We start from the raw sequence: 56203 nt of genomic DNA on the forward strand, positions 1-56203 counted from the left end.
CGGCAGGGTCCAGCCGCCAACACCGTCGGTCTGAACGCGACGGATCGGGCCGGTGGTCTCTTCCTCCGACGCGGTGCCCACGGGGACGATCGGGCCCGTGGTCTCCTCGCGGCTGGCCTCGACCGACAGGCCGCCGGGCGGGGTCGTGGGCGGGTTCCCCGACGTGTCCGCGGCCGGGACGGGGTGTTCGGTCGAGGGCAGCGCGGGCAGACCGAACTGCGCGTTCGCCCCGAACTGCGGCGCGGGCGAGCCGAACGACGGCTCCGCGCCGAACTGCTGCCCGGAGCCCAGCAGGTGGCCGGGGACGAACGGCTGGTCGGCGAACGACGGTCGACCGGAGCCGAACGGCGTACCGTCGCCGGACGGGAGGGGCTGCTCCTGGACCGGAGAGGGTTCCGGTACCGGGAGCTGGGGCAGCGCCAGGTCGGGCGGCAGCGGCTGGCCGGGGATGAACGGCAAGCCGGACTCACCCGGTGCCGGAGCACCGGTCGGCTGGTCCGGGATCAGCGGGTAGCCGTCCGACAGTGGCTGGTCCGGGATCAGCGGAAACGCGGGCGGTGTCTGGTCCTGCGTGGACGGGAGGCCCGGCTGCGGCTCGTCCTGGCCGAGCGGCACTGCGGGCGTCGGCTGGTCACCGTCCACTGTCGACCAGTCCTCAGTGGCCAGGTCGGCGGCCTGGAACTGTTCCTCGTCCTCGCGGCGACCGGTCTCGTAGGCGACCAGGGCCTCGGCCAGGAGGTCGGCCAGGCTCAGGTCACTCGGCTTGCGGCGGCTGCTCGGGCGGCCGTTCGACGGCTTCGCGGGCGTGTCCTCCACCGGAGCGGGCGAACCGACGGCTTCGGTCGCCGCGGCGGGGTCGGCCTCGACGCCCGGTCCTGCCGTTTCGCCCAGGCCCTGCTCCGACGGTGCGGCAACTGCGGACGAGAACCCGGCGGAGCGCGGGGTCCGGGCCGTGTGCGCGTCGGGGTGGAGCTGGACAGGAGCGGTCGGGAGGTCGGCGAGGTCGTCGTCGACGTCGGCAGCGCTCAGGAACGTGTTCGTCAGCAGGTCCGGCTCGGAGGGCCGCGGGACCTCGTCCGGCACGGGGACGGACGGCACCGGGTCCGGGACGGGCGGCACCGGCTCCGGCTCGTGCTCCGGGGTGGGGCGGGGCTGGGAGGGGTCCGGCGGCTCGGCGGGCTCCGGGTGTGGGATCGAGGACGTCGACCAGTCGGGCTTGGCGGACTGCGAGCGCGCCGCGAGGTCACCGAGGTCGAGGGAGCTGAAGTCGAGTTCCGGCAGCGTGAGCTCGGGCAGCTTCAGGTCCGGCAGGCTCAAATCCGGCAGGTCCAGGTCCTGCGGGTCCAGGTCCGGCTCAGCCGGTTCGGGGGCCGGGGGCGGTGTCGGCTCGGCCGCCGGGAAGCCTGATGCCGGGGTGAAGAGCGGGTAGGCCGGGTCGTCGACGTGCGGACCGAAGTCGGGAGCGGCCGGCGGGCGGGAGAAGGCCGCCGCCAGGCCGGGGCGGGCGGTGCGGTCCGGCTGGTCGGGGTCGCCGAAGAGGTTCGGGCCGGTGGTCTCCGGAGGGCCTGACGGCTCATCGGAGGCCGCTTGCGCGGGCGGACTCGTGGAGAGGTCCGCGAAGAAGGACTGGGACGTACCGGGGTCCGCAGCGTCTGCGGAGTAGCCGGGAACGCGCTCGTCGCGCAGCCGGTTCGGGGGGTCGACGCGCCACGACGGGGCGTCCGCCTCGGACTCGACCGGCGCCGAACGGGTGGCGTCGGGGGCACGGCGGCGACCACCGGCGCGCAGGCCCTGCGCCTTGAGCTTGTCGAGGACGCTCTCCTCCTGCGAGGAGGGCACGAACGGCGGCTGCGCGAACGGCGACCTGGTGCGCAGGGTGGCCTGGCGGTCGGGGTCCGCGACGCCGACCCCGGAGGCCGTGCCGTCCGGAGATGCGGTGTCCGGATAAGCGGTGTCGCCACCGGCGGTGTCGCCACCGGCGGTGTCGCTGTCGGCGGCCGCGCGAGCAGCACCCTTGAGAGCGGCTTCCTGGCTCGCACTCTCCTGGTGCGAACCCTGGTGAAGGGCCGCTTCCCGGCGCGCTGCCTCCTGCCGCGGTATCTCCTGCCGCGCAGCCTCGTGACGAGCGGACTCGTGCCGCACCGCCTCCTGCCGGGCCGCCTCCTGCCTTGCTGCCTCGTGGCGCGCAGCCTCCTGCCGTGCGGCCTCCTCGCGTTCCGCGGAGGCGCGGAGGGCTTCCTGACGCGCGGCTTCTTCGCGCACGGCCTCTTGACGCGCAGCCTCCTGGCGCGCTGCTTCCAGGCGGGCGGCCTCCTGCCGAGCCGCTTCCACGCGGGCGGCCTGGGCTCGGGCAGCTTCGACGCGGGCGGCCTCACGGGCGGCGACCTCGCGAGCGGCCTCCTGAAGCGCCGCCTCCTGGCGAGCCGCCTCCTGCCGGGCCGCCTCCTGCCGGGCCGCCTCTTGCCGGGCCGCCTCTTGGCGAGCGGCTTCCTGCCGGGCGGCCTCCTGACGGGCCGCCTCCTGACGGGCCGCCTCCTGCCGGGCCGCTTCCTGCCGGGCGGCTTCCTCCCGAGCAGCTTGCTGGCGGGCCGCCTCTTGCCGCGCGGCTTCCCGGCGCTGAGCCTCCCGGCGAGCGGCCTCTTGGCGGGCAGCCTCCTGGCGGGCGGCCTCCTCGGCGGCCTGGCGGGCCTCGCGTTCGACCTTGGCGCGCTCCTCGGCGCGCGCCGCGCGTTCTGCCTCGATCTGGCGGCGGGCCTCGCGCTGCAACTCCATGAGCTGCTGCTCGACCTTGCGCTTGCGCTCCTGGTCGGCGCTCAGCTGCGGCTCGGCCGGCGCGGGATTCGCCGACGGGGCATCCTCGGGCGACGCGGGGATGACGGGGATGACCTCGGTGGCGGCGGCAGGTGTGTCCTCGATCTCGCCGGCGGCAACGCGGGCGGCACGGCGGCGGCCGCTGACCATGGCGCCGGCCGAGGCGATGAGACCGGACGCGGGAACCGTGCGCTCGGAGACGGGTGGCGGCTCGACCGGGTCCGGCGTCTTGTCGCCGGGCTCGCCGAAGGGCTGGACCAAGCGCCAGCGATCGGCGGCGTGTGCTCGTGCCGCGGACAAACCCTCCACGGTCATGTCTTCGGCAGCCCGGCGTGCCCGCTTGACCTTCAGGCCGTCCGCCTTGCGGACCTGGACCGGGCGCCACTGCCGGAGCTGCTGCTTCAGGGCGGCGGGCAGGAGGCCGTCGGCGGGCCTGGTCATGCCCTCGATCGGGCGGAGCAGGTCCGCGAGCTGCCGGTGCAGGTCGGCGGGCTGGCGGTGGACGCCGGAGAACTCGGCGGCGAACCGGGCGCGCACGGCGTAGACGGCGCGGGCACGGCGGCGTTCCGCGGCGTGGGCGGAACGGAGGTTGGTGAGCGCGTCGGCGAGGTCACCGGCCACCTCGTGCACGTGCGCCAGCGCCAGCAGGCTCTCGGCGAGCACCGTGTCGAGCTGGTGGCGTTCGGCGCTGGTCGCGGCGTCGCGCAGCATGTCGCGGGCCACGGCGACCCGGCCGGCGGGCAGGTGCACCCGCGTGGCGAGGGCCAGGCGGAGCCAGCCCGCGGTGGAGGCGCCCGGTGCGCGCACCGGGCGGTCGAGCAGTGGGGCGCCGACCTCGGTCGCGTCGAGCATGCGGTTCGCGTCCATCAACGCGAGCGCCAGCTCCAGCGTCAGCCGGCCGTGCGCCTGGCCGCTGTCCGCTGACTGGTCGGCGAGCCGGCTCAGCAGGTCGAGGCCTTCGCGTGCGGCACCGATGGCGGCGGCGATGTCGCCCCACCGGCGGTGCTGCGCGGCCTGCACGGCGCGGATGAGACCGCGCAGCACCAGCCGCATGTCCTCGTCGAGCTCGGTGTCGGCGACGTAGAGCTGGTCGGCCTCGGCGAGCGCGCGGGTCGGCTCGTCGCCGCGGCCGACGGTGACCAGGCACTCGCTGGCCTGCACGAGAGCGGACGCCCGCAGCTCCGCGGGCACGTCCGCCGCCTCCAGGACGGGCATGACGGCTGCGAACCCGGTCAGCGGCGCGCCCACGGCACGCGCGCACGCCGCCAGCTCGACCCGCAGCAGCCACGCCGTCTCTTGGTCCCCGGCGGCCTCGGCCGCCTTCAGCGCGTCGAGTGCCCGGTCGGCGACCCGGACGCCGCGGCCCACGCGGTTGCCCGCGAAGACCACGAGCGCCTCGGCCCGCAACCGCTCGGCGTCGTCCTGACGAGCGGAGGTGAGCGCCAGCACGCGCTCACCCAGCACCAGAGCGAGCTCCGGTGCCCGCCAACGCAGCCGCCAGGCGGGCACGGCCAGCGTGCTCACCTCGACGTTCGCCTGCGTCTCGCCCCTCGCCGCCACGACGTCGCCGTTGCCCTCTCAGTCCCGTGTCAACTTGCGGTAGGTGACGCGGTGCGGCCTCGCGGCGTCGGCACCCAGGCGCTCGAGCTTGTTCTTCTCGTACCCCTCGAAGTTGCCCTCGAACCAGTACCACTTCGACGGGTCCTCGTCCGTGCCCTCCCACGCGAGGATGTGCGTGGCGACGCGGTCGAGGAACCACCGGTCGTGGGAGATGACCACGGCGCAGCCGGGGAACTGCTCAAGCGCGTTCTCCAGCGAGCCCAGGGTCTCGACGTCCAGGTCGTTCGTCGGCTCGTCCAGCAGGATCAGGTTGCCGCCGAGCTTGAGCGTGAGCGCGAGGTTCAGGCGGTTGCGCTCACCGCCGGACAGCACACCCGCGGGCTTCTGCTGGTCAGGACCCTTGAAGCCGAAGGCGCTGACGTACGCGCGGGACGGCATCTCGACGTTGCCGACGTGGATGTAGTCGAGCCCGCCGGACACGACCTCCCACACGTTCTTCTTCGGGTCGATGCCGCCGCGGTTCTGGTCGACGTAGGACAGCAGGACCGTCTCGCCGACCTTCACGGTGCCGGCGTCCGGCTCCTCGAGACCGACGATGGTCTTGAACAGCGTCGTCTTGCCGACGCCGTTCGGACCGATGACGCCGACGATGCCGTTGCGCGGCAACGTGAACGACAGGTCGTTGATCAGGACCCGGTCGCCGAAGCCCTTCTTCAGCTTGTCGACCTCGACCACGACGCTGCCCAGACGCGGGCCCGGCGGGATCTGGATCTCCTCGAAGTCGAGCTTGCGGGTCTTCTCCGCCTCGGCCGCCATCTCCTCGTAGCGGTCGAGACGCGCCTTGGACTTGGCCTGGCGGGCCTTGGCGCCGGAGCGCACCCACTCCAGCTCGTCCTTGAGGCGCTTCTGCAGCTTCTGGTCCTTCTTGCCCTGGACCGCGAGCCGCTCGGCCTTCTTCTCCAGGTAGGTGGAGTAGTTGCCCTCGTACGGGTGGGTCCGGCCGCGGTCGATCTCGAGGATCCACTCGGCCAGGTTGTCCAGGAAGTACCGGTCGTGGGTCACGGCGAGCACGGCGCCGGCGTACTGCGCGAGGTGCTGCTCCAGCCACAGGACGCTCTCCGCGTCCAGGTGGTTGGTGGGCTCGTCGAGCAGCAGCAGGTCGGGCTTGCTCAGCAGCAGCTTGCACAGCGCGACGCGGCGGCGCTCACCACCGGAGAGCTTGGTGACGTCGGCGTCCGGGGGCGGGCAGCGCAGGGCGTCCATCGCCTGTTCCAGCTGGGAGTCGAGGTCCCACGCGTCGGCGTGGTCGAGCTCCTCCTGGAGCTTGCCCATCTCCTCCATCAGCTCGTCGGAGTAGTCGGTCGCCATCAGCTCGGCGATCTCGTTGAAGCGGTCGAGCTTCACCTTGATCTCGCCCAGGCCCTCCTGGACGTTGCCGAGGACGGTCTTCTCCTCGTTGAGCGGCGGCTCCTGCTGGAGGATGCCCACGGTGTAGCCGGGCGACAGGTACGCCTCGCCGTTGTTGGGCGTGTCCAACCCCGCCATGATCTTGAGCACGCTCGACTTGCCGGCGCCGTTGGGACCGACCACACCGATCTTCGCGCCGGGGTAGAACATGATCGTGACGTCATCGAGGATGACCTTGTCACCGTGCGCCTTGCGCACCTTTTTCATGGTGTAGATGAACTCGGCCATGGCGGCGATCGTAGAGCGGTGCCCGGAGGCCGTTGACCTCGGTCGCCGACAAGCAGGTGTCCAGGTCCGGATCGAGCGGCACGCGAGACGGTGACCAGCTCATTCCATTCGAACGTGAACGACCCTCGGCGATCGGTCCTCGTCGGCCCGATCTACGAGCTTCCCTCCTTCTCGGATCGCAGTGCGTACATCATCTCCGGCGGTACCGCCGGATCGTGCGGGTTCCCGAACTCCGGTACGAGTTGCCCCGATCGGCGCAAGATCAGAACGGTGCGGTCGCCACGGCCGGGTTCCCCGCGAGATCTTCGCTCACTCGCGGTTCTACAACCGTGGCAGCGCCCAGGGACTGGACCCGGCTGAGGTCGAGCCCGATGGTGCTCGCGTCCACGTTCAGCACGGTCTTCTTCTGGTCGTCCTTCTCGTAGACCCGTGTCCGGAGCCTGCCCTGGACCACCACGGGATCGCCCTTGCCGACCGCGGTGCGCACGGTGTCGGCGAGCTTGCGCCAGCACGTGACCCCGAGCGTCAGGGTCTCGCCGTCCTCCCAGTCGCCGATCGCGGTGTTGTACCGGCGCTCGGTCGAGGCGATGCGGAAGAAGGCGTTGCTCCTGCCGTCCTCGCCGACGCGGTGGCTGACGTCGCCGACCACGGTGCCAACAACGGTGATCACGGTGGAATTCCAGGCCATGGGACTCGCCTCCAGGTCGAGGGGTTGCGGGTCCAGGTTGCTCCGGTGGCGGGGCGGGGTGGTGGCGTGGACGGGGATCTGTGGACTACTCGCGGGTTGTGGACAGGTCGGGATCTTGAACCGCCTCGGACCGGGGAATTGTCGGTCCCGTGTGCTAGTGCGCCGCTCGACCAGCGCGAGTGAGTGAGCGCCCACTCATTGACATGAGTGAGTACTCACTCATACAGTGGCGGACGTGCCAGAGGAACCACGCCGCCGCCGCGCCCCGGCGATGAGCCCGGAAGACCGCCGCGAAGCGATCGTCCAGGCGACGCTGCCGCTCGTCGTCAAGGCCGGCGCGAACGTCACCACCAGCCAGATCGCCGCCGCGGCCGGGATCGCGGAGGGCACGGTGTTCCGCGTCTTCAGGGACAAGGCGGAGCTGCTGGACGCGTGCGTCCAGCGCGCGTTGCACTCCGACGAGGAGGTCGCCCGGCTCGCGGCGATCCCGGCGGACGCACCGCTGGAGGAACGCCTGACCGCGGGGGTCGCCACGTTCAGCGGCTACCTGGACCGCATGTGGGGCCTCATCGGCACGTTGCGCGAGACGGGTTACCGACCGCACGACGAAGACCACAAGAAGCACAAGGGACCGCCCATCGGCATGCAGCAGCTGTCGGACGCGGTCGCGGAGCTCTTCGGCGACGCGGATCTGCGCGTCAGCCCCGACCTCGCCGGGCGGATGCTGCTCGGCGCCGTCTTCACCAACCGCATGGGCGCGGGCTTCGGCGAGACAGAAGCCGAACCCGCCGCCATCGTCGAGCTCTTCCTGCACGGCGCGCTCAAAGGGGGAACACATGAGTGAGCTCATGATCGAGGCCCACGAGGTCAGCAAGAAGTTCGGTGACGTGACCGCGCTCGACGGCGTGAGCGTCACCGCCAGGAAGGGCACCGTGCTGGGCCTGCTCGGCCACAACGGCGCCGGCAAGACCACGCTGGTCAACATCCTCACGACCATGCTGCCGCCCACCGGTGGCGACGCGCGGGTCGCCGGCTTCGACGTCGTGAAGCAGGGCCACGAGGTGCGCAGCCGGATCGGCCTCACCGGCCAGTTCGCCGCCGTCGACGAACAGCTGAGCGGCCACGACAACCTCGTGCTGATCGCACGCCTGCTCGGTGCCAGCGGACGGCAGGCCCACCAGCGCGCGGACGAGCTGCTGGAGCAGTTCGACCTCACCGACGCGGCCAGGCGCAACGCCAAGACCTACTCCGGCGGCATGCGGCGCCGCCTCGACCTGGCCGCGTCGCTGGTCGGCCGCCCCGAGGTGCTGTTCCTGGACGAGCCGACCACCGGTCTCGACCCGGCCAGCCGCCTCGCGATGTGGGAGATCGTCGAGAAGCTCGTCGCGGACGGCACGACCGTGCTGCTCACGACGCAGTACCTGGACGAGGCCGACCGGCTCGCCCACTCGATCACCGTGCTGTCCCACGGCAAGGTCGTCGCGTCCGGCACGTCCGCGGAGCTCAAGGCCCAGGTCGGCCAGCGCACGGTGACCGTGACGCTCGACTCGGCGTCCGATGTGGACACCGCGGTGCGGGCGATCACCTCGGTCGGCCTCCACCCGGTCGCAGAAGGCCTCACGCTCACCACTCCCGTCAGCGCCTCATGCGACCTTGCGACGGTCGTGCGCGCGTTGGACGACAACGGCTTGGAGGCACACGAGATCGGCCTCAAAGAGCCCACTTTGGACGACGTCTACCTCACGCTCGCCGCGAACTAGGGGGAAATCATGGCGACATTGACCTGGCACGGCAGCAGCTACCCGACACAGGTTCTCGTGCTGACCGGCCGTTCGCTGCGCGCACTGCTGCGCACGCCCGCGCTGGTGTTCTTCAGCATCCTGCAGCCGTTGATCATGCTGACGCTGTTCAGCCAGATCTTCAGCAGCATCACCTCGACGGCGAACTTCCCGCCGGGCATGAGCTACATCAACTTCCTGCTGCCCGCGATCCTCGTGAACACCGCGATGCAGTCCTCTCTCGCGTCCGGCATCGGGCTCGTGCAGGACATGTCGAACGGTGTGCTCGCACGGTTCCGTTCGCTGCCCATCAGGCCCAGCACGGTTCTGTTGGCACGCAACCTCTCCGACGCCGTGCGGACCGCGTTCCAGCTCGTGCTGATGATCGCGTTCGGCGTGCTGGTGTTCGGGTTCCGGCCCGACGGCGGTGTGCTCGGCACGCTCGCGGCGCTGGGACTCGCGCTGGTCGTGGGGTGGGCGCTGAGCTGGGTGTTCATCGCGATCGCGGCGTGGGTGCGCAAGGCCGAGCTGATGCAGACCGTCGGCTTCCTCGCGATGTTCCCGCTGATGTTCGCGTCCAGCGCGTTCGTGCCGATCAACGGCCTGCCGGGCTGGTTGCAGGCGGTCGCCAAGGTCAACCCGCTGACCTACGCGGTCGACGCCGCCCGCAGCCTCGCACTCGCCCACCCCGTCACGGGCGTGGCCGGCGCACTGGTCACGAGCGGCGTGATCGCCGCCATCGGAGCGTTCTTCGCGGTCCGCGGCTTCCGCAGGCCGTTGTCGCTCTAGTCCTTCCCGGACATCTTCCGCAGCATCGCGTTGTAGGCCTCGAGGTCGGCGTCGCCATCGGCGTCGGCCTTGCGGTCCAACCGCTTCGCGTCCCGGCCGTCCTGCCGGGCCCACTGCGTGAGCAGGGCCACCATCACCACCAGCAACGGCAGCTCCCCCGCCGCCCACGCGATGCCGCCGCCGAGCCGCTGGTCCTCCAGCAGGTCCTGCACCCACGGCAGCGCCAGCCCGCGGTAGAACTGCTCGCCGATGACGTTCTGCGAACTCATCAGCACGACGCCGAAGAACGCGTGGAACGGGATCGACGCGAACAACAGGCCCAACCGCCCCAGCGGCGGCAGCTTGTTCGGTGACGGGTCCACGCCGATCACGGGCCAGTAGAAGACGTAGCCGGCGAGGATGAAGTGGGCGTTCATGGCGAGGTGCGCCCAGTGGAACGGCAGCGCGGCCTCGAACAGCCCCGAGAAGTACAGCGCGTAGAACGAGCCGACGAACAACGCCAGCGCCACGAACGGGTTCGTGAGCAGACGCGCGACCGGCGAGTGCACGAACGCCAGGACCCACTCCCGCGGCCCCGGCACCTCCTTGCTCACCGGCAGGGCGCGCAACGCGAGCGTCACCGGGCCGCCCAGGACGAACAGGATCGGCGTGAGCATGGACAGCACCATGTGCGCTTCCATGTGCACGCTGAACATCGCGGGCGAATAGCGGCCCATGCCCGACGACGTCGCGAACAGCAGCGAGAAGCACCCGCACAGCCACGCGGCGGTGCGCCCGACCGGCCACTTGTCGCCGCGCTTGGTGAGCCGGCGCACGCCCAGCACGTAGAGCACGGCGAGGATGACCGCGACCGTGCCGAAGATGAGGTCGAACCGCCAGTCGAACAGGATCCGCGCCAGGGTCGGCGGCCCGTCGAGCTCGTAGCCGATGGCGATCTCGGTGCGGCTGGGCAGCGCGACGCTGCCGGTCGGCGGAGGTGTCCTGGCGAGCGCGACGGCGAGCCCGATCGTGAACATCATCAGCAGGACCTCGACGCCCGCGAGCTTCAGCAGCGCCGCGGGCCGGCCGTCGACCACGCCCTTCACGCCGCGTTCGCGCTGGAAGTACCCGAACACGCCGAGCACCACCAGGCAGGCGATCTTGCCGAGCGTCAGCCAGCCGTAGGTGGAGGTCACGAGGTCGCCGGGCGTGATCCTGACCAGCGCGTTCACCACGCCGGAGACGGCCAGGACGATCCAGCAGACCAGCGCCAGCTTCGAGAAGCGGGACGCGGCCAGCGGCAGGTGCGCACCGCCACGGCGCCCGTGTGCGAGCAATGCGATCAGACCGCCCACCCACAGCACCACGGCGACGAGGTGCCACAACAGGCTGTTGGTGGCCATGTCGTGCGAACCACCCGACGACGAGTGGCCGGTGACCGCGACCGGCACCAGCGCGAAGATCGCCACGAACAGCAGGACCGCGGTCCAGCCCCACGACAGCACCAGCCGGCAGCCGAGCGCGAGCAGCGCCACGACGATCGCCGTCAGCGCCCACGCCTTCGACTGCTCCAGCAACATCGACGTGTCGATCATCTGGGTGACCGTGAACGACGACACCGGCCGGTCGATGGCCGAGGCAGTGGTGAACGGCACAGACAGCACCGCGCCGACCAACCAGACCAGGGACGCCCATCCGGCCGTGCGCAACGCCGCGTACCCGTCGGCCGCGAGGTTCCCGGACTGCTGCGGTGGCACGAGGAACGCCGCCAGCAGCAACGAGCCGATGGTCACGACCGCACCCACCTCGGTGAGGACGCGCACGACGAGCAGACCGGCCGGCGGGTTGGGCGAGAGCGCGCTCAGCGCGACGGCGACGAGCGCCGCCACCGCGAAGCCGATGACGACGAGTGGGATCAGACCTGTTCTGGTCGAGCGCTCGATAGCCACGGCCTGGAGCCTACGCACCCTCTAGTGTTGCCCTGTGTGAGCCGTTCTCCCCTCCTGCTGGTGGTCGCGTTCGTCCTGGCCGGCTGCTCGTACAGCATCCAGGGCGATCCCGTGGCCGCACCGTTGCCGCCCGGCCCCGCCGTGGCGACACCGCGCAAGACGGCGAACGTCGACCCGTGCACGCTCATCGGCGACGACGACCTGAAGTCGATCGGCACGCCCAAGTACAAGCCGAGCCCGCAGAACGACAAGATCCCCCACTCGTGCCTGTTCGTCCTGAACGAGGACGCCCAGGTGATGGTGGCGGTGCCGTACCGGTCGTTCGACGAGTCGAAGAGCCGGCAGACGAAGGGCTCCGAGGTCCAGACGCTCAAGCACGCCACGTGGCTGTCCTGCGGCCAGGAGGGCGAGAACATGGTGTGCACGGCCACGATCGCGGTGTCGCGCAACGAGTCGTTGCTGGTCGCGATCAGCAAGAAGGCCTCGACCGGCACGCAGGCGACGAAGCTGCTGGAACCGGTCGCCCAGACCGCCCTCAAACGCCTGCCGGCTGCCTCGTAGCCCGTTTCGCGAGCCAGGTCGCGGGGATGATGAGCGCGGTGACCAGCGCCACGAACCCGAGCGACAGCACGAGCGAGCTCACGTGCGCGAGCCCGCCCACGATCGGCGGCCCTGCGAGGAACCCGGTGTAGGCGATCGTCGTCACCAGCCCCAGCTCGCGTGCCCCACCGCTGCCGTCCGCGCGCTTGCCCGCCTCGCCCGCCAGGTCCATGACCACCGGGAACGAGAACGCGAGCCCCAGCCCGGCCAGCCCGAACCCGGCGTAACCCGCGGCCGGGACCGGCACGAGGACGGTGAGCGCCAGCCCCGTCGCGGCCAGCCCGCCACCCGCGGCCAGCAGGCGGTGCGGCCCGAGCTTCCGCTGCACCGGCTCACCGAACCACCGTGCGAGCGCCATCGTGACCGAGAAGCCCGCATAAGCGTAGGCCGCCGCCGCGTCACCCATACCGCGCTCACGCACCATGAACAACGCCGACCAGTCCGCTGTCGCCCCTTCCGCGATGGCACTGCACAACGCCACGGCCGCCAACAACCACAACACAGGGCTCTTGAGGACGCTGGCACGTTCGGTGGCCTCTTGCCTATGCCGCTCCCCCACTCCTCCGGGAATGCTCTTCGCCACAATCGCCGTGACGATCAGGCCGATGAGCGCCGCAACCAGGAAGTGCCTCATGGGCGTCCACTGCGCCTGAGCGGCGGCAGCGCTGCCCAACGACCCGATGAGGCCGCCGACGCTGAAGCCGGCGTGGAACTGCGGCATCAACGGCCGCCGCAGGTCGCGGACGACCGTGACGGCGGCGATGTTCATCGACACGTCCATTGCGGCGACGCTCGCGCCCAACGCGACCAGGCTCAGCCCCATCTGCAACGGCGACTGCGACAGCGCCAGCACCGGCAGAAGGAGCGGACAGAGGAGGGTGCTCGCTATCAGCACCCCTCGCGACCCGTAGACGGCACAGATCCGGGCCGCCACGGGCGCGGTGAACGCCAGCCCGGCGCTCGCACCGAGCAACGCGAGCCCGAGGACGCCCTCGTCTGCACCGACCTGGTCGGCGAGGGCGGGCACGCGGGAGGCCCAAGTGCCGAAGGCGGCGCCGTTCAGCAGGAAGACGACGAACGTGACGAGCCGTGGGGACATGTCCCCCAGCATGACTGAAGCGCTTCAGGGTCGCCAACTCCCTTCTTACGCCTCCTCGCCTACGATGCTGTCCGTGGACTCCGACCGCCGCCGCAGGCCGACGCTGGACACCGTCGCCGCCGCGGTCGGGGTATCGCGGGCAACGGTGTCGAACGCGTACAACCGCCCCGACCAACTCTCGTCGTCGTTGCGCGAACGCATCCTCGAGACGGCGCGCTCTCTGGGCTATGCGGGCCCAGACCCCGTTGCACGCTCACTGGCCACACGGTTGTCAGCCGCCGTGGGCTTCATGCTGCCGCAGGGCCTCCGCGGGGCGTTCACGGATCCGGCGCTGTCCATCGTGCTCGACGGCCTCGCACAGACCGTGGACGGCCACGACCACAGCCTCGTCCTCATGCCCGGCGACACCACAGGCGGACCACGCCCCTCAATCGTGACGCGCGCGCAAGCGGACGTGATGGTCGCCTACTCACTTCCCGACTCCGCACCGGCACTGGACGCCGTGGCCGCCCGCGGCCTGCCACTCGTGGTGATCGACCAGCCCGAGCTGCCCGACTCCGCACGCGTCGAGGTCCAGGACCACCGGGGCACCTCGCTCGCGGCGGAACACCTGCTGTCCCTGGGCCACACCCGCTTCGGCGTGCTGATGTTCGCGCTTCACCCTGACGGCGCATCCGGCCCGGTCTCCGCTGACCGCCGATCGGCCGTGCCGTTCCGCGTGAGCCGCGACCGCCTGGCCGGCTACCTGGACACTTTGGCAAAAGCCGGGGTGCAACCGGACAATGTTCCGGTGTGGGAGGCGCGCGGCAGTGATCGCGAGTTCGGACGTCTCGGCGCGCGGTGGCTGCTCACCCGCACGCCCCGGCCGAGCGCTTTGCTGTGCGCGTCGGACCAACTGGCGTTCGGCGCACTCCGGGCCGCCCGCGACCTAGGCCTTTCGGTCCCCTCCGACGTGTCGATCGCAGGCTTCGACGACGTCCCCGAGGCGGCCTACAGCGACCCACCGCTGACCACGGTGCGTCAACCCCTGGCCGACAAGGGCCGCCGAGCCGGCGAACTGGCCCTGGAACTGCTGGCCGGCAGCAGACCGCCCCAGCCGACGAGACTCGACGTTTCCCTCGTGGAGAGAGCCTCAACGGCCCCTAGAACGTGATCCGCGTCACGTTTACCCCGTTTCCGCCACCCGTTTGGCCGTAGGGCGGAAACGGACGATCGACTCCGGACGATGTGTCCGGTGGGGGCAGCGGGCGACCACGCATCGTGGCCGCTCCCGCACCCCTCCAGCCTCTGTAGCTCAGTGGAGAGAGCGAGGGACTTCTAATCCCGAGGTCGCAGGTTCGAATCCTGCCAGGGGCGCTGGATAACAAGGCCGCTGACCTGCACAGACAGGTCAGCGGCCTTCTTCGTTCTTGATCTTAGGCCGCTCCGGTGGAGCCACACGTGGAGCCAACCTGCCCTACCGTGGCTCTATGGCCCCTCGAAAGTCACCCTCGAAGCCCAAGCAGCGGGGCGAGATCCTCCCGCTGCCCAGCGGCTCGCTGAAGGTGCGGGTGTACGCCGGGAAGGACCCGATCACGGGCAAGAAGAACTTCCTGACGGAGACCATCCCGCACACGCACCCGGAGCTTGAGAAGGAAGCTGAGCGGGTTCGCACGAGGTTTCTCAACCAGGTCGACGAGCAGCGCAACCCGCGCACCAACGCGACGGTTGACGCACTCCTGGACGAGTACCTGGAGAAGATCAACGTCGATAAGAGCACGCGCATCGGCTATGAGGGCAAGATCCGGAACCACATCCGGCCGCTGATCGGTCACCTCAAGCTTTCCAAGCTCGACGCTCACGCCATCGACACCTTCTACTCGACGTTGCGCGCGTGCCGCGCCCACTGCGGCGGCAAGGGCAACTTCATCGAACATCGCACGAAGCGACAGCACGTCTGCAACGAGAAATGCAGGAAGCACGTGTGCCGCGGCTTGGACGTTTCGACCATCCGGCAGATCCATTCAATCCTCGGCGGAGCCCTGAAACGTGCCGTCAAGTGGGACTGGCTCCGGATCAACCCGCTGAACCAAGCCGAGACTCCCCCGACTCCGACGCCCAACCCCCATCCGCCGGAGCCCGAAGAAGCGGCGGCCGTCGTCAGCGCGGCCTTCCGAGACTTCGCGTGGGGCACTTTCGTCTGGCTGACGATGGTCACCGGAGCGCGGCGTGGCGAGATGTGTGCACTCCGGTGGGATCTCCTCGACCTGGACCGGGCAGTTCTCCAGATCAAGACGAGCATCGGGCAGGAGGGCAAAGAAACCTGGGAGAAGGACACCAAGACCCATCAGCAACGCCGCATCGCTCTGGACGCGGAAACCGTCGCGTTGCTCCACGCTTACCGGCAGCAGTGCGAAGACAAAGCGGCCGAGTTCGCGCAGAAGCTCAAGCGGGACGGGCGGATCTTCTCGAACTCGATCGACCACAGCACCTATTGGAAGCCCGACACGGTTTCGCAGCGCTTCTCCCGTCTCTGCGAGAAGCTGGAGGTCGACACCGATCTTCACTCACTGCGCCACTACTCGGCCACTGAACTCATCAGCGCAGGCGTGGACCCGCGCACCGTCGCCGGACGCCTGGGACACGGCGGCGGTGGCGCCACGACGCTGCGGGTGTACTCCGCCTGGGTCTCAGAGGCGGATCAGCGCGCGGCCGGAAACCTTCGTGGCCGCATGCCGACCATGCCGGTTTCCATCGATGTCGACGGTTCAGCGGCCAGCACCGTGGAGCCCGAAATCCGGGGTCCGTACCAACAAATCGCCGCTGATCTGCGCGGCGCGATCGTGTGCGGCGCATTGAAGCCTGGGGACAACATCCCCACCGTTGTGGAACTCTGCCAGCGCTACAACGTGGCAGCGGGAACGGCGAACCGCGCGGTCGCCGAACTGAAGGCAGACGGGCTTGTCACGGCAAGTCGTGGCAAGCGCGCGGTAGTGGCGCCGTTGAGTGAGTCGAGCTTCGCGAACGTCGTCAGCCTGAAGAACAGGCGCGCGAACAAGTAGCCGCTACAGGTCCAGCGCCTTCAGCACCGGCTGGTAGATGCGTTCGGCCGGAATGAGACCGACCAAGCTCGACTTGTCCACCCACTGCACGTCCGCGTTCTCGAACGCGTCAACGTTCTTGGCCGCGCCGGCGACGTAGTCGCAGAGCACGTACTCGCAGAGAACCTGTGTCGCCGGATGCAGTCTCGTCCCCAGTCCCCCGCGTACGACGCAGTGAACATCCGTCTCGCTGAGCGTCTCGCGCACGGCAATCGTCTCTGGCGCGGCACCGGGCTTGACCATTCCTGCCGGAAACTGCCACCCAGCCGGTCCATCGTCGCCACGCCGACGCACGACCAACACCTCTGAACCCCTCAACACGACCGCTATCGCGACCCGCAACGGGTGTACGGCCGTGTGCGCGTCCGGCTGCTGAGGCGGCGACAGCAGTTCGGCTATCGAGAGACCGAAGATGCGTTCGAGCAACCGGGCGTTGGCGGGCCGCACCGGCCCCAGCGGCGTTCCGTCCTTCCGCACTCCGGCGACCAGCCGGAGGAGATGCCGCACGCTGAGCGTGCCCGGCTCGTTGTGTTCGCGCGCGAAGTCTGTCGCGAACTCCACGAACTCCTCATAGGTCAACTGCCGCGCCTTGATCTGCTCTTCGAGCACGGTGCGGGCAGGTGTCGCCGTCAACGTCTTCGCGGTCATCCCGACCTCCCCACCACCAGTGGCGCTCAAACGGCGCACTCATGGCATCCGCATGTCATGTTCATGAGCCCGGTTCAACGTCAGGCTTGATTTCAGTCTGGCACAGACCCCTTCGCAACGGGTCTTTCGAGTGCCCCGTTCACGCGGACAGAGGCGGGTGGGTGACGGTGTGGAGTGAACTGGCGAAGGACGCGGGCGGAATCGCCCTGTTCTTGATCTGGCTCGTGTTGCCGCTGGTCTACGTAATTGCGCTCGGTCGCCGGTACGTCCGGTTGGCACGAGAAGCGGCGCAGGAAGCAACGTGGGCGTGCGAGGAAGTCCAAGACGTCTTGGACGACCTCCAAGCCGCCGAATGCCCGGACGACGACACTCATCCCGTTATACCGGCCGCGCGCACCGAGGACACCCAGGAACTCACCCCGGTCCAGCCACCGAGCACGGGCGGCAGGCATCGGCTCGACGAATCACGCCTCCCCGAGGTGATGTCGTGCCGGAGGTGAATCGCTCCGTTCTCCTCGTACGCCTGCGCCGTGGCGAGGTCGGCGAGACGCAGCGCGTGTGTCACCTCGTTCCGGCGCCACCTGACGACGAGATTCCAGCGTCGCTCACGGGGTACTGCGGTCTTGTGATCCTGCCTGGTGCGGCGGAACTACTTCACGCTCCGGACGGCATGCCGTGCGTCGGCTGTCTCTTCCGCAGCCCTCTGGCTCCGGTCAAGGAGATCCGATGAACGTTGCACGACAGTTCCGGCTCGCACCGCTGACCGTCGAGATGCTGACGCGGGTTAAGCGGTACGCGAACCTCTCGCCGGACGAGGCCTTGGAAGTGCTGGTCAGGTACGGCTTCGTCGCGTACCGGATGACGGTGCTCCACCAGTTCGGCATGGATCCGAGCCTCGGTTCACTCCTCGACCTACCCGCAGGCCCGGACGAAGACCACCAGCCCGGTTGAGGGCTGGTGCGGGGGCCGACGCGACGCGCGCAGTCGCGTCGGCTTCCTCCACCGCACTTCACGGAGTGAGCCGAACGATGCCGAAGAACTTCAAGTCCAGCCTTCAGAACCGTGCTGTTGCCCGCGCGCTTGCGTTGTGGTGCAGGGAAAGCGCCTTGAGCCTGTCCGACGTGAGCAAGCGTGTGCAATGGTCGTCGGCCAAGACGTCGATGATGCAGAACGGGCTGACGCCGATCACCGATGCCGATGTGATGGCGCTTGCTCTTGCGTACGGGATCGACGATGCGCGGCGTGAGCCGGTGTTCTGGGGAGCACAGCGAGCGCGTAACCCACGCAGGTTCGATCTGCTGACCGGCGGCACGGTGCCATGCGTCGGGTGGACCTACGACGAAGTGGAGGCAGAGGCGAACCACGTGCGAGCGGTCGCGTTGGACGTCTTACCGCCGTTGGTCCGCACGCCGGAGTACTCAGGTGCGGTCGGCCGTCAACAGGTCGGAGCAGTGTCCGAGCAGGGGCATCGTCGCTATCCCGACGGCCACCGTGAGCAGATGTTGCGGCATCTGACGGGCGTGGTCTCGCTGCGGATGGACATCGTGCTGGGCGCGGCGGTGTTGAGGCGGCCGGTGGGTGGCCCGTTGGTGATGGCGGATCAGTTGTTCCAGTTGGCGGCGTTCGCTGATCTTGACGGCGCACGGGTGTTCCTCGTGCCCGACGAGGTGGGCGCGTTCGCGGGGATGACGTCGTTCTCCCTGCTGTCGTTCCGTCAGCCGCAGTTCGACGACGTGGTGCATCTCGACCACCTGCACGGGGATGTGTGGCTGGAGAGCGAAGCTGAGCGGCAGCCCTACGCAGACGCCTTTGGGCGGCTGATGGATGTCGCGCTTCCGGTAGCCGAGACGTCAGAACGAATCGTGCAGGCCGCGCAGCGGTTCAAGGACGCCGCGTCCTGATCAAGTTGTGTCACAAAAGGAACCAGTACAAGGAACCGGTATGACGAGAAGGTTCTCGACCGCGCGTGGTCGAGAGTTCGGCGTGGGTGTGCGCGCGGCGCTTGAGGGTGCCAGCCTGACGGGGAACGCTGCCGCCAGGATGCTGGACTGGGACCCGTCCAAGGTCTCGAACCTGCTGAACGGCAAGGGCGGCGTCAGTCAGCTCGAAGTCGCCGTACTGCTGGGGATGTGCCGGGTCAACGCCGGCGAACTCGCCCGTCTGCTGACGCTTCACCAGGACACGCACATCCGGGGCTGGTGGCAACAGTACGGCAGGTGCGCACCCATCCGACTGCACACGGTGGTCGAACACCTGAAGGTGGCCCAGACGCTGACAAGCTGGCACACGCACATGGTGCCGCTGTTTCTCCAGACGGCGCACTACATGCGTGAGGTGCTGCTCGCTTCCTCGACGGTGCCGCAGGACGAGGTGCTGGACCGGGTGCAGGCACAGCTTGCGATGCAGGACGTGCTTCGGCTCAGCCGGACGAAGTGCACCTTCTTCATCCACGAGCTGGCATTGCACCTACAGATCGGCGGTGCTGAGGTCTACGCCGGGCAGTTGCTGCACCTGCTGTCCATGTCGGCCTGGAAGAACGTCAGCATCCGGATCGTGCCTGCGGCGTTGGGCGCGCACGCAGGTCTGGCGGGGTCGTTCACGCACCTGACCCTGGACACGTACGAGCCGCTGGTGTGGGTAGCTACCGAGAACTCCAGCCTGCTCGACGAGACACCGGACGCGGTCGAAGGCTACGACAACGTCGTTCGCGCGCTCGACGACACGAGTTGGGACGAGGAGACGTCCACAGCTTTCATCGCCAGCCTGTGTGACGGCCTCCCGCTGCCCGACGCTGACCCTGACGCGCCGCTTCCGCCTCTCGCGTAGACACACCGTGTGCCGCGCCGTCTCTCGGGATGGCGCGGCACACGGCTGTTTCTGGGCAGTTGTGACGGGTTATCCGTCACTCGTCACACCCGTCACGGCGGCCCATTTCCGCTGGTCATCGGTGGTTCGCTACCCGTCACAGGGCTTGTGACGGGTGACCCGGCCAGTGGGACGGGTTGTGACAGGTCAGCGGCCATCGTCGATCACCTCCGCCTCGACCACGGCGGCGCGGCGGATACGCTCGACGGCCGCACGGATGTCTGCCACGTCGTAGCCGCGCACCTGCCTCGTCCCATCGTCTGTGGCCACTCGGTCACGGGTTGGACGACAGCCAAACTCGGCCATGTCCAGACCGAACCCTTTGGGCTCGACACCCAGTGCCGCCACGAGTTCGGCCGTGGGCACGAAGTCCCGGCCATCGTCGTCAGCGAGGTAGTCCATGACGGACGCCAGCGGTTCCGGCAACTCGACTTCCGCCACGCGTTCCGCCTCGACTGGTGCGGGTGCACCTCCGGCGATAGCCCTTGCCACTGCCGCGTAATCAAGCCTTGCCGGTGTGGTCTGTCCTGCCGCGTGGCCGGTGAGAGTGCCCTCCTGTTCTCGTAGTGCGCGGCCTTGTGCGCAGATTTCGCGCCAGTCTTCGTTGGGCATGTAGAACGTGCGCACGGTCAGTGCCAGCACGTCCGCACCGGCTTGTGTCTCGCCGTCCGGGCGCAGGATGCCCACGCCCTTGTGGGAGGGCAGCAGGCGGCTGGAGTCGTAGCCTCGGGTGTTCATCTGCTCTCCGAGGATGATGTTGCTGTCGCGCCAGTCCATGACCCGCAGCGCGAACCGTGATCCGAGCACCGCCCGCAGCCCGGATGGGATGGTCTTACCGTCCGGCCGCTGTGTCGCCAGTAGCAGGATCACTCCGGCCGCTGGTGCCTTCTTGGCGAGCCACATCAGCAGTTCGCCGCAGTACTCCCCGGCGGTGAGCTTCTTGCCTTGCACCTCCACTGGTGTCCGGTCCTCCAACGGGATCTGGACCTCGTCCACGACCAGGGCGGTGATCGGCATCCCTAGTGCGACGTCGCGGGACATCGCCGGCGTGACCTTGGACTCCGGGCACGTGATGTCGTCGAGCTCCTGCATCCGCCGGTACCGGGCCTGCACGTCGGCCACGAGCTCCACGAGCCAGTCCACGAACCTCAGCACGTGCTCGGAGTCGTCACCGGCCATGAACCGGTGCGCCACCTGCTCGGCTGCCTTCCAGTCCTTTCCGTTCTTGAAGTCGGCGACGTAGACCCGCACGTGCGGGTCCAAGATCAAGCCCGCGGCCGCCAGCCGTTCGGCCATCGTCTTGCCCTGCCGGGGTATCGCACCGATCAGCAGCGACGTCCACACTAACGGCAGGTCGATCCTGCGGCCGCGCGCGTCGGTGCCAAACGGCACCGGCCGCCACGCGTCCCACCGCTGCACCGCCAGCAGCGGCGTGCGGATCGGCGGAGCGCTGTAGGGGTCCTCATCCGCGACCCACAGCGCCACGCGTCCGGCGTGGCCGCCGTTGCCCCGCACGCGCTCCACGTTGAGCTGAATCTCGTCCACGGCGAGCGCGGACGCCAGCGCGTCCCGGTTCTTCACCACGTCCACGGCCTTGCGAGTGGCGGGCAGGTCGACGGTGACCGCCCACCCTTCACCCTGCCGGGTGGCGCGGTGGACCAGGCGCAGCGTCTCGTCCTTGCCGATCAGCTTCGCGTCCCGGAACGCGTCCACGAGCACCTGCGGGTCCATCGTCCACGTCAGCGTGCGCGGTCCGGCGAGCACCGCCCGACGTCCCGGACTGCCGTCCTTCCGGCGCCCCAGCACCGCCAACGACACCGCCGCGACCAGACCGGCGAGCCACAACGAACGCGGCCCATAGAGCAACCACAACACCAGCCCCACCGTCGGTACTACGGTTGCTACGGCCCCGGTGACCTTCCACCGGAACAGAGTGAGCGCGCGAATGTCACCGAACTTGTCCGCCAGCTTCTCCGACTGCTCGGCAGCCTGGCGGTAGTCCCGCACTGTCACCCACGACCGCCACCACCGCACCGCGACCACGAGCCCACGAACGACTGCCCCCACGAACCGGAACGGCGAACGCAGCACCGCCACGACGACATCCTTCGCGGCCTGCACCGCATGAACACGGTCCTTCGCCCACAAAGGCACCCGTGGTGAACGCCGCCATCCGTTCACGAACTTCCGCCACCACGACGCGCGCGTAGCCGGGGACGCGTCGTTCACGAACTCGCCTTCGAGCACCTGCCGCACCGGCAGCACCTGGTCCACGCCGGCGAGTTCCTGACCGTGATCAGTCATCGGAATCACCGCCCATCTCGGCAAGCAACGCGGCCGACAGCCGAGACGACAGACCACGTGAGCAACCAGTGACACCACGGACCCACGCCGGACTCACCACGACACCAGGCGACCACTGCTCACGCGCTCGCTTCAAGTAGTCCTCAAACGACACCCGCCGCTGAACCTTCCGCCTGTGCCGCAGAGGCCTCGCAGGTTCATGAACGACCGCTACAGGTGAGTCCGCGGTGGCCGGTGCCTCGCGTGTGGACGCTTCCATGAACGCCGCCGACACCGCCTCCGTGAGCTTGTCCCGCAGATCCGTCACCGCCTCCGCCGCGACGAACACCACGAGCGGTGGAACCGAGTGCAGCACCACCCCGGACACTGATCCGGTCGCCCACGAGTGCCAGGTGTTCATGACATAGGTGGCGGCGAGCGTGAACCACTTCGCCCGCCGCGTCCAAGCACCCGTACGCACCCGGTACCGCGCGGTCACCTGCTCGGCCCGCAGGATCGCAAGCAATACCAGTGAGACGGTGGGATCGAGCAGCCATGCCGCCAGCCACGGCAGCGACCACGCCGGCGTGCCTGCCGCCGCGAAGGACTGCACGTTGGTCATCGTGAACGCGAGACCCAGCACAATCCCCGACCAGCACAACCGATCCACCTGACCGCGCACCCGCTCGACCCGCAACGCGATCACATCCGGATGCGTCGCGTACGCCCGCAGCTTCGCCGCCTCCGCCGCATCGGCGGCCAGTCTCTCCGCCGCCGGGGCGGCGGCGGGTGGCCGCCCGAAGGCGGCCACCCCTTCCCGAACCCGTCCTAGCGTCCTCATCGCCGCTCACCCCGACGGGGACTGTCGTGCGTGGTGATCGTGAGCGCCTTCGTCAGCGTGTACGCCGCGAACAACGCGGGCAGACCCAGCACCACGAGCAACAAAGTCGTGTCACCCCGGTGCGTGATCACCACCCACTGCACACCCACGATCGCCCCGGCCATCACCAGCACCCGCCCGGTCAGCGACAGCAACCGGGCACCGGCACGTGCCGCGTTCGCCGCTGTCTTCGCCCGTCGGGCACTCGCCCGCCAGACCCACAGCAACACCACGACCACACCCACCACAGCGAGGATCTGCGTTGGAGTCAGGTTGATCGTCATGACGACCCACCACCCTCACGGCGAGCACGCCACACCCGGAACACCTCACGGCGGTCCTCCTGCGACAGACCACCCCACACACCCACGGTGTCCTCACCGGCCGTGCGCAACTCCAACTCCAGACACACGCCCCGGACAGGGCAGTCCGCACACAACCGCGCAGCAGCCTCGCGGTCGCCGATCTCCTCCTGCTCCCACTCCGGACCGTCGCCGTCGGCCCACAACCACATGCACACGCCGTCCCGCGTCACGATCTCCAACAGGACCTCGTCCGGCACCTTCGCGTAGCGGTCCAACTCGGCCGCCACCACCTCGTAGAAGTTCTCCGGGTTCACCACGCACCCCCGGACTTTTGCGCGAACTCGCGGGCCGCACGCCGCTCAGCGGCGATACGTGCGGGGTCGACGAGCCCACCGGTCGCCGTCGCCTCGTTCAGCAACTGCTCAACCGCTGCGGCGGGAACCACGTAGCGAGTGCGCAACTGCACCGCCGGGAAGTCGCCCTCCCTGATCACTCGGTAGAGGGTGGAAGGCGCAACCCGCAGAATCCGGGCGGCCTCTCTGACTGTGTAGAACGCCGGTCGGGCGTTCTCGGTCTTCTCGTTCATGGGATTGGTGCCCTTCTAAGCGGAGCTGGATAATTTCGACCAAAAGATCGGGATGATTTCATCCCATCCAGACACAAAGGGAGCCCAACCCGCAGCCACGTTGTCGATGTCCGGGCCGCGGAATTGCCCCCGCGCTACGCTCAGCAGCGAGGCGGAGCGCGGAGGAATACGTGGCGGACGACTGGAGTGCGGTCGCAAGAGCGATCAACCAGCGCATGACCGAACTCGGCATGAATCAGCGAGAACTCACAGAACGCTCGCAAGTGTCGAAAGCGATCGTTGGCGAACTTCAGAACAACACCGTTCAACGCCGCCGCAGTGAACGAACGCTCGAAGCTCTCTCCGTCGCTCTCGACTGGCACCCCAACCACTTGCAAGCCGTGCTGGGTGGCCGCATCCCGCCGCAGGTCGGGGAGCCCGCAGCCCGCGATGACGATGTACTCGGCCGGCTGGCCGTGATCGAGCATCAGTTGCGCGAAATCGTCGCCCGACTCGGCGGAATCGATGCTCTCACCGATCAGGTGCGAGAGATCAACGAGAACGTCGAAAAGCTTGCTGGAAGCCTTGGAGTCGAGCGGAAACAACTCGGTCAGTAGGGGGTTCGAATGGCTGTTTCTCATGCCAATGAGTCAACGCCGAAAACCGCGTACCAACCATGCATGTCCAGTGCAAGAGCGATGCAAGTTCCATGCAACTCCAGTGCACTTCGCCGGCGAGCGGCGGTGTAAGCCGTGGATCTTGTGCGCGAGTGGACCGGCCGCACAGCGACCGCACTCCAGCGCGCACTACGCGAGTCCAACGAGACCTTCGCCGCTACCCTCGGCCTCTCCCCGCGCGCGGTCGCAAAGTGGCATGCGGAGCCCGACAGCCGGCCACGCCACGAGACACAGCAGCTCCTAGACCACGTGCTCGAACGAGCGTCGACCTCTGTACGAGCACGGTTCGCGGTAGAGCTTGAGTCCCAACAACCGACCGAGCGGCCACCGGCCAAGTCGGACAGCGGTCACATCCTACGAGTCGCGATAGCCGTCGTTGTGGACGAACGAAATGTCCTGATGGTCCAGCGTCGGGAAGACGACGGCTCGACGTCGTGGCAGTTCCCGGCAGGAATGATCAAGCCACGCGCCTCAGCCGCGACGACGGCGATCCGCGAAACACTTTCTGAAACAGGCGTTCACTGCCGCGTGACACGACACCTTGGTAGCCGATTGCACCCGATCACTCAGGTGTACTGTGAGTACCTTCTCTGCGAGTATCTAGCCGGAGAGGCACAGAACATAGACACAGTGGAAAACGTCAGCGTTATATGGACGCCCAGCGACCGGCTTACCCGGTTCATCCCCACAGAGACCATCTTTCCTCCGATATTGGATGCCCTGGAGGTACAAGACAGTGAGTGAACAGACACCTGACGATCAGCGGCCACCGATTGCAGCCGCCGTGATCATCCAGGATGGTGCGGTACTACTCGTCAGGCGTCGAGTCAAGGAAGGAAGCCTATCCTGGCAGTTCCCAGCTGGAGAAGTGGAGCCGGACGAGTCGCCGGAAGCCGCAGCAGCACGGGAAGCCAATGAGGAAACTGGCGTCACAGTCGACAGCGGAAAGAAGCTTGGTGAGCGTATCCACCCAAACACAGGACGACTGATGATCTATGTCGCGTTCAGCTCAATCGAGGGTGATGCGCGAGTAGCCGACAACGAAGAGCTCGACTCGTTCGCCTGGGTGCGCCACAACGAACTCTCCACATATGTGCCTTACCCATTCTTCGAGCCAGTTCAACAGCACCTTGATTCAGTGCTACCGAAAACAAGGTAAGAGTCTGCGGCCCGGCTTTGCGCGCACGCCGGGACCTTGAACCTATCTTAATTAGCACTCGTCTGAGGCAGTTACTGTAACACAGCACCACGCTCTGTCGATTTCCAACGAAGAGTGCCAAGTATCTTAGACCAGCCACAAGGAGCCACATGGAAAATCTCGAAGAAGAAAGTATGGCATCCATACATATTTCGGAAGTGACCCTATCCAACGAGATCACCATATCACTGCCCAGCAATGGCGTAACAGCCATTGTAGGAGGTAATAACTCAGGTAAGTCAACACTCTTGAGACAGATGTCTAACTGGATCTCAAATATGCCTTTTGCAGATCCGCCAATGAACGAACACAAGATACTTCACAACCTGCAGCTCGCCAAGGTTGGCACTCAGGAGAAATTCATCCATTGGATCCAGGAGAACTCCACTTACAACGAGAGAACTCCTACCAATCCAATCCCACAAGAAGGCTACGTTCGGCCCCGGACATCCGTGGTAGACGCCGAGTCTTTTAAGCAGGCCTGGAGCACGATAGATAACGGAGGCAGCCATCTTGGTCCCGCTGGCGAGTTTATAAAGCACTATCTTCCCGCAGGGAGTGGCTACGGATTCAATACCGGACGTCGACAAAATCCGGCACAACCTCCGAGCGATCCACTTCACTACTTGGAACACAGTAAAGATCTTCGCGACGCAAAAGACAAAATTTCTTACGAAGTTTTTAATGTTCATATTACGGTGGATAAGCTAGGTCAGCAAGTATGCCTTAGGGTAGGGAAGCCACCAGAAGACATCCCTCCTCCAGGATATGATGATGATGAGCGACCCTATCGGGAAGCTTTGGATCGGCTTAGCCTTCTCGATCATCAGGGCGACGGGATGAAGGCATTTATCGGCAAGCTATTGCCGATTATGACCTCGGCATATCACATTATCATGATCGACGAACCTGAAGCATTTTTGCACCCACCCCAGGCCACGCGCTTGGGGCGCTACTTGGGCACGCTCGCCAAAGAAGTCGGAGTGCAGGTAATTATCGCTACGCACGATCGAAACATAATCATCGGCCTTCTCGAAAGCAGAACTCCACTTTCAGTGGTACGCCTGAACAGAGAAGGCGATACCACAACGGCCAGTCAGCTTGATCCGGACCAGATCGAATCTATTTGGTCAGAACCGTCCCTGCGGTACAGTCACGTCCTCGACGGCCTGTTTCACACACGAGTTGTACTCGTCGAGAATCAGCGGGACTGCACCTTCTATGCTGCCGCACTCGACGCCGCGCACGAGAAGTCACCTCTACCTATTGCCCCAAGCGACATACTTTTTGTGCCAACAAATGGCAAGGACGGCCTAGCACCTGTCGTCAAGGCGCTTAAAGCAATAAAGATACCAACGGTGGCCTCCCCGGACATCGATATTCTGAACGACTCCGCAAAGATCAAGAAACTTGTCGAATATCTGGGACACTCTTGGGAAGAGTTTGAGGAGGAATACACGCTAATCACAGGACAATTCCGGACCCCGAGAACCCCGCTACTCGCCGCCCAGGTCGCCACGAGCATCGAAGACGTTTTCAAGCGGATACTCGAAGAGGATCCCAAGCGGAAGTGGGACTCCAAGCTAGCAGAGGAGATTCGGGCAGCAACGCGAAGCGATCAAAGTCCTTGGAAAGAGCTAAAGAAGCACGGAGTCAGCACTTTCGACAAGAGCGTTGATCTCAGGGCCATACAGTTTTTCGACAAAATGGATAAAATTGGCCTCGTAATCGTCAGAGTAGGTGAGCTTGAATGCTTCGCACAAGGCCTAGGCGTCAACGAAAGGAAAGGAAACGAGTGGCTACGGGCTGCCCTGAAAGCTGGCGCTCACGAAAGCGATGAGGCATCCAAGCATGTGCGTAGGCTATGCACCGTCTCACCTGCCATAGGCTAGCTTATCCAATTTTCGCGGTCGAAATAGTTGCGCGTGAGTTCGGAGTTGACAGATCTAATCCACAAGGGAAGATCAACTACGAGTGCTACCGGATAGCTCGCATCGTGGAGCCATCCGTGGAGCCAACGCTCGGAGAACCATGACCCTAGACGGACAGATCGGACATGGCTCCAAACCAGAAGACCTGGTAGAACAGCATAACCATAACGAATGCATCACTTCTAATCCCGAGGTCGCAGGTTCGAATCCTGCCAGGGGCGCTGGTTGTGACAGTTCGTCGGTGGGGTCGGCCTCAATAGAGGTCGACCCCACCGACGTCAACGGCTGGCGGTAGCCACAACGTCGCCTGGCTTCTCGCGCAGCGCGAGAACGCTGTCATGAGCGGCGCGAACCAACTCGGCGTCCAAGTCGTCGTTCTCCATCGCCTCGAAGCTGACGAACGAGGCGAGGCGGAGGAGCCTCTTCAGGAAATCCCGGAGCAGCTCTCGTTCGTTCAAGCCGCCTCGGTCCAGGCCACCCCACACCCGGAGGATGGCCTTGACCAGGTACGGGCTTCCGCCTAGCGCCTTGCGACGCGCGTAGACCTGATCGAAGGCGGCCTCGCCCAGGACCGCCAGCGCAGAGTAGGGGTTGGAATCGCTCGGGTCGTGAACGAGTTGCGCACGCCACCACAGGCGGCCGAACACATGACGAGTGATGTCCGAGGCCAACACCCGGTCACCGGTCGGGGAAGGGCCATACCGCCAGTAGGCGACGTCCGGCAGCAGGACCAGGGCGAGGAAGGCCCAGACGTCCCCGGACGCGGCTTCCGCCGGCACCATTCCCATCTCGGTGTGCAGCAACGCTGCCAGCGCCAGGTCGAAGTCGGCACTCGCTGACCTGCTCGTTTCGCTCGGAAAACCTGCATCCGTCGCCAGCGCGACCACCTTCGTGCGGAGCCGCGCCAAGTCGGCGGCGGTGACCCGATCACCTCCAGTCGCCACGAACACAGCAGAGGTGTGCATGGTGTCGCTGCGTGTCGTGAGCTCCGCCGGCGTCAGACCGCAGTACTCCGCGTACAGGTTTTTGGCCTGCCAGGGCAGCAGACGTGGATAAAGGCGGCTCATCAGACGTCCTCGAAGATGCTCGCTGCGGCCTGGACCTCGGTGGCGAACAGGTTCGGCGACTGGTCTCGGCGTTGGCGCAGGTGTTGAACGGAGACATTCGGGAAGAAGTTGTTCAGCAGACTCTGCAGAGTGGCGCCCAGGCTGTCTTCCGCGTAGTCGTTCTCCAGGCCGAAGTCAGGATCTGCCAGCGCGTGCTCGACCATCGTCCTGGCGATGTCGGCGTACGCGGCCGACAGGTACACCTTGTCGATGGCTCGTGGAGACGCCGCGTTCTGGAAGGCGGTCACGACTGGCTTCTTCTTTTCGTTGATGAGCAGCAGCAGGGCTCCCATCGTGGCCGTGTTGAGGTCCCCGCTCAGCTGCACGTGCCAGGCAGACTCGGCGGGCAGGTGAGTGGCTGAGAAGTCGACCACCGCGATGGGGAACTGCGGAGCGTCGCCCTGCAGCCGAAGCGACCGCCTGTGCGTCCACAGAACCGAGCCCCCGCGACGAGGAGCGGCAACGGCGTTGCTCGTCCGATGCCCCGCGAGGACCAACTGGGTGTCGAGCGTCAGCAAGCCGCCCAGTTGCGTACCGGGCAGTTCGATGTCGAGCTCCACCGTCTGGGCGCCGACACCGGACAAGGGGACTCGCTTGGCGGTACCGCGCAGACCCGACCCAGTCGCGGTCCAGACGACCACGAGCGACAACTTCGCATCAGGTGTGAGCCCGGTGGCCGCGTGGACGGAGTCGAGGTCGACGTGGACCTCGTTCCTCAGGAAGAGGTTCATCTGGTAGTCCCAGTCCGGCAGGGCGTCGGGCAGCTCGAACGCGTGACCGTCGATGACAAGGGTCCACTGCTGCGCTTTGACCGCCTCCTCGCCCGGCGTGCGATAAGGAAGTGCCCTACGACTCACCTCGCGACCTCCGCTCGCCTGACCGCAACGCTGATCTCCGTCACCGTGTCAGGAGCAGGGACAACCAGCAGCCGCCAAGTACCTGGGCCTCCTGATACCACGAGGGTGCTGGAGCGGTTGAGCGCCCCTTCCTCGCTCTGCCAGCCGAAGAACTGCGGCCGAGCCGCGTTGACGGGTGGGTCCGTCTCCCGCACACCGTTGCCCGGCAGCAGGATCGACAGCTGAGGAGAGACCTGCTGTGAGCCAGGAACAGGAAGACGGAACTCCTGTACGAGGACGACCTGCCCGTCTTGGGTGTCGTAGTAAGGCTCGTCGACGTACTGCACCTTCGGGCGAGGTGCCGGTGGCGCTGCGGGAAGTGTGCCTGCGAACGACCAGGCAGACCGTTCGTCCTGCGTTGTCCGTGCACCGCTGTACGGTTCATGCGGGTCGACCGAGGTAGCCGGCTGCTGGCTGCTCTCCCAGTCGGGCGCCTCACCTGTGGTATCCGAATGCTGTTGTGCAGGGTGAGCGTTCGCGCTGTCCTGGTGATCGCTGGGCCTCGCGTGACCGTACTCATCATCGTGGTCGTGCACGTCCCAGCTGTCGTCCACCGGAGTTGTCGGAGGCTTCCTGGGCTTGCCGAACTGGACGCCGCCCCCGACTCCCCACGAGCCGGTGACGAGGCTGGAGAACGCCCTGCTCGCAGCCCCCAAGGGCACCTCGACCCCGGACGACCTGACCTTGTCGTTGATCTCGACGAACGCTTCCAGCTTCTCCTTCAGACGCGTGTAGGTGACGCGTACGAAGGTCTTCTCGTGACCTTCCAAGAACTGCCAGGTCCAAGCGTCATGAGTGGGTGGTTCGGAAGCGGCGAACGTCGCGTCCATGTTCTCGTCCGCACGGAACACGCCGGCGTAGGACAGGTACTCGGCAGGCGGCTTGGGGCCTTTGTAGTACGTCACGACGAGTTCAGCCGTGCGCATCAGACAAACGTGGTGAACGGTCTTCTCGACTCCCATGACACTGGCGGCCGCGGTCGGCTCGAACGGCAACGCGAGCTGCTTCTCCAGCCCCAGGCGACCGAGTACGCGTCTCGGATTGTACGACTCGAGCACATGGCCTTTGTCCGTTGAGCGCATGTTGTCGTGAGCCTCGACGAACAGTCGGATGGGATATGTGTCCCTGGGATCCGGTACGGCCACTTCAGAACCTTGATGCCAGACGGAGAACGTCATCGGCTGCCGACCATCGGCCGCAGGCAGCATCTTCGGCCAGAGATTCCACAGGATCGTGTCGGCCAGGTAGTTCGCGGCGTCCGGCGAAGCCAGGTCGCCGAGATCAGGATCGATCACCACGATGCTCGTCCCGGTCTCGTCCGGCCCGAACGCGCGCAAACCGAGCCTGTGCGCCATCGCTTCCGCGGCCGATCCGACCAGCGGTTCCACGACCTCTCCAGCGTTGTCGCCCCACCAGTGACGACCGGTGTAGCGCGTCGCGTGGGCGCCGGCTCCCTTGACGAAGCTCTGCCACATGGCACATCCGATGAGGCGGGTCTCGAAACCACCCTTCACCCGGCAGCGGGTGTGCACCAGAACCGAGCCGGACTTCGCGATGAGGTAGAAGATGCCTTTGCCGAAGCCGTAGGTACCACCGCCCAGCGCGGTGTCCCGGGGTTCCCCGATGTTGCGCACGAACGAGACGAAGTCGTGGTTCTGCGTGACGGCGTTGTCCGCACGCGTCGGCCCTCCCAAACCACTCGTGCCCCGGTCCGAAATGGTCAGGATGTCGATGGTCCCCGCGGACAACGCGGCTCTGAGCGGGAGGTGTTCGGTCTGAGGCGCTTCACGCAGGAGCTCTTCACGCCAGACCGGGGCGTAGGCGGCGCCGACGGTCTGGAAGTCGATCCGGTAGTCGACGGTGTTGCCGGGAAGTCGAGCGTCCCAGCTGTTCTGGGCCGACTCACGCACCAGCACGGTCAACAGGTCGAGCTCCGGCCGACCGAGCTGGTTGCGGATCCCCTCGGCCGCGCTCGCTCCCTCTGGCGGGAAGGGCTGGGAGTACCACACGGGGTTGTTCATCGGTTCTCCCGAAGGATCTCGGCAAGGCGATCGTCGACCTGCGACTTGTCCATCGGCTGCGTCGCGATGGTGTCCAGGTCGACTGTGTAGTGGACGTCCCTGATGGAGTCCGGAACGAGGTCAGGACGGATTCTGGGGAAGGATTCGGTGACCTCGTACCACCGCTCCTCCTGGGTGACGTACCGAACGTCGCGGTAGAGATCTGCGTCCACAGGTCGGTAACCGACCAGGGCGAGCTTGTTGAAGAACCCGCTCTCGTCGTCGGCGAGTCGCCGTGTCTGTTCCAGCAGCTCCAACAACCCCACCCCCTGGTCCTGCGCTCGGGAGAGCCGGAACCACACCAGGTGGAGGTCCCCGCCCACCGGCGCTTCGAGCTGCGCCGCGCCGTGTACCCGGAACCTCCTCTCCTCCTGGGCCAACGAAGACTTGACCTCAATCGCATGAGCACCGACGACGACGTCGTGCCTGCCGCCTCCAGGCCCGAGCCACCAGTCGGTGGCCGTCGGCCACGACTCCAGAAGGCGTCGCAGGACCAGGAGCTCGCCGAACAACCCCGCCAACTGCTCAGGACCCAGTTCTACGGATGACTTCTGGAACAGGGCTCGCCACCGGTCGAGGACTGTGTACAAAGCCTTCAACGGTCGCTTCGGTGTCGCTTCGACCGCTTGGAGCACGTCTGCGCACAGGCCGGTGAACACGTCGTTGAGGTCGGTACGCGCACAAGCCAGGTCCGCATAGCGGACATAGGAGTCCTGATCTTCCAGAGGACGTTCGCGCAGTCGCAACGCGGAACCATCTCCCCTGGTCCGCACGTGCTGACTCGCAGACAGCGGTACGAGCAGGTGACGGCGGCCTTCGTGGTCCACCGCGACGTCGAGTGGGCCGTTGACCGAAGTGGTCGGGAGCGTTGTCGTGCGAAGCCTGTTGGGAGCGGATGCCACCTGCTGCTCGAGTTCGAGCCAGCGCTGGTCGAGCAGCTCCCGGAACGAAGCGGCCATCACACGTCCACTTCGTCCAGTGCCGTGATGTCCTCTTCTTCGATCACGACCTTCGAGAGGTCCGCGCTCACGTACGTCCACCTGACCGTGGTGTCCTCGCCCTGTGGCTCGGGGAACACCAGACCGACGCCGATGGCGTCCTCTTCAAGACCGAGGGGTTCGCGGTTCTGTTCGCTCTTCTTGCTGGGCGTGGAGTCCTTGTCGATCGGGTAGAGCACGAGGAGCCCCGTAGCAGGGAGCTGGTCACGACGAAGCTTCTTGATGTCTCGCTCCTCCAATCCGCTCTGCCCGGTCACCTGCAGGTCGACGGCCGCGTCTCTGCGGCTCATCAGGGTCTTGATGTCGACGAAACCGTCGACAACGGGTCCTTCCAACCGCGCACGCGTCACCTTGCCGACGCGTACGTCCGGAGCGAACTCGAAGTCTTCGGCGCCGGTCCGCCCGGCCGGGTTGCCCACGATCGCCACGTTCCACCTGCGCAACGCGGAGGCCGCCTTCACACGCTTGTTGATGTACGACGCGATGAGTCCGGCGTCGCACTCCTGGGACTTCTCGTGGAACTCGTAGGTGTCGAGGAAGTTCAAGATCCGCTCGTAGGAGACGTCGCGGAACAGGACCCGGCCGGGCAGCAGGCCCTTCGAGTCGTTGACGGCGCCGTCCGCGATGGCGTCCGCGACCAGCCTCTTCGCCGCCAGTTGGTTGTTGCGCAACCATTCCGGGTCGGTCTTGAAGTATCGGGTCTGGATTCGATGCCCGCCGTACGCACAGGCCGCTGACACAGCGTCCTTCATCTTGGCCGCGGCCGTGACCCTCAGCTTCGGATGGGTCCTGAGACGTACCGCGAACTGCATCGGCGTCTTGTCCTCGACCATGTAGACGTCGATGTCACGCCGCATCTCGTTCTCCACCGTCGCCAGGTGGCGGAACCAGTCACGGAGCTCATCGGTCATCCAGATCCGCGGCAGGTCCGCGTACCCGTCGCGATAACCGAACCAGCGCCCCATCTGCAGCAGGGTGTCGTAGGCCGACACAGCGCGCACGAAGTAGCTCACCGCGAGGCCTTCGAGCGTCAGGCCACGGGACAGGGTGTTCCCACCGACGGCGATGGCGGTCACCGCGCCGCCTTCGTAGTCGAGCCGATCCTTGCTGCTGGAGTTGTCCATCACGATCTTGCAGGACCTGATGGACTCGGCCAACCGCGACCGGAGCTCGTTGAACTCGACGGTGCGCTCGCCGAAGAGCTCGGCGTTGACCCTGCTCGTCTCCTTCTCCCAGATGCTCTGGAACTCGTCGAGCAGCGCTTGGTCACCCGCTTCGACCGCGCGAAGGCACTTGTCCCTCATCGCCCTCAGCGGCGGGCCGAAGCTGTTGTGCACCGAGGTGTTGACGCTGGTGTGGATCAGCATCGTGCAGTGGGCCTTACCGGTGCCGCGCACCCGTCGCGCAGCGGTGGTCAGCCAGAAGTAGAGGACCGCGTCGCGAAGGCTTCCAGCGATCTTGGGCATGAAGCCGTCGACGTCGTTCTTGGAAACAGGCCGAACGTTCTCGATCTCCGCGGCAGGCACTTCGCGGATCATGTCGTGGCCGTCGAAGACGTCCTCCGGGTCCTCACCGTCCAGGGCGTCCCGTCCGAACAGCACCTCCGTGCCGAAGTGGCCCTTCGGCTGCGGGAGGTTCACGATGAAGTCCCTCGGATACAGGTCTTTCGGCATCGAGGGGTCGATCAGCAGGTTCGCGAACGGCGTCGCCGTGTAGCCGACGTACGCCGACTTGGGCAGCCGCTCGAGGATCTGGCAGATCAAAGGGTTGATCGTCCCGGTTGCGACCGTCGCCTGGTCGGCCTCGTCATCGATGATCAGAGCGGGGCAGTCGCGCAGGTGCTCCGCCGCCGAACCGAGCCATTCGTTGAACTTCTCCAGCACCGTCCGGTTCTTCTTGATGACGCAGAGGACGTGCTGCTTGTTCCCCGTGGCGAAGTACCCGGCGGCATTTGCGGGAGGGTTGAAGTCCTTGTCCGGATCGGTGAGTGGCATCCAGCCGGACCGGTTGGGGTCGACCAGCTGCTGTTCCAGCCGCAGTTGGGTCTGCCTGCGCAGACCGTTGTGGATACCGGCCAGCACGATGAACAGCTTGTACCCGCGATCAGCCGCTTTGGCCATGACCGCCGTGAAGTTCGTGGTTTTGCCGGACTGCACGTACCCGACCACCAGACCGCGGGTGGAGAACGCTTTTTCCTTCGGGTGCCTGAGCATCGAAACGACCTTGGTCGACGCGGCGTCGAGATTCTCGATGGACTCGTCGGACCAGCCGTCTTTGCTGAGCAGACCGGTGATGGCGGGCCAGCACTTGTCCTTGGGGCGAGGGCCGGTGTACCAGGTGAAGCGGTTGCCGAGGACGACCGACTTCGGCTCCTCGCGCTCCTTGATCTTGATGGTCTCCTGTTCGTGGTACTCACTGACCTGCTGCAACAGCTCCTGGTCAGCGCCGAGGATCGTCATCTTCTTGATCGCCTCGTCCGGCGTACCGGACTCGAGCAGATCCAAGAAGACTTCGTACACCTGCTCGAACCTGGACACCACGGATCCTCCACCAGTGCGGGCAGCTCGCGTTTTCGACGGCACTTTTCAGCGAATTCGCTCAGGCCGCACATCTACCAAGTAACCCTAACGATCGCACAAGACGACGCATTCGTTACTCGAATCGCCTCCATCCAAACCGATTCGCCTCGGATGGAGTACACGCGCACGCCGTCGGGATCGGACGCCACGCCGGCGGACGGGTCAGAACCAGCGGCAGCGGCCGGCTAACATGTGAACACAGGTTCGATCAGTAGGTCGAGCCGGTTCGACCCGCAGCGCGGAGACGGAGTTCGATGTCTGATCGGTCCGGATCCGGCGCTGAGGCATCAACACTCAAGGTGGTCGACCTGTTCACGGGGCGCGACGACCTGGCACAGGGATTCGCGAGCCGGGCGTGCGTCGCAACCACGAAACGCGAAGAGGAGACCGATCGGGTAGCGGCGCTCGGTCGAATCCGGCGCTACCCGATCGACGGGCGTAGAAAGGCTTGAAGCCGTCGAGAAGGGGCAGGGCGTGGGGTGGAGCACCCGGCAGTTGGCGGAGCTGGCCGGCACGACGTTGCGCACCATCCGGCACTACCACGAGGTGGGGTTGCTGGCGGAGCCGGAGCGCAGGGCCAACGGGTACAAGAGTTACGGGGTGGCGCACCTGGTGCGGGTGTTGCGCGTCAAGCGGTTGACCGGGCTTGGGTTGTCGTTGGCGCGGATCGCTGAGCTCGGGGATGCGGATGAGCACCCCGAGGAGGCGTTGCGGGCGCTTGATGCGGAGTTGGCCAGCACCATTGAGCGGTTGCAGCGGGTGCGGGTGGAGTTGGGGGTGATCCTGCGGCAGGCGTCGCCCACCGAGTTGCCGCCGGCGGTGGCGAAGGTGGTGGCGGAGGCGGACCTGTCTGCGGCGGATCGGGCGTTTTCCGTGGTGTTGGCGCAGGTGTTGGCGCCGGAGACGTTCGCGCGGTACGCGGAGTCGGTGCGGGAGCACGGGCGGTGGCCGGTGGAGGTCGAGTTCGACGAGCTGGCCGAGGACGCGGACGAGGGGACTCGGCAGCGGCTTGCGGAGGCGATGCTGGAGTTGCCGATCGTGCGGGAGATGAAGGTGATGTTCCCCGGTGGGATCTACGCCGACGCGCCGCGTGGGGCGAAGTACGCCAGTGAGGCTGCGGGGCGGGCGTTGGTGGACCTGTACAACTCGGCGCAGCTCGACGTGCTGGTGCGGATGGGGCGGAGCCGGGAGTGAGCTCGGCACCGTCCACACCGGACGGTGCCGAGCTTGTGCTAGGCGAACGGGGCCTGGTCGACGGCGCAGGTGCGCTGGGTCGGCAGGACGCCGGTGAACAGGTACTCGCGCTTGGCCTTCTCCGCGCACGTGCTGCGGACGTACATCGAGGTGTGGCCGGAGCCCTCGACGGTCAGGAAGCCGGTGCGGGCCATCTCCGCGGCGCCGTCCTGTGCGCCGTGCAGCGGGGTGGCCGGGTCGAACCTGCTGTTGACGAACAGGATCGGCGCGGAGGTCCAGCGGTTCCACGGGCCGGTGTAGCGGTCGGTGTCACGGCCCTGCCAGAACGCGCACGGCATCATGTCGTACACGATCGGGCGGCCCCAGTACGGGACGCGCTCGTCCTCGCTCTTGCCGTACCTGGTGTACGCGGCGGTGTCGCGCGGGAAGTTGCTGTCGGAGCACTGGATCGCGTTGAACGCCTCGGTGCGGTTGGAGATGTAGTCCGGTGCGGCGACGGCGGTGCGGGCGAGCGCGGGTTGCGTCTCCCACAGGGTTTGCAGAACCTGCGCGGTGGACTGCCAGGTGTCGGGCTGGGACATCGCGTCCCACACCGTGCCGATCAGCGCGGCGCGGTCGAACGTGCCGTCGGGTGTGGTGATCGGTGTCGCGGTCACCTTGGTGACGAGGTCCGCCCACTTCTTCTTCAGGTCACCGCCGGCGAACGCGCACTTCGTGGCTGCTGTCGCGCACTGAGTCAGGAACTGGTCGAACGTCTCGGCGGTGCCGCGCGGCACGTCCTGGCGGGTGTCCAGCGGCACGGTCCTGCCCTGGTCGCCGTGGCCGGTGGCGTTGCCGATGAAGTCGAGTGAGCCGTCGAACACGAGCGCGCGCACCTTGTCCGGGAACAGGTTCGCGTAGATCGCGCCGAGGTGCGTGCCGTAGGAGATGCCGTGGTAGGTCAGCTTCTTGTCACCGACGGCCTTGCGCAGCAGGTCGAGGTCGCGGGCGGTGTTCGCCGACGAGACGTGGTCGAGCAGGTCGCCCGACCTGTCCTCGCAGCGCTGGGCGAACTCCTGGTGCTTGGCGTGGAACGCGGGCTCGTCTGCGGCCGTGACCGGGTAGAGCGGGATGGAGTTCAGGAACGCCTGCTGGTCCTCGACGGAGTCGAAGCAGCGCACGGTCGCGCTCCTGCCGATGCCGCGCGGGTCCCACGACACGACGTCGAAGCGGGAGCGCAGCTCGGACGAGAACAGCCACTCCCACCTGGCGCGGGCGCGCAGCCGGTCGACGCCGGACGAGCCGGGGCCGCCGAAGTTCACGAACAGCGAGCCGATCCGCTTGCCCGGGTCGGTCGCGGGCAGGCGGATCAGCGCGAGGTCGATCTTCGTGCCGCGCGGCTGGTCGTGGTCGAGCGGCACCTCGGCGGTGGCGCACTGGAACCCGTCCTGGCAGTCCTGCCAGGACAGCGCCGGGGTCTGGGCCCCGGACCCGGCCTGGGCGGTCGCCGCCGGTGCCAGACCGACCAGCAGCGCCGCCGCCATCAACAGTGGTTTCACGAGATCAACTCCCCAGTTGGTTCCGATCATGACGACGCCGGTGACAGTCAACCGGTTGCCTCGCGATTCCGCGCGTTACCGTGACGCGTGGACAAGACGCGGGTGGGCATCGGTGTGGTGGTCGCGGTGATCGTCGTGCAGACCCTGGCCAGTCTGGTGTGGAGCGCTGACACGACGCTGACGGGCATCGCGCTCGCGTTCAACGCGGTGGCGGCGGTGTCGACCGGGTTGCTCGTGCGGCGGGGAGGGCGGGCGGCCTGGGCGGTGGTCGGCTGGTGCGCGGGGTTCTTCGGGTGGCACGTGCTGGGGCTCGGTGCGCTCGCCGGCTGGTGGACGACCGGGCTGGAGGCCGCGTTCCTGGTCGCGGGGCAGTACCGGCTCTCGGTCGTCTACCAGGCCGTGCTGACGGCGGCCGCGGGGTTCGCGGTGCACCTGCTGCTGCCGCGTCAGCCCCAGGTGTCGGCCACGTAGGTGTCGAAGTCGGTGGCCGGGCGGCCGAGCAGCCGCGCGATGTCGTCGGCCGGGGTCGCGAGCAGGCCCTTGCGCATCCCCTCGAACATGCCGTTCAGCTCCGCGGCTTCCTCCTCCGAGACACCGTACGAGAGCAACGCGTCCCGGTACTCCTCCGGTGTCAGCCGGACCAGCTCGATGGTGCGCCCGGTCCGCGCGCCGATCTTGGCGACCGCGTCGGCGAACGTCACCCCGGCGGGCCCGCTCAGGTCGTAGGTCTGCCCGGTGTGGTCCTCGGTGAACGCCTTGACCGCCACGTCGGCGATGTCCCGCACGTCCACGAACGGCTCCGGGGTGTCGTCCACCGGCAGCGACAACCGGCCGGCGCGGACCTCCAGTTCCCAGATCTCCTCGGAGAAGTTCTGGGTGAAGTTGTTGGCGCGCAGCACGGTCCAGTCCAGCCCGGAGGCGCGCACGGCGTCCTCGGCCGCGTGCATGCCCGCGAACACGTGGCGCGGGGTCCGGTCGAGGCCGCGCCCGGAGAGCAGCACCAGGCGGCGGACGCCCTGCTCTTCGGCCAGTTCGACGAACGGTGCCGCGTCGGCCGGGTCGTGCGGTGCGATCAGGTACGCGCCGGTCACACCGGTGAGGGCGGGCCGCCAGGTGGAGCGGTCGGTCCAGTCGAAGCGGACCGCGCTGGAACGGGACGCGGGGCGGACGGTCGCGCCGGCGCCGCGGAGGGCGTCGGCCACGCGGCGGCCGGTCTTGCCGGTGGCGCCCAGAACCAAGATCTCCTGTGTCATGGCGTCCAGCCAACCGGGACCGGCGCGATCGGCCCATGTCCGAGAGTTCATCGATGATGTTCGATCGTTCGAGCCACTATCGTGGGTGTCATGGACCCGTTCGAGGAGTTGCTGCGCGGGGTGCGCGCGGACGGCGGTGACCTGCGCCGGTCGGAGGTCATCGGCACCGTCGAGTGCGACCGCCTCGCCGTGTACGCGCTGGTGTCCGGCTGGGTGGAGGTCGCGGGCGAGACCGCGCGGGCGGGCGACGTCCTGGTCGCGCGCGGACCGTTCACGCTGACCGGGCGGGCCGAGGTGGTGACCGGGACCTACGACCTCACCGGTGCCGTCGCGAGCAGGCTCGCCGCGGTGCTGCCCGAGGTGCTGGTGTCCCGCGGCACGGAGGGGTGTGCGGAGTTCTACGGCACGCTCGACGAGGAGTCGGGCGTGGTGGCGGACCGGTTGCTGGACTGGATCATGGTGTGCGGCCTGCGGACCTGGTTCGACAGCGAGCACCGCACCGGCTGGTTCGGCGCGCTGGCCGACGACGTGGCCGGTCCGGCGTTGCGGGCGATGCACGCGGACCCGGCGCGGCCGTGGACGCTCGCGTTGCTGGCCAGGGAGGCGAAGGTGTCGCGCACGACGCTGGCCGGCCGGTTCGCGAAGCTGGTCGGCACGCCGCCGCTGACGTACCTGACCGAGTGGCGGATGGCACTGGCCGCCGACCTGCTGACGGACTCGACGGCCACGGTCGCCGCGGTGGCCAAGCGGGTCGGGTACGCGGACGCGTTCGGGTTCAGCGCCGCGTTCAAGCGGGTGCACGGGGTCAGCCCGAGCGAGTACCGCGCGGGGGCGCGTGTGCTGTCAGGCGACCGGGAACACGCGCGCGAACTGGTGGTCCACTAGCTCGGCCGTCATGACGACCACGGTCACGGATGCGGCCACGGGTTCGGCGCGCACGTCTTGCCGTCCCGCGGGATGACCGCGCCCTGCGGCACGCCACCGGTGATGCGCACGATCTCGTCGTTGGAGACGCTGAAGGTCTGCTGCATCATCACCGGCGCCGGTCCGCCCTCGGCCGCGCAGGGCCGGTGGGGCTGGCCGAACGCGTGGCCCACCTCGTGGTTGACCACGTACCGCCGGTACCCCGTGAGGTCGCCGAGGTAGGCGACGGCTCCGCGGGTCCAGCGGGCGGCGCTGAGGTGGACGAGACCGCCGTCGCGGCACGACACGTCGACCGGGATCTCGAACCCGCACACCGCGCGGGCCGTCTGCTGCGAGGTCAGGCGGATGCGCACGAAGGCGGCCCCGGAGACGCGCTGCACCCGGCGGGCGCCGGTCGCGGTCCAGCCGCGCGGGTCGGCCAGGGTGGCGTCGACGAACGCGGCGAAGGCCTGTTCATCCACCGGGATGCCGTCCTCGACCTCGACGGCGTAGGTGTGCACCGGGCCGCCGGTGCCGACGACCTGGCCCTCGGCGGGGACGACGTGGAACGTGCCGGCGCCCGCGACCGGGAAATCCGGGCCGTCGGGCAGGTCGGAGCCGGACGCGTAGACGCGCGCCACCGGCGGCGCCGCAGGTGCCGCGGACGACGTCGTCGAGGTGGCGGTTGTCGAGGTGGTGCTCGTCGGCGCCGCGGCCGGGGACGTCTCCGCGACCGGCTGGGTCGTCGTGAGCAGCACCGCCGCCACCGCGCACGCCCCCAGCGACACGTACAGCCTCTTCATGGCGACCACGCTCGCCGTAACTGATGAAGAACCTGTTTGCGACCCGCTTGACTGTCGTGAAGGACTGCATACTGCCCACGTGTGCGCCCACATCCTCGTCGCCGAGGACAACGTCCACCAGGCCGAGCTGGTGCGCCGCTACCTGGAGCACGACGGGCATTCCGTGGTCGTCGTGCACGACGGGCGGGCGGCGATCGACGAGACCCGGCGGCGCAACCCCGACCTGCTGGTGCTGGACGTGATGATGCCGCTGGTGGACGGCATCGACGTGGTGCGCGTGGTCCGCGCGGAGTCCGACGTGCCGATCGTGCTGCTGACCGCCCGCTCCACCGAGGACGACGTGCTGCTCGGGTTCGACCTCGGCGCCGACGACTACATCACCAAGCCGTTCCGGCCGCGGCAGATGGTGGCGCGGGTCCGCACGATCCTGCGGCGTGCCGGGCGGGCGCGTGAGACGAACGCGGCGGTGCTCAGGGTGGGTGACCTGGTGGTCGACCCGGTCCGGCACGAGGTGCACCTCGGCGACGACCCGGTGGCGCTGACCCCGGCGGAGTTCCGGTTGCTGGCGAAGATGGCCGCGCAGCCGCAGCGGGTGTTCACGCGCGAACAGCTGCTGGAGGACGGGTTCATCACCGCGCGGACCGTGGACGTGCACATGATGAAGCTGCGCCGCAAGATCGAGAAGGACCCGCGGCGACCCGAGCGGCTCCTTACCGTCTACGGCATCGGCTACAAGCTCGCATGAACAGCCTCCTGGTCCGGTTCTTCCTGTTCTCCCTGGTGATCGCGGCCTGCTCGATCGCCGTCACGGCCTGGCTCGCGAGCCAGGCGACGACCGGCACGATCCGGCAGGAGCAGGGCGAGGCCTTCGAGACCGACGCGCGGATCATCGACGAGCTGGTGGCGTACGCGGCGGCGCACCGCGACTGGAGCGCGGCGAAGTCCGAAGTGGACCGCATCGCACGCGAGCACGACCGGCGCATCGCCCTGACCGACAACAGCGGCAAGAAGTTGGTGGACACCGGGAACGAGAGCTCGCCAAAGCTGCCCATCACCCCGAAGGCGATCATCGACCCGTTGAACGTCAACGGGCGCATCGACCCGCGGGCGGTGGGACCGTTCAAGCTCACCGACGAGGAGTACCGGACGCTGCACGCCCACGCCGACCGGCTGGGCCAGTGCAACTCCTCCATCAGGACCGTGGACGCGCCCAACGGCCGGCCGCGGCTGGCAGGCGACGAACCCGGCCGGCTCTCGATCTGGGACGACTGCGAGGCCGGGGAACGGCTCTACACCCTCACGGTGACGGAGAAGGCGGCGTACGGGGAGTTGCAGCGGTTGTTCGCCGAGTGCCTGGAGGAGGAGTTCCCCGGCGGGCGGGTCATGGCCAAGTCGCCGGGCCCCGCGGCGCTGGACTGGGAGATCACGACCGTCCGCGACTCGCCGCCCGAGGACGTGGCGTGCATGGACCGCGCGCGGCGCGAGCAGCTGCGGCCGCACGTCGCCGAGCAGGCGCAGCTGTTCCTCACGCCGGTGACCGGCGACGAGCCGATGACGATCGACCTGTCCACCACCGGCACGACCCGGATCACGCTGGTGGCGCTGGGAATCCTCGCGCTCGCCGGGTTCGCGTCGTGGCTCACCGCGGCGCAGCTGGTGCGGCCGATCCGGGCGCTCACCGCGGCCACGAAGCGCACCGCCGAAGGGGATCGGACGGCGCGGGTCGACGGCGGCAGCGGCGAGATCGGCGAGCTGGCGCGGTCGTTCAACGCGATGTCGGAGAAGCTGGCCGAGACCGAACGGCAGCGGCAGGCACTGGTCAGCGACGTCGCGCACGAGCTGCGCACGCCGCTGGGCACCATCACCGGCTGGCTGGAGGCCACCCAGGACGGGCTGGCCGAGCCGGACCCGCACCTGGTCGGCATGCTGCTGGAGGAGTCCCTGCTGCTGCAACGGCTCGTGGACGACCTGCACGACCTGGCGCAGGCCGACGCGGGCACGCTGCGGCTGCACCCCGAGCCGATCGCGCTCGACGACGTCGTGGACCAGGTCGTGAACGCGCAGCAGAACCGGTCGGTCCTGCTGCGCGCGGAGACCACGCCGGTGCACGCCACCGCAGACCCGGTGCGGCTGCGGCAGGCGCTGGGCAACCTCGTCGCGAACGCCGTGCGCTACACGCCCGCCGGTGGCGAGGTCGTCGTGAAGTTGTTCGAGGACAACGGCAACGCGGTCGTCGAGGTCACCGACACCGGCACCGGGATCGCGGCGGAGGACCTGCCGCACGTGTTCGACCGGTTCTGGCGCGCGGACAAGTCGCGCAGCCGCAGCACGGGCGGCAGCGGGCTCGGGCTCGCGATCACCCGGCACCTGGTGGAGGCGCACGGCGGCACGGTGTCGGTGACGAGCGCCCCTGGCGAGGGGTCGACGTTCCGGATCAGCCTGCCGGTGTGAGCAGGTCCATGTTGATCATCCCGGCGGCCTGGGCGCCCTGCGCGGCGGCGACGACCACGATGGCGGTGGGGTCGGCGACGTTGCCCGCCGCGTAGACACCGGGAACGCTGGTGCGGCCGAACCGGTCGGTGCGCACGAACGGACCGGCGATGGTGTCCTCGGTCTCGGCACCCAGGGCGAGCAGGTGCTCGTCGCGCGGCTTGACCGGCGCGGAGTACACGAGCGCGTCGGCCGGGTGGCGTTCGCCATTCGAGATCACCGCGACCAGCCGGTCGTCGACCACCTCGACGCCGTCGACCGACTCGACGTGCGTGACGTCGGCGGACCACTGCCGCACGAGCGCCACCTTCTTCTCCTCGCCGAACACGACAAGCCGCTGGTCGCGCACCTCGTAGCCGTGGCAGTACGGGCAGCCGAAGACGTCACGGCCCCAGCGCTCGCGCAGGTTTTCCGGCACCTCGTCGACCAGCCCGGTCGCGAACAGCACGGCGCGCGCTCCGACGGTGCGCTCAGCCAGCCGGACGGCGAACCCGTCGTCCCGTTTCGCCACGGACCGCACCTCGTCCCGCACGATCTCGCCGCCGTAGCCCTCGACCTCGGCACGGCCGTGCTTGAGCAGCTCCAACGGTGAGAAGCCGTCTCGGGAGAGGTAGTTGTGCATGTGTGCGGCGGGCTGGTTGCGCGGTTCACCGCTGTCGACCACCAGGACGCTGCGGCGCGCCCTGGTCAGCATCAGGGCGGCGCTCAGGCCGGCCGCTCCCCCGCCGATGATCACCACTTCGTAGTCCATGGGACCGAGGATGTGGTCGACAGCCTGAAAACGGCAACGTATGTTGCTGAAATGGCAACACTGGGACATCGGCTCGCCGCGTTGCGGGCCGAGCACGACCTGACCTTGGCGGAGCTGTCCGAGAGGACGGGCATCTCCAAGTCGACGCTGTCGCGCCTGGAGACCGACCAGCGCAAGCCGACGCTGGAGCTGCTGCTGCCGCTGTCGCGCACCTACCAGGTCACGCTGGACGACCTGGTCGGAGCGCCGGAGGTCGGTGACCCGAGGGTGCAGCTGAAGCCGCGCCAGCTCGACCACGGCCGCGTCGCCGTCCCGCTGACCCGCTCGATCGGCCCGCTGCAGGCGTGGAAGATGATCATCACCGACGACCGGCTGCACGAGCCGCGCGTGCACGAGGGCTACGAGTGGTTCTACGTGCTCAGCGGACGGGTCCGGCTGCGCCTGGGCGAGAAGGAGGTCGTGCTGCGGGCCGGCGAGGTGGCCGAGTTCGACTGCCGCCAGCCGCACGCGATGAGCAGCGCGGACGGCAGGCCCGCGGAGATCATCAGCCTGTTCGGCAAGCAGGGCGAACGCATCCACACCCGCGCCGCGCCGCCGAAGCGGTCATAGAGTGGGCGCATGTGCCGAAACATCCGGGTGCTCCACAACTTCGAACCGCCGGCCACCTCGTCGGAGGTGCAGGCCGCCGCGGTGCAGTACGTGCGCAAGGTCAGCGGGGCGGCCAAGCCGTCCGCCGCGAACCAGGAGGCCTTCGACCGGGCGGTGGCGGCCGTCGCGGCGGCCACGCAGGAGCTGCTCGACGCGCTGGTGACGTCGGCGCCGCCGAAGGACCGCGAGGTCGAGGCGGCCAAGGCGAAGGCGCGGGCCGCCGAGCGCTACGCGCGCTAGTCCCCGGTGCGGGTGTCGAGGTACATGCAGATGAGCTTGGCAGCGACACCGGCGGAACCGACGATGAACGCCTGGTCCGGGCCGAGGGTGAGGGCGATGGCCCACAGCAGCAGCGCGATCAGCACGAGGATGACCGTCACCTGCGCGGCGTGCGGCCACTGGCCGAGGCGGACGGGCCACCTCATCGGCCGACGGGCACCCTCCCTTTCGGGTGAACATCCAGCGGCCTGAACCGCCTTTCCCGCCATCGTGCTCCCTCGCTGCGAAATCTCCTGGTGAACCCATTGTCTTCAGTTGATCTTCTACGCAGGGTTACTCCCGCTGGTCGTGCGGTGAGCGTTGGGTGAGCGTCGGCGAACGGCAGACGAGCGGTCAGGTGGTTGATCGGTCGCCGGTCCGTCACGGTCCGTTCACCGAATGAGGTCCAGAGCACCACCCTGAGTGCCACACGATTGAGTGAACAAGCAACACTACGTAATCACTAGCCCGTTCAGAGCAGCGCCGTTTTTGTCAGACCCCTCCGCTAACGTCAGGCGAAGAAGGCGGTACGAGGGGAGAAAACGTTGCCGGACAACAACGTCAGCGTCACCGCACTGTCGTTCACCGAGTACGTCATGAGCGGTCAGCGTGGACGCATCAACATCGTGTCGGAACAACGGGGGATGTACCTGACCGACGACCCGAGGGTCTGCGGCTTCTACAACCCGATCCGCGACGCCATGCGCCGAGCGGTCAACTCCACCGAACCCGAGCTGGAGCTGAAGAAGGCCGTCATGGCCGCCAACCGCACCGGCCAGCCGCGGGCGTTCGAGGAGATCGCCGACGGCTTCCTGCCCTGGCTCGCCGCGTTCAAGGCGACCGGCGTGCCGGTCGAGGGCACCACCTACCGGGCCGGCGAGCTCACGCTCCGGGTGCGCCCGCACCTGGGTCTGCGGCGCAAGGACGGCTCCACCTACGCGGTGCTCGTCCACACCAAGGAGGTGCCGCTGACCAGGGAGGCGGCGAACGTCGGCCTGCGGATACTGCAGCACACCACCGCCGGCACGCTGCCGGGCGCCACGCCGATGGTGCTCGACGCGCGGCGCGGCAAGGCCTACCAGATGCCCAAGCGCACGAACCTGGGCAAGCTCGACGTGCTGATCGCGGCCGAGGCTATGGGCTACGTGACGCACTGGAAGCTGTCCGGCCTGTTCGAGTCGGTCCAGGTCGGCTAGCTCCGGCTCGACTCGGCCCGTCCACGGCCGGGCCGGGTCACCGCGCGGATGTGGTTGCAGCCGGTCTCGGGTGTGAGTGGTCGTCCGCGGGTGGATGACCGGCGTGCGGGGAACGGGTGTTGTTCAAGGCCAAGACCGGGGTGTCGTGGCGTGCCCTGCCCGAGCGGACAAGGGCTGCTCCAGCAAGCCCGTCCGCTCTCGCCTGAGCCGCCGCGGCATCCGGGCCACCATCCCCGAACGCCGCGACCGACAAGCCAACCGGGCCCGTCCACGGCCGGGCCCGGTCACCGCGCGGATGTCGTCGCCCACCGGCGACGTGCCCCCGAGGCGGTCAGCAGGCCTTGAGCAGCGCGGCCAGCGCGTCGTGCTCGGCCTGGTCGACGGTCAGCTTGTAGCTGATCTTCACCGAGATCCAGTGCTGGGCGTAGGTGCACCAGTAGGACTCCACCGGCGGCTTCCACTTCGCCGGGTCCTGGTCGCCCTTGCCGCGGTTGGTCTTCGCGGTCACGGCGACCAGCTGGATGCCGCCGAGGTCGTTTGCGAACGCCTTGCGCTGCTCGTCGGTCCACTTGTCGGCGCCGGAGCGCCAAGCCTCGGCCAGCGGCACGGTGTGGTCGATGTCGATCTCGGCCGCGTCCTTGACCACCACGTTGTCGTACGGGCTGGTCCAGGTGCCGGAGACGGCCTTGCAGTCCTTGTCCGTCGTGACGTCGGCGCCCTGGCGCTGCAGCACGATCTCCCTGGTGTCGCAGGAGTCCCCCTGCGATGCCCAGTGCGGGAACCGGTCGCGGCTGTAGCCGGTCATCTTGCCCTCGGGCGCGATCTGCAGCGCGTTGAGGTCGGTCGAGCTGCCCGGCCGCGGTGCCGGCGTGCTGGTCGTCGTGGGCCCGTCGTCCTTCGACTGGAGCTCGGTCAGGTACCAGCCCACTGCCACCAGCAGCACGAAGACGACAAGTGACGTCACCGCAGCGCGATTCATGCGGCAATGATCGACCATGCGGGTCACGGGCAGGTCACCCGGCCCGTGATTCCGCATGCCGGACGAGCGGTGTTACTGCGGACGCGAGGTCAGGTAGCCGCCCATGGTGCGGAAGTACTCCTGCGCCTTGAGCTCGGTGCCGTCCGCGGTGCGAACCTTCTTGACCAGCAACGCCTTGCTGCGACCGCGACGGGCCTCTGCGCCGGCGACGACCGCCACGCCGTCGCCCTCGCGGTAGAAGATGCGGCCGGGGGTGCCGCCGTAGACCTCGGCGGAGACGTCGGCCTCGATGATCTCCAGGCGCTCACCGCGGTGGAAGCAGAACGCGCTCGGGTACGGCGCGCACTGCGCCCGCACCAGCCGGTCCAGCTCCTCCGCGCTCCAGGTGAAGTCGATGCGCAGGTCCTCCTCCGCGCGCTTGTGGAAGAAGGAGGCCTGCGACCGGTCCTGCTTGGTGAAGTCCGTGCGCCCGGAGGCGATCTCGGCGAGGCCGTCGACGGTGATCGGGCCGAACAGCTCCAGCGTCTTGGCGAACAGGTCGGCGGCGGTGTCGCGCGGGCCGACGGGGACCGAGCGCTGCAGCACGATGTCGCCGGCGTCGAGGGTGTCGTCCATCATGTGCGCGGTCACGCCGACCTCCTTCTCGTCGTTGATCAGCGCCCAGATCAACGGGGAGAAGCCCGCGTACTTCGGCAGCAGCGAGTCGTGCACGTTCAGCGTGCCGCGCTTGGGCAGGGCGAAGACCTGCGGCGGGATCCACGTCCGCCAGTTGCACGCGACGATCACGTCCGGGTCGGCGGCCTTGAGCGCGTCGAGCAGCTCCTGGTCCTCCGGCCGTTCGCGGATCAGGACGTCGACGCCGCTCTCGCGGGCCAGGTCCTCGACCGAGTCGCTCCAGACCTTCTCGTACACGCCCTCACCCCTCGGGTGGGTCACCACCAGGACGACCTCGTGCTCAGATGCCAAAAGTGCCTGCAGGGTGCGATGACCCCAGGTCTGGAACCCGAACATGACGACCCTCATGGGGGTGTCCTCCTTCGACGCGGTGAGATACGGTCAGGCTAACCTAACGAAGTGCTTGCAGATAAGCTTAGGCTGCCCTAAGTTGAATGCTCGTGCACCCCATCTACGACGTCGTCGGCATCGGGTTCGGACCTTCCAACCTGGCGCTCGCCATCGCTCTCACCGAGCACAACGAGCAGGCCGAAACCCCTGTCACCGCGGTGTTCCTGGAACGCCAGCAGGCGTTCGGCTGGCATCGCGGCATGTTGCTCGACGACGCCACGATGCAGGTCTCGTTCCTCAAGGACCTGGTCACCATGCGGAACCCGACCAGCCGCTTCTCGTTCCTGTGCTACCTCAAGGACCGCGGCCGGCTCGTCGACTTCGTCAACCACAAGAACCTGTTCCCGCTGCGGGTCGAGTTCCACGACTACTTCGAGTGGGCCGCCGCGCAGGTCGACGACCTGGTCACCTACGACGCGGAAGCCGTTGGCGTGGAAGCGGTCGAGGACGACCTGTTCGAGGTGACGACCGCCACGGGTGACGTCTACCGCGCCCGCAACCTCGTCTTCGCCACGGGCCTGCGCCCGACCGTTCCCGAGGGCGTCGTGCTGTCGGACCGCGTGTGGCACAACAGCCAGTTCCTGCACCGCGTCGGTGAGCTGGAGGACCCGAAGCGCCTTGTCGTCGTGGGTGCCGGGCAGAGCGCGGCGGAAGCGGTCGCCCACCTGCACCGCGAGTTCCCCGGTGCCGAGATCTGCTCGGTGTTCTCCCGCTACGGCTACAGCCCCGCCGACGACAGCTCGTTCGCGAACCGGATCTTCGACCCGGAGGCCGTCGACCACTACTTCGACGCGCCGGACGCGGTGAAGCAGCGGCTGATGGACTACCACCGCAACACCAACTACTCCGTGGTCGACGTCGACCTCATCGCCCAGCTGTACCGGACCACCTACCGGGAGAAGGTGCTCGGCACCGAGCGGCTGAAGATGATGAACATGACCCGGCTCGTGGCGGTCGAGGAGTCCGCGGCCGGCGCCCGTGCCGTGGTGCAGTCGCTCGTCACCGGCGAGCAGGAGTTCCTCGACACCGACCTGGTGCTGCTCGCGACCGGCTACGACGAGGCCGCGCCCGCCCTCGGTGCGCTCGACGCGACGTGCGCCCGTGACGCCGCGGGGCGGCTGGTCGTGGGCCGGGACTACCGCGTGCGGACGTCGTTGCGCGGCGGCATCTACGTGCAGGGCGGCACCGAGCACTCGCACGGCATCACGTCGTCGCTGTTGTCCAACGTCGCGGTGCGGTCAGGTGAGATCCTGGACTCCGTGCTGACCAACACCCCCGTGCCGGTCCTCGCGACCGCGTGAGACTCGACCTGAAGCTGACGGGCTGCCGGGCCCTCACGATGGACCCGGCCCGCCCCGCCGCGCACACGATCGGCATCTGGCAGGGCCGCATCGCCGGGCTGGACGAGCAGGTCGAGGACCTGTCGGCGGCCGAGACCATCGACCTCGGCGGCGCCGTGGTGCTGCCCGGTTTCATCGACGCGCACACGCACCTGGCGTGGAACGGCCGGCGCACCGTCGACGTGACCGGGCTGGACACCGTCGCCGCCGTGCAGCACGCGTTGGCCGACGCGCCCGGCACGGCGTGGATCGAGGCGTCCGGCTACGACCGGCGGATCATGGACCGCCCGCTGACCGCGGTGGACCTCGACGCGATCAGCGGCGACCGGCCGGTGTACGTGGCCGACCTGTCCGGGCACGCGTGCGTCGTGCAGCTCCGCCGTGCTGCGCCGGCTGCCGGGCATCACGAGCGACGGCTGGCTGACCGAGAACGAACAGCTGGCCGCGCGGTCGTTGCGGCTGCCCTACTCGGTCGACGAGGTCGTCGACGAGCTGCGGCGCAGTGCGGAGCAGGTGCTGGCCGAGGGCGTGACGATGTGCGCGGAGGCGGGCATCGGCGCCGGGCTGATCGCGTCGAGCCCGCTGGAGGCCCTGGCCTACCAGCGGGCCGAGCTGCCGATCCGGGTGCAGCTCATGGTGTCCGCACACGTGCTGCACGACGTGGCCGCCGATCCGGCCGATGGCATCGCACGGGCGATCGACCTCGGGCTGCGCACCGGGTTCGGCGACGACATGCTGTCGTTGGGCGCCATGAAGCTGTGGACCGACGGCGGCATGATCGCGCGCACGGCCGCGTTGACCGAGCCGTACGCCGGGAGCGACAACGTCGGGCAGCTCGCCGAGCCGGAGGAGCTCATGCGGGCGGCGATCGCCGACGCGCACAACGCCGGGTGGCAGCTCGCGGTCCACGCGATCGGCGACCGGGCGATCGACTTCACCCTCGACGCGGTGGAGCGGGCGCAGTCCGCACGACCGCGCCCGGACGCCCGGCACCGGGTCGAGCACTGCGGCCTGGTGCGTCCCGAACAGCTCGGGCGGATCGCGGCCCTCGGCATGATCCCCGTCGTCCAGCCGACGTTCCTGTGGGCCTACGGCGACGACTACAGCGAGATCATGGGACCGGGCCGGGCGCCCTGGATGTACCGCGGGCGGTCGTTCCTCGACCACGGCATCACCGTGGCGGGCAGCTCCGACCGGCCGGTCGCGGACGGCGCACCGTTGCGCGGCATCGAGTTCATGGTGCGGCGGCGGTCGTCCGGCGGTCGCGCGGTCGGTCAGGACGAGGCGATCAGCGTCGAGGAGGCGATCCGCGCGTACACGCTCGGCAGCGCCTACGCGTGCCGCAAGGAGGACGTGCTGGGCAGCCTCGCCCCGGGCAAGCTCGCCGACCTCGTGGTGCTCGGCGACGACCCGCGCACCAGCGACGCGATCGCCGACATCCCCGTGCTGGCCACGATGGTCGGCGGGAACCTCATGCCTCAGCGATCCGCTTGAGCCTGGCGAGGCGGCTGTCCCACTGCGAGGCCAGCGACGCCATCCAGGAGGCGGTGGCGTCGAGCGCGTCGGACCGGACCGAGAAGCAGTTCTCCCGGCCGGCCCGCCGCGACGTCACCAGCTCGGCGCGTTCGAGCACGGCCAGGTGCTTCACGATCGCCTGGCGGCTGACCGGGAGCTCGCCCGCGAGCGCCGACGCCGACACCGGGCCGCGGGCGGCGACGAGGTCGAGGACCTGGCGGCGCATGGGGTCCGCGAGCGCGGCGAGGACCTCGCTGACCCGGTCCTGATCGTCCTGCTTCACCCTGCGGAGCCCTCCTGCAACCGTGCGGTTGCAGCAAGGCTACTGGAGGTGGAACGTGGCGGCCAGCGTCGCGAGCCGGTCGGCGACGTCGGCGTGGACGTCGGCCCGGCGCACCCACGCCTCGGTGCCGCTGCTCGCGGACGGCGGCGTGCCCAGCGGCGAGACCGCGTCGGTGACGCCGTACTCCAGCCGGTAGGCGAGGACCGCGATCGCCGACTCCAGCCAGAACGACGGGTCCGGCGCGGTGATCTCGCCCAGGCCGACGCGGAACCACACCGGCATCCGCGCGTACTGCCCGAGCGCGTCGGAGATGCGGCGGGCGGCGGCGTCCCTGATCTCGGCGCGGGCCTTCTCGCCCGCGCGCACGGCCTCGGTGCGCCACTCCTCGCCGACGGCCTCCTCGTCGGCCGCCAGCCGTTCGGCCGCGCGGAGCGCACTGGCCTCGTTGGCGTGGATCAGCCACTCCACCTGGCGCACCTCGTGGCTGAGGGCGTCGCGTTCGAAGCGCGGCACCCGTCCGCTGGCGAGCCTGGAGCGGGCCTCGTCGCGGCGCGCCTTGAGGCCCTCGAACTCCAGCACCTCCCGGCGCAGCTCGACCCGCATCGGGTCGGCGAGGAGCTCCTGCTCCGCGTCCCACGCCGTCCGCAGCGCACTGACCAGCGGCGCGATGTCGTCGGCGACCGCGTCGAGGTCCACCAGCGCGCCGTCACCGGCACCGGACAGCCTGCGCTCCAGCGCCGTGAGCCGCGCCGTCACCCGCTCCAGCTCCGCGGCGAGCTGGCCGACGTGGCTGATCAGCGTGGCGACCTGCGGTTCGACGACGTCGAGGCGTTCCTTCTCCGTGGGCACGCGACCAGCGAACCGGACGGTGCCCGACCGGCCAAGGCGCGTGCCCCGGATTGCACGCCATCGAGTACCGCTTCCGCCCGGCCGAGGCACCCGTCCTCACCCACCGTCACGACGCGGGTGAACTGGGCCGAAGCGGGGTATGAATGGGAAATGGCGACCTCTGCTACCGAGACCGAACGCAAGTACGAGGCCCCATCGGACGCGAGTCTGCCGGACCTCACCGAGATCACCGGTGTCGTGACGGGCCCCGAGGAGTTCGACCTCGAAGCCACCTACTTCGACACCGACGACTACCGCCTCGCCCGCGCCGGCGTGACCCTGCGCAGGCGCGTCGGCGGTCACGACGAGGGCTGGCACCTCAAGCTGCCCGCCGGCACCGACTCGCGCCAGGAGCTGCACGCCCCGCTCGGCCGCGCCGTGAAGACACCGCCGAAGGACCTCACGTCCCTGGTGCGCGCCCACACCCGCGGCTCGTCCCTGGCGCCGGTGGCGCAGATCAAGACGAACCGCCGCCGCTGGCAGCTGTCCAACGGCGACGGCGAGGTGCTGGCCGAGGTCGTCGACGACGTGGTGACCGCCCAGACCATGGGGTCGTCCACCCGCACCACCTCGTGGCGCGAGATCGAGGTCGAGCTCGGCACCGGCGACCGCGCCCTGCTCGACACCGTCGAACAGCACCTGGGCGACGCGGGCATCCACCGCTCGTCGTCGGCCTCGAAGCTCTCGCAGGTGATCGGCGTCAAACGCGACCCGATACCGCGCGTGACGAAGAAGTCCACGGCGGGCGACGTCGTCCTCGCCTACCTGCACGAGCAACGCGCCGCCCTGCAGAACCAGGACCCGCGCGTGCGCCGCAGCGAGGACGACGCCGTGCACCAGATGCGCGTCGCCACCCGCCGCATGCGCTCGGCACTGCAGGCGTTCGGCAAGGTCGTCGACCGCGACGCCACCCGCACCCTGACCGACGAGCTGAAGTGGCTCGCGGGCGTCCTGGGCACCTCCCGTGACCTGGAGGTGCTGCGGACGCGCTTCGAGCAGGCCCTGCACGCCCTCCCGCCGGAGCTGGCCCTCGGTGACGTGGCCGCACGCCTCACCCGCCACTTCGCCCCGCGCGAGGCCGCCGCCCACGAGGCCTCCGTCGCCGCCCTCGACGACGAGCGCTACTTCGCCCTGCTGAACTCCATCGACACGCTGCTCACCGATCCCCCTCTCACCCCGCTCGCCGCGGGCAGGGCCAAGGACGTCCTGCCCAAGCTCGTGGAGAAGGCCCGCCACCGCCTGGACGCCCGCATCAAGACCGCCCTCGCCACCGACGACAGCGACACGCCCCTGCACGAGGCCCGCAAGGCCGCGAAGCGCCTGCGCTACTCCGCCGAGGTCGCCGAACCCGCGCTCGGCAAGCACGCCACGGCCCTGCGCAAGCGCGCCAAGGAGGTGCAGACCCTGCTCGGCGACCACCAGGACTCCGTCGTGGCCCGGCCGGTGCTGCTGGAGCTGGGACGGGGCGACGACAACGGGTTCACGTTCGGGCTGCTGTACGGGCAGGAGGTGGAGCTCGCCCACCGGACGGAGGCGGCGCTTCCGGCGCTGTGGCACAAGCTGTCGAAGGAACACCCTTAGACCGCAGGGATTCAGGGTCGGGCCGGGGGCGGGACGTCCCGCCCCCGGCCCGTTCGCGCAAGCCTCCGGGAACCGGCACAATTGGTCTGGACCTTGACATCCCGGCCGGGCGCTGAAACCGTGATCCCCAGCGCCGCCGCCACTTCGCTCCCTGCCCTGGAGGACGAGTCGTGGCACGACATCGAGCCAAATCCGCCCTGGCGGCCGTGCTGATCGCCGCATCTGGAGTCCTGGTGACCGGTACCGCCGACGCAGCCCCGCCGCCCCCGCAGCTCGTTCCGCACCCCGCCCAGCTGACCGCGCGTCCCGGCGTCTTCACGCTGTCGCCGTCCGCCAAGATCCAGGTGACCACGCGGCACGCCGCCGCACCCGCCGAGCTCCTGGCCGACACCCTGCGGCCCTCCACCGGTTTCCGCCTGCCGGTCACCGACCGGCTCGGCCACACCGGGATCGTCTTCGCGGGCGGCGCCGACCGGAAGGTCGGTCCCGAGGGCTACCAGCTCGACGTGACGCCGAGGCAGGTGGTCATCCGCGCCAACACGGCGGCCGGCCACTTCAACGGCGTGGCCACGTTGCGCCAGCTGTTGCCCGCCAAGGCGGAGGCGAAGCGGAAGCAGCCCGGGCCGTGGCAGGTCAGGGGCGCGAGCATCACGGACTTCCCGCGCTACCACCACCGCGGCGCGATGCTCGACGTCAGCCGGCACTTCTTCACCACCGACCAGGTGAAGCGCTACGTCGACCAGCTCGCCACGTTCAAGGTCAACTACTTCCACCTCCACCTGTCCGACGACCAGGGGTGGCGGCTGGAGATCAAGTCGTGGCCCGAGCTGACGAAGATCGGCGGCAGCACCGAGGTCGGCGGCCGCACCGGCCGGCTCTACTACACGCAGCAGCAGTACAAGGACCTCGTCGCGCACGCGGCGTCGCGCGGCATCACGGTGATCCCCGAGTTCGACATGCCGGGTCACACCAACGCCGCCCAGGCGAGCTACGCCGAGCTGAACTGCGACGGCCAGAAGCGGCCGCTCTACACCGGCATCGAGGTCGGCTTCTCGTCGTTGTGCATCAACAACGACGTCACGTACCGGTTCGTCGAGGACGTCGTCCGCGAGGTCTCGGCGATCACGCCCGGTCCGTACTTCCACCTCGGCGGCGACGAGGCCCACTCGACCTCCGACGCGGACTACCAGACGTTCATGGACCGCGCGCTGCCGATCGTGAAGAAGTACGGCAAGACCACCGTCGGCTGGCACGAGTTCGTCAAGACCACCACCGACACCTCCGTCGTCCCGCAGTTCTGGGGCACCAAGACGACCAACGCGGACGTGGCCGCGGCGGCCCAGCGCGGCAACAAGGTGCTCATGTCGCCGGCGAACCGGGTCTACCTCGACATGAAGTACGACAAGAACACCGCACTCGGCCTCAGCTGGGCCGGGTACGTCGAGGTGAAGGACGCTTACAGCTGGAACCCCGGCGCGTACCTCGACGGGGTCGGCGAGGCCAGTGTCCGCGGCGTCGAGGCTCCACTGTGGACGGAGACGCTGCGGACGACGGCCGACATCGAGCACATGGCGTTCCCGCGCCTGCCCGTGGTGGCCGAGCTCGGCTGGGCACCCGCCTCGGTCCACGACTGGGAGCGGTTCGCGCCGCGGCTGGGCGCGCAGGCACCCCGGTGGGAGGCGATGGGCATCGGCTACTACGCCTCCCCTCAGGTGCCCTGGCGCAAGTGAGCGGTCAGAAGTAGCCCTGCGCGCGGTCGGTGTAGCTGACCAGCAGGTGCTTCACGCGCCGGTACTCGGCGAGCACCGCGGTGTTCGCCGGGTACGCGTGGTAGTTGTTCACCCAGACCCGTTCCGCGCGCAGCTCCTGGCCGAGGCGGTGGGCCAGCACGACGTCGCGGGACCAGACGCCGGCGCCGATCTGGGCGGTGGCCTCGTTGGCGATCTTCACGGCGTCGTCGCGGTCGTCGAACCTGGTCACCGACACGACCGGGCCGAGCACGTCGTCGGCGAACACGCCGGAGCGGTGGTCGCCCTCGAAGATCGTCGGCTGGACGTAGTGGCCGGAGGCCTCGCCGCCGGTGACCAGGCGGGCGCCCTCGGCCCTGCCGCGGGCGACGTAGGCGAGCACGCGGTCGCGCTGGGCCAGCGACACCACGGCGCCGACCACCGTGTCGGTGTCGAGGGGGTTGCCGGTGCGCAGCTGCCGGGTGCGTTCGGTCGCGAGGTGCAGCAGCTCTTCGTAGCCCGCGGTCTGGACCAGCGCGCGGGACGGGGCCGTGGCCACCTGGCCCTGGTTGGCGGCGAACATCGCGAAGCCCTCCAGCGCCTTGTCGAGGAAGTCGTCGCGCTGGGCGGTGACGTCGGCGAAGAAGATGTTCGGGCAGCGGCCGGCGACCGCCGGGTGGTCATCAGATCCGGTGATCACGTTCACCACACCGGGTGGCAGCAGGTCGGCGATCACGTCCATGAGCACGTGGACCGACGCGGGCGTCTGCAG

General features: G+C 68.3%; 52 protein-coding genes, 1 tRNA gene and 1 pseudogene (2 of these 54 only partly in view). 28 read left to right on the forward strand and 26 right to left on the reverse strand.

All coding sequences use genetic code 11. The features are described 5' to 3' along the window. The 3 genes from ACVDFE_RS39320 to ACVDFE_RS39330 all read right to left on the reverse strand — a co-directional run. A protein-coding gene (locus tag ACVDFE_RS39320; protein WP_458433969.1) for a hypothetical protein crosses the window boundary here: on the reverse strand, window positions 1-4371 show its 5' portion. The gene continues 9 nt to the left of window position 1, outside the view; only the first 4371 of its 4380 coding nucleotides appear in the window; it begins with the start codon at window positions 4369-4371; the stop codon falls past the left edge of the window. Window positions 4372-4389: 18 nt separating this feature from the next. Then, complete coding sequence (gene ettA / locus ACVDFE_RS39325) at window positions 4390-6066, reverse strand: energy-dependent translational throttle protein EttA (RefSeq protein WP_360401898.1); 1677 nt, start codon at window positions 6064-6066, stop codon at window positions 4390-4392. A gap of 262 nt (window positions 6067-6328) precedes the next feature. Then, a complete protein-coding gene (locus ACVDFE_RS39330) occupies window positions 6329-6736 on the reverse strand; it encodes a single-stranded DNA-binding protein (RefSeq protein ID WP_360401895.1) in 408 nt (135 codons plus the stop codon). 253 nt (window positions 6737-6989) lie between these two features. Between ACVDFE_RS39330 and ACVDFE_RS39335 the strand changes: the two genes are divergently transcribed. The 3 genes from ACVDFE_RS39335 to ACVDFE_RS39345 are packed head-to-tail and all read left to right on the forward strand — an operon-like array spanning window position 6990 to window position 9321. Then, window positions 6990-7598, forward strand: a complete 609-nt coding sequence (locus ACVDFE_RS39335; protein ID WP_458433970.1) for a TetR/AcrR family transcriptional regulator — start codon at window positions 6990-6992, stop codon at window positions 7596-7598. Beyond that, complete coding sequence (locus ACVDFE_RS39340; protein ID WP_458433971.1) at window positions 7591-8514, forward strand: ATP-binding cassette domain-containing protein; 924 nt, start codon at window positions 7591-7593, stop codon at window positions 8512-8514. Before ACVDFE_RS39335 ends, ACVDFE_RS39340 begins: the two co-directional genes overlap by 8 nt. Window positions 8515-8523: 9 nt before the next feature. Further along, window positions 8524-9321 carry an ABC transporter permease gene (locus ACVDFE_RS39345; protein ID WP_458433972.1) on the forward strand — a complete coding sequence of 266 codons (798 nt, stop codon included), beginning with the start codon at window positions 8524-8526 and terminating at the stop codon, window positions 9319-9321. Here the strand turns inward: ACVDFE_RS39345 and ACVDFE_RS39350 are convergent. Next, window positions 9318-11249, reverse strand: coding sequence for a cytochrome c oxidase assembly protein (locus tag ACVDFE_RS39350; RefSeq protein ID WP_458433973.1), 1932 nt, complete (start codon window positions 11247-11249; stop codon window positions 9318-9320). The genes ACVDFE_RS39345 and ACVDFE_RS39350 overlap by 4 nt on opposite strands. 36 nt (window positions 11250-11285) lie before the next feature. Here ACVDFE_RS39350 and ACVDFE_RS39355 point away from each other — a divergent pair, with 36 nt between their 5' ends. Continuing rightward, window positions 11286-11810 (forward strand): hypothetical protein, encoded by a 525-nt coding sequence (locus tag ACVDFE_RS39355; RefSeq protein ID WP_458433975.1) that lies wholly within the window; start codon window positions 11286-11288, stop codon window positions 11808-11810. Here the strand turns inward: ACVDFE_RS39355 and ACVDFE_RS39360 are convergent. Continuing rightward, window positions 11785-12948 (reverse strand): MFS transporter, encoded by a 1164-nt coding sequence (locus ACVDFE_RS39360; RefSeq protein WP_458433976.1) that lies wholly within the window; start codon window positions 12946-12948, stop codon window positions 11785-11787. The two genes, ACVDFE_RS39355 and ACVDFE_RS39360, sit on opposite strands and share 26 nt — an antisense overlap. Before the next feature lie 64 nt (window positions 12949-13012). Here ACVDFE_RS39360 and ACVDFE_RS39365 point away from each other — a divergent pair, with 64 nt between their 5' ends. The 3 genes from ACVDFE_RS39365 to ACVDFE_RS39375 all read left to right on the forward strand — a co-directional run bounded on the left by ACVDFE_RS39365 (window position 13013) and on the right by ACVDFE_RS39375 (window position 15989). Then, a complete protein-coding gene (locus ACVDFE_RS39365) occupies window positions 13013-14101 on the forward strand; it encodes a LacI family DNA-binding transcriptional regulator (RefSeq protein ID WP_458433977.1) in 1089 nt (362 codons plus the stop codon). 130 nt (window positions 14102-14231) lie between these two features. Continuing rightward, window positions 14232-14304: transfer RNA gene (locus ACVDFE_RS39370), tRNA-Arg, on the forward strand. Between the two features lie 113 nt (window positions 14305-14417). Next, window positions 14418-15989 carry a tyrosine-type recombinase/integrase gene (locus ACVDFE_RS39375; protein WP_458433978.1) on the forward strand — a complete coding sequence of 524 codons (1572 nt, stop codon included), beginning with the start codon at window positions 14418-14420 and terminating at the stop codon, window positions 15987-15989. 3 nt (window positions 15990-15992) lie between these two features. Here the strand turns inward: ACVDFE_RS39375 and ACVDFE_RS39380 are convergent, their stop codons facing one another. Beyond that, a complete protein-coding gene (locus ACVDFE_RS39380) occupies window positions 15993-16676 on the reverse strand; it encodes an NUDIX hydrolase (RefSeq protein WP_458433979.1) in 684 nt (227 codons plus the stop codon). A 167-nt stretch (window positions 16677-16843) separates the two neighbouring features. On the opposite strand from ACVDFE_RS39380, the gene ACVDFE_RS39385 reads away from it, so the two are divergent. The 4 genes from ACVDFE_RS39385 to ACVDFE_RS39400 all read left to right on the forward strand — a co-directional run bounded on the left by ACVDFE_RS39385 (window position 16844) and on the right by ACVDFE_RS39400 (window position 19502). After that, the gene (locus tag ACVDFE_RS39385; RefSeq protein ID WP_458433980.1) at window positions 16844-17176 is read left to right on the forward strand and encodes a hypothetical protein; all 333 of its coding nucleotides are present in this window, start codon (window positions 16844-16846) and stop codon (window positions 17174-17176) included. 226 nt (window positions 17177-17402) lie between these two features. Then, a complete protein-coding gene (locus ACVDFE_RS39390) occupies window positions 17403-17627 on the forward strand; it encodes a hypothetical protein (protein WP_458433982.1) in 225 nt (74 codons plus the stop codon). Window positions 17628-17704: 77 nt separating this feature from the next. Continuing rightward, a complete protein-coding gene (locus tag ACVDFE_RS39395; RefSeq protein ID WP_458433983.1) occupies window positions 17705-18577 on the forward strand; it encodes a DUF5753 domain-containing protein in 873 nt (290 codons plus the stop codon). 40 nt (window positions 18578-18617) lie between these two features. Further along, on the forward strand, window positions 18618-19502 hold the full coding sequence (locus tag ACVDFE_RS39400) for a DUF5753 domain-containing protein (protein WP_458433984.1): 885 nt from the start codon (window positions 18618-18620) through the stop codon (window positions 19500-19502). Between the two features lie 186 nt (window positions 19503-19688). On the opposite strand, the gene ACVDFE_RS39405 is transcribed toward ACVDFE_RS39400, so the two are convergent. The 5 genes from ACVDFE_RS39405 to ACVDFE_RS39425 are packed head-to-tail and all read right to left on the reverse strand — an operon-like array spanning window position 19689 to window position 23595. Beyond that, on the reverse strand, window positions 19689-21845 hold the full coding sequence (locus tag ACVDFE_RS39405) for an FtsK/SpoIIIE domain-containing protein (RefSeq protein WP_458433985.1): 2157 nt from the start codon (window positions 21843-21845) through the stop codon (window positions 19689-19691). Beyond that, complete coding sequence (locus ACVDFE_RS39410; RefSeq protein ID WP_458433986.1) at window positions 21838-22665, reverse strand: hypothetical protein; 828 nt, start codon at window positions 22663-22665, stop codon at window positions 21838-21840. The genes ACVDFE_RS39405 and ACVDFE_RS39410 overlap by 8 nt, the downstream gene beginning before the upstream one ends. Continuing rightward, on the reverse strand, window positions 22662-22988 hold the full coding sequence (locus tag ACVDFE_RS39415) for a hypothetical protein (RefSeq protein WP_458433987.1): 327 nt from the start codon (window positions 22986-22988) through the stop codon (window positions 22662-22664). The genes ACVDFE_RS39410 and ACVDFE_RS39415 overlap by 4 nt, the downstream gene beginning before the upstream one ends. Beyond that, window positions 22985-23323, reverse strand: a complete 339-nt coding sequence (locus ACVDFE_RS39420) for a WhiB family transcriptional regulator (RefSeq protein WP_458433988.1) — start codon at window positions 23321-23323, stop codon at window positions 22985-22987. Before ACVDFE_RS39420 ends, ACVDFE_RS39415 begins: the two co-directional genes overlap by 4 nt. Next, window positions 23320-23595 (reverse strand): helix-turn-helix domain-containing protein, encoded by a 276-nt coding sequence (locus ACVDFE_RS39425; protein ID WP_458433989.1) that lies wholly within the window; start codon window positions 23593-23595, stop codon window positions 23320-23322. Before ACVDFE_RS39425 ends, ACVDFE_RS39420 begins: the two co-directional genes overlap by 4 nt. A 170-nt stretch (window positions 23596-23765) precedes the next feature. Here ACVDFE_RS39425 and ACVDFE_RS39430 point away from each other — a divergent pair, with 170 nt between their 5' ends. The 4 genes from ACVDFE_RS39430 (at window position 23766) to ACVDFE_RS39445 (ending at window position 27341) form a co-directional block, all read left to right on the forward strand. Beyond that, window positions 23766-24191: a helix-turn-helix domain-containing protein gene (locus ACVDFE_RS39430; protein ID WP_458433990.1), complete on the forward strand. Its 426-nt coding sequence runs from the start codon at window positions 23766-23768 to the stop codon at window positions 24189-24191. Between the two features lie 135 nt (window positions 24192-24326). Then, window positions 24327-24995: an NUDIX hydrolase gene (locus ACVDFE_RS39435; RefSeq protein ID WP_458433991.1), complete on the forward strand. Its 669-nt coding sequence runs from the start codon at window positions 24327-24329 to the stop codon at window positions 24993-24995. Further along, window positions 24988-25410: an NUDIX hydrolase gene (locus ACVDFE_RS39440; protein ID WP_458433992.1), complete on the forward strand. Its 423-nt coding sequence runs from the start codon at window positions 24988-24990 to the stop codon at window positions 25408-25410. Before ACVDFE_RS39435 ends, ACVDFE_RS39440 begins: the two co-directional genes overlap by 8 nt. A 149-nt stretch (window positions 25411-25559) precedes the next feature. Further along, window positions 25560-27341, forward strand: coding sequence for an ATP-dependent nuclease (locus ACVDFE_RS39445; protein ID WP_458433993.1), 1782 nt, complete (start codon window positions 25560-25562; stop codon window positions 27339-27341). Between the two features lie 317 nt (window positions 27342-27658). Here ACVDFE_RS39445 and ACVDFE_RS39450 read toward each other — a convergent pair whose 3' ends face one another. The 5 genes from ACVDFE_RS39450 to ACVDFE_RS39470 form a co-directional block, all read right to left on the reverse strand. Beyond that, on the reverse strand, window positions 27659-28447 hold the full coding sequence (locus ACVDFE_RS39450; RefSeq protein ID WP_458433994.1) for a DUF6339 family protein: 789 nt from the start codon (window positions 28445-28447) through the stop codon (window positions 27659-27661). Continuing rightward, window positions 28447-29217 (reverse strand): hypothetical protein, encoded by a 771-nt coding sequence (locus ACVDFE_RS39455; RefSeq protein WP_458433996.1) that lies wholly within the window; start codon window positions 29215-29217, stop codon window positions 28447-28449. Before ACVDFE_RS39455 ends, ACVDFE_RS39450 begins: the two co-directional genes overlap by 1 nt. A gap of 122 nt (window positions 29218-29339) precedes the next feature. Continuing rightward, on the reverse strand, window positions 29340-31403 hold the full coding sequence (locus ACVDFE_RS39460; protein WP_458433997.1) for a hypothetical protein: 2064 nt from the start codon (window positions 31401-31403) through the stop codon (window positions 29340-29342). Continuing rightward, entirely contained in the window at window positions 31400-32401 is a 1002-nt protein-coding gene (locus ACVDFE_RS39465) for a PD-(D/E)XK motif protein (protein ID WP_458433998.1), read from the reverse strand. Before ACVDFE_RS39465 ends, ACVDFE_RS39460 begins: the two co-directional genes overlap by 4 nt. Beyond that, the gene (locus ACVDFE_RS39470; protein WP_458433999.1) at window positions 32401-34977 is read right to left on the reverse strand and encodes a Z1 domain-containing protein; all 2577 of its coding nucleotides are present in this window, start codon (window positions 34975-34977) and stop codon (window positions 32401-32403) included. Before ACVDFE_RS39470 ends, ACVDFE_RS39465 begins: the two co-directional genes overlap by 1 nt. Before the next feature lie 516 nt (window positions 34978-35493). Here ACVDFE_RS39470 and ACVDFE_RS39475 point away from each other — a divergent pair. Continuing rightward, window positions 35494-36213: a MerR family transcriptional regulator gene (locus tag ACVDFE_RS39475; protein WP_458434000.1), complete on the forward strand. Its 720-nt coding sequence runs from the start codon at window positions 35494-35496 to the stop codon at window positions 36211-36213. Between the two features lie 38 nt (window positions 36214-36251). On the opposite strand, the gene ACVDFE_RS39480 is transcribed toward ACVDFE_RS39475, so the two are convergent. Next, the gene (locus ACVDFE_RS39480) at window positions 36252-37751 is read right to left on the reverse strand and encodes an alpha/beta hydrolase (protein ID WP_458434001.1); all 1500 of its coding nucleotides are present in this window, start codon (window positions 37749-37751) and stop codon (window positions 36252-36254) included. Between the two features lie 87 nt (window positions 37752-37838). Here ACVDFE_RS39480 and ACVDFE_RS39485 point away from each other — a divergent pair, with 87 nt between their 5' ends. Next, window positions 37839-38222, forward strand: a complete 384-nt coding sequence (locus ACVDFE_RS39485; RefSeq protein WP_458434002.1) for a hypothetical protein — start codon at window positions 37839-37841, stop codon at window positions 38220-38222. On the opposite strand, the gene ACVDFE_RS39490 is transcribed toward ACVDFE_RS39485, so the two are convergent. Beyond that, complete coding sequence (locus ACVDFE_RS39490; RefSeq protein WP_458434003.1) at window positions 38198-39004, reverse strand: NAD(P)H-binding protein; 807 nt, start codon at window positions 39002-39004, stop codon at window positions 38198-38200. The genes ACVDFE_RS39485 and ACVDFE_RS39490 overlap by 25 nt on opposite strands. Before the next feature lie 90 nt (window positions 39005-39094). Here ACVDFE_RS39490 and ACVDFE_RS39495 point away from each other — a divergent pair, with 90 nt between their 5' ends. After that, on the forward strand, window positions 39095-39889 hold the full coding sequence (locus tag ACVDFE_RS39495) for an AraC family transcriptional regulator (RefSeq protein ID WP_458434005.1): 795 nt from the start codon (window positions 39095-39097) through the stop codon (window positions 39887-39889). Between the two features lie 23 nt (window positions 39890-39912). Here the strand turns inward: ACVDFE_RS39495 and ACVDFE_RS39500 are convergent, their stop codons facing one another. Beyond that, window positions 39913-40710 (reverse strand): DUF3152 domain-containing protein, encoded by a 798-nt coding sequence (locus ACVDFE_RS39500; RefSeq protein ID WP_458434006.1) that lies wholly within the window; start codon window positions 40708-40710, stop codon window positions 39913-39915. A gap of 79 nt (window positions 40711-40789) precedes the next feature. On the opposite strand from ACVDFE_RS39500, the gene ACVDFE_RS39505 reads away from it, so the two are divergent. Together ACVDFE_RS39505 and ACVDFE_RS39510 are read left to right on the forward strand one after the other, a co-directional pair. Then, window positions 40790-41455: a response regulator transcription factor gene (locus tag ACVDFE_RS39505; protein WP_360400832.1), complete on the forward strand. Its 666-nt coding sequence runs from the start codon at window positions 40790-40792 to the stop codon at window positions 41453-41455. Beyond that, entirely contained in the window at window positions 41452-43161 is a 1710-nt protein-coding gene (locus tag ACVDFE_RS39510; RefSeq protein ID WP_458434007.1) for a sensor histidine kinase, read from the forward strand. Before ACVDFE_RS39505 ends, ACVDFE_RS39510 begins: the two co-directional genes overlap by 4 nt. Here ACVDFE_RS39510 and ACVDFE_RS39515 read toward each other — a convergent pair. Next, complete coding sequence (locus tag ACVDFE_RS39515) at window positions 43145-43951, reverse strand: NAD(P)/FAD-dependent oxidoreductase (protein WP_360400838.1); 807 nt, start codon at window positions 43949-43951, stop codon at window positions 43145-43147. The genes ACVDFE_RS39510 and ACVDFE_RS39515 overlap by 17 nt on opposite strands. A gap of 51 nt (window positions 43952-44002) precedes the next feature. Here ACVDFE_RS39515 and ACVDFE_RS39520 point away from each other — a divergent pair, with 51 nt between their 5' ends. Together ACVDFE_RS39520 and ACVDFE_RS39525 are read left to right on the forward strand one after the other, a co-directional pair. Next, window positions 44003-44560: a helix-turn-helix domain-containing protein gene (locus tag ACVDFE_RS39520; RefSeq protein WP_360400840.1), complete on the forward strand. Its 558-nt coding sequence runs from the start codon at window positions 44003-44005 to the stop codon at window positions 44558-44560. Window positions 44561-44569: 9 nt separating this feature from the next. After that, window positions 44570-44839, forward strand: a complete 270-nt coding sequence (locus ACVDFE_RS39525) for a DUF2277 domain-containing protein (RefSeq protein ID WP_360400843.1) — start codon at window positions 44570-44572, stop codon at window positions 44837-44839. Here ACVDFE_RS39525 and ACVDFE_RS39530 read toward each other — a convergent pair. Then, complete coding sequence (locus ACVDFE_RS39530) at window positions 44836-45024, reverse strand: hypothetical protein (protein WP_360400846.1); 189 nt, start codon at window positions 45022-45024, stop codon at window positions 44836-44838. The two genes, ACVDFE_RS39525 and ACVDFE_RS39530, sit on opposite strands and share 4 nt — an antisense overlap. A gap of 378 nt (window positions 45025-45402) precedes the next feature. Between ACVDFE_RS39530 and ACVDFE_RS39535 the strand changes: the two genes are divergently transcribed. Next, window positions 45403-46053: a hypothetical protein gene (locus ACVDFE_RS39535; RefSeq protein ID WP_360400849.1), complete on the forward strand. Its 651-nt coding sequence runs from the start codon at window positions 45403-45405 to the stop codon at window positions 46051-46053. Between the two features lie 331 nt (window positions 46054-46384). Here ACVDFE_RS39535 and ACVDFE_RS39540 read toward each other — a convergent pair whose 3' ends face one another. Then, window positions 46385-47032 carry an HNH endonuclease family protein gene (locus tag ACVDFE_RS39540; RefSeq protein WP_360400852.1) on the reverse strand — a complete coding sequence of 216 codons (648 nt, stop codon included), beginning with the start codon at window positions 47030-47032 and terminating at the stop codon, window positions 46385-46387. A gap of 72 nt (window positions 47033-47104) precedes the next feature. After that, window positions 47105-48055, reverse strand: coding sequence for a methionyl-tRNA formyltransferase (locus ACVDFE_RS39545; RefSeq protein ID WP_458434008.1), 951 nt, complete (start codon window positions 48053-48055; stop codon window positions 47105-47107). Window positions 48056-48141: 86 nt separating this feature from the next. On the opposite strand from ACVDFE_RS39545, the gene ACVDFE_RS39550 reads away from it, so the two are divergent. The 3 genes and pseudogenes from ACVDFE_RS39550 to ACVDFE_RS39560 all read left to right on the forward strand — a co-directional run bounded on the left by ACVDFE_RS39550 (window position 48142) and on the right by ACVDFE_RS39560 (window position 50931). Then, on the forward strand, window positions 48142-49398 hold the full coding sequence (locus ACVDFE_RS39550) for a lysine N(6)-hydroxylase/L-ornithine N(5)-oxygenase family protein (RefSeq protein WP_458434010.1): 1257 nt from the start codon (window positions 48142-48144) through the stop codon (window positions 49396-49398). 38 nt (window positions 49399-49436) lie between these two features. Next, window positions 49437-49784: pseudogene (locus ACVDFE_RS39555) on the forward strand (amidohydrolase family protein); the annotation flags it as partial. Window positions 49785-49818: 34 nt separating this feature from the next. Then, window positions 49819-50931, forward strand: a complete 1113-nt coding sequence (locus ACVDFE_RS39560; protein WP_458434011.1) for an amidohydrolase — start codon at window positions 49819-49821, stop codon at window positions 50929-50931. Here ACVDFE_RS39560 and ACVDFE_RS39565 read toward each other — a convergent pair. Continuing rightward, entirely contained in the window at window positions 50909-51235 is a 327-nt protein-coding gene (locus tag ACVDFE_RS39565; protein WP_360400864.1) for an ArsR/SmtB family transcription factor, read from the reverse strand. The two genes, ACVDFE_RS39560 and ACVDFE_RS39565, sit on opposite strands and share 23 nt — an antisense overlap. Window positions 51236-51274: 39 nt before the next feature. Next, window positions 51275-52084 carry a hypothetical protein gene (locus ACVDFE_RS39570; protein WP_360400867.1) on the reverse strand — a complete coding sequence of 270 codons (810 nt, stop codon included), beginning with the start codon at window positions 52082-52084 and terminating at the stop codon, window positions 51275-51277. 150 nt (window positions 52085-52234) lie between these two features. Here ACVDFE_RS39570 and ACVDFE_RS39575 point away from each other — a divergent pair, with 150 nt between their 5' ends. Beyond that, window positions 52235-53704: a CYTH and CHAD domain-containing protein gene (locus ACVDFE_RS39575; protein WP_458434012.1), complete on the forward strand. Its 1470-nt coding sequence runs from the start codon at window positions 52235-52237 to the stop codon at window positions 53702-53704. 170 nt (window positions 53705-53874) lie between these two features. After that, window positions 53875-55434 (forward strand): beta-N-acetylhexosaminidase, encoded by a 1560-nt coding sequence (locus ACVDFE_RS39580; RefSeq protein ID WP_458434013.1) that lies wholly within the window; start codon window positions 53875-53877, stop codon window positions 55432-55434. A gap of 4 nt (window positions 55435-55438) precedes the next feature. Here ACVDFE_RS39580 and ACVDFE_RS39585 read toward each other — a convergent pair whose 3' ends face one another. Beyond that, on the reverse strand, window positions 55439-56203 hold the 3' portion of the coding sequence (locus ACVDFE_RS39585) for an aldehyde dehydrogenase family protein (RefSeq protein ID WP_458434014.1). The gene runs 573 nt beyond the window's last position; 765 of the gene's 1338 nt are visible here — the last part of the coding sequence; its start codon lies off the right edge, out of view; it ends in the stop codon at window positions 55439-55441.

The sequence above is a fragment of the Lentzea chajnantorensis genome (assembly GCF_054300775.1).

What these genes read in the sequence shown, in the direction of transcription:
- ACVDFE_RS39575 (WP_458434012.1), top strand. Translation starts at nt 52,235, where the DNA reads ATGGCGACCTCTGCTACCGAGACCGAACGCAAGTACGAGGCCCCATCG.
- ACVDFE_RS39395 (WP_458433983.1), top strand. Translation starts at nt 17,705, where the DNA reads ATGCCGAAGAACTTCAAGTCCAGCCTTCAGAACCGTGCTGTTGCCCGC.
- ACVDFE_RS39375 (WP_458433978.1), top strand. Translation starts at nt 14,418, where the DNA reads ATGGCCCCTCGAAAGTCACCCTCGAAGCCCAAGCAGCGGGGCGAGATC.
- ACVDFE_RS39455 (WP_458433996.1), bottom strand. Translation starts at nt 29,217, where the DNA reads ATGAACCTCTTCCTGAGGAACGAGGTCCACGTCGACCTCGACTCCGTC.
- ACVDFE_RS39360 (WP_458433976.1), bottom strand. Translation starts at nt 12,948, where the DNA reads ATGTCCCCACGGCTCGTCACGTTCGTCGTCTTCCTGCTGAACGGCGCC.
- ACVDFE_RS39425 (WP_458433989.1), bottom strand. Translation starts at nt 23,595, where the DNA reads ATGAACGAGAAGACCGAGAACGCCCGACCGGCGTTCTACACAGTCAGA.
- ACVDFE_RS39345 (WP_458433972.1), top strand. Translation starts at nt 8,524, where the DNA reads ATGGCGACATTGACCTGGCACGGCAGCAGCTACCCGACACAGGTTCTC.
- ACVDFE_RS39410 (WP_458433986.1), bottom strand. Translation starts at nt 22,665, where the DNA reads ATGAGGACGCTAGGACGGGTTCGGGAAGGGGTGGCCGCCTTCGGGCGG.
- ACVDFE_RS39405 (WP_458433985.1), bottom strand. Translation starts at nt 21,845, where the DNA reads ATGACTGATCACGGTCAGGAACTCGCCGGCGTGGACCAGGTGCTGCCG.
- ACVDFE_RS39510 (WP_458434007.1), top strand. Translation starts at nt 41,452, where the DNA reads ATGAACAGCCTCCTGGTCCGGTTCTTCCTGTTCTCCCTGGTGATCGCG.
- ACVDFE_RS39450 (WP_458433994.1), bottom strand. Translation starts at nt 28,447, where the DNA reads ATGAGCCGCCTTTATCCACGTCTGCTGCCCTGGCAGGCCAAAAACCTG.
- ACVDFE_RS39495 (WP_458434005.1), top strand. Translation starts at nt 39,095, where the DNA reads ATGGACCCGTTCGAGGAGTTGCTGCGCGGGGTGCGCGCGGACGGCGGT.
- ACVDFE_RS39390 (WP_458433982.1), top strand. Translation starts at nt 17,403, where the DNA reads ATGAACGTTGCACGACAGTTCCGGCTCGCACCGCTGACCGTCGAGATG.
- ACVDFE_RS39520 (WP_360400840.1), top strand. Translation starts at nt 44,003, where the DNA reads ATGGCAACACTGGGACATCGGCTCGCCGCGTTGCGGGCCGAGCACGAC.
- ACVDFE_RS39490 (WP_458434003.1), bottom strand. Translation starts at nt 39,004, where the DNA reads ATGACACAGGAGATCTTGGTTCTGGGCGCCACCGGCAAGACCGGCCGC.
- ACVDFE_RS39365 (WP_458433977.1), top strand. Translation starts at nt 13,013, where the DNA reads ATGCTGTCCGTGGACTCCGACCGCCGCCGCAGGCCGACGCTGGACACC.
- ACVDFE_RS39460 (WP_458433997.1), bottom strand. Translation starts at nt 31,403, where the DNA reads ATGAACAACCCCGTGTGGTACTCCCAGCCCTTCCCGCCAGAGGGAGCG.
- ACVDFE_RS39530 (WP_360400846.1), bottom strand. Translation starts at nt 45,024, where the DNA reads ATGAGGTGGCCCGTCCGCCTCGGCCAGTGGCCGCACGCCGCGCAGGTG.
- ACVDFE_RS39465 (WP_458433998.1), bottom strand. Translation starts at nt 32,401, where the DNA reads ATGGCCGCTTCGTTCCGGGAGCTGCTCGACCAGCGCTGGCTCGAACTC.
- ACVDFE_RS39515 (WP_360400838.1), bottom strand. Translation starts at nt 43,951, where the DNA reads ATGGACTACGAAGTGGTGATCATCGGCGGGGGAGCGGCCGGCCTGAGC.
- ACVDFE_RS39540 (WP_360400852.1), bottom strand. Translation starts at nt 47,032, where the DNA reads ATGAATCGCGCTGCGGTGACGTCACTTGTCGTCTTCGTGCTGCTGGTG.
- ACVDFE_RS39415 (WP_458433987.1), bottom strand. Translation starts at nt 22,988, where the DNA reads ATGACGATCAACCTGACTCCAACGCAGATCCTCGCTGTGGTGGGTGTG.
- ACVDFE_RS39500 (WP_458434006.1), bottom strand. Translation starts at nt 40,710, where the DNA reads ATGAAGAGGCTGTACGTGTCGCTGGGGGCGTGCGCGGTGGCGGCGGTG.
- ACVDFE_RS39380 (WP_458433979.1), bottom strand. Translation starts at nt 16,676, where the DNA reads ATGACCGCGAAGACGTTGACGGCGACACCTGCCCGCACCGTGCTCGAA.
- ACVDFE_RS39340 (WP_458433971.1), top strand. Translation starts at nt 7,591, where the DNA reads ATGAGTGAGCTCATGATCGAGGCCCACGAGGTCAGCAAGAAGTTCGGT.
- ACVDFE_RS39545 (WP_458434008.1), bottom strand. Translation starts at nt 48,055, where the DNA reads ATGAGGGTCGTCATGTTCGGGTTCCAGACCTGGGGTCATCGCACCCTG.
- ACVDFE_RS39445 (WP_458433993.1), top strand. Translation starts at nt 25,560, where the DNA reads ATGGAAAATCTCGAAGAAGAAAGTATGGCATCCATACATATTTCGGAA.
- ACVDFE_RS39400 (WP_458433984.1), top strand. Translation starts at nt 18,618, where the DNA reads ATGACGAGAAGGTTCTCGACCGCGCGTGGTCGAGAGTTCGGCGTGGGT.
- ACVDFE_RS39525 (WP_360400843.1), top strand. Translation starts at nt 44,570, where the DNA reads ATGTGCCGAAACATCCGGGTGCTCCACAACTTCGAACCGCCGGCCACC.
- ACVDFE_RS39550 (WP_458434010.1), top strand. Translation starts at nt 48,142, where the DNA reads ATGCTCGTGCACCCCATCTACGACGTCGTCGGCATCGGGTTCGGACCT.
- ettA (WP_360401898.1), bottom strand. Translation starts at nt 6,066, where the DNA reads ATGGCCGAGTTCATCTACACCATGAAAAAGGTGCGCAAGGCGCACGGT.